General features: G+C 65.9%; 51 protein-coding genes, 1 tRNA gene and 2 pseudogenes (1 of these 54 running past the window's edge). 32 read left to right on the top strand and 22 right to left on the bottom strand.

The genetic code is table 11. The features are described from left to right. Nucleotides 1-7, bottom strand: a pseudogene (locus FBQ73_RS05000) (bestrophin family protein) (it extends 926 nt beyond the left edge of the window). Nucleotides 8-85: 78 nt separating this feature from the next. Then, complete coding sequence (gene metC, locus FBQ73_RS04995; protein WP_138398408.1) at nucleotides 86-1,282, bottom strand: cystathionine beta-lyase; 1,197 nt, start codon at nucleotides 1,280-1,282, stop codon at nucleotides 86-88. Between the two features lie 181 nt (nucleotides 1,283-1,463). On the opposite strand from metC, the gene FBQ73_RS04990 reads away from it, so the two are divergent. The 9 genes from FBQ73_RS04990 (at nucleotide 1,464) to FBQ73_RS04950 (ending at nucleotide 10,932) form a co-directional block, all read left to right on the top strand. Continuing rightward, nucleotides 1,464-2,474, top strand: coding sequence for an amino acid ABC transporter substrate-binding protein (locus FBQ73_RS04990; protein WP_138398407.1), 1,011 nt, complete (start codon nucleotides 1,464-1,466; stop codon nucleotides 2,472-2,474). A 99-nt stretch (nucleotides 2,475-2,573) separates the two neighbouring features. After that, nucleotides 2,574-3,869, top strand: a complete 1,296-nt coding sequence (locus FBQ73_RS04985) for an amino acid ABC transporter permease (protein WP_138398406.1) — start codon at nucleotides 2,574-2,576, stop codon at nucleotides 3,867-3,869. Nucleotide 3,870: 1 nt separating this feature from the next. Further along, entirely contained in the window at nucleotides 3,871-5,292 is a 1,422-nt protein-coding gene (locus tag FBQ73_RS04980) for an amino acid ABC transporter permease (protein ID WP_138398405.1), read from the top strand. A gap of 15 nt (nucleotides 5,293-5,307) precedes the next feature. Further along, the gene (locus FBQ73_RS04975; protein ID WP_281278785.1) at nucleotides 5,308-6,084 is read left to right on the top strand and encodes an amino acid ABC transporter ATP-binding protein; all 777 of its coding nucleotides are present in this window, start codon (nucleotides 5,308-5,310) and stop codon (nucleotides 6,082-6,084) included. A gap of 665 nt (nucleotides 6,085-6,749) precedes the next feature. After that, nucleotides 6,750-6,911: a hemin uptake protein HemP gene (locus tag FBQ73_RS04970; RefSeq protein ID WP_246089576.1), complete on the top strand. Its 162-nt coding sequence runs from the start codon at nucleotides 6,750-6,752 to the stop codon at nucleotides 6,909-6,911. Nucleotides 6,912-7,197: 286 nt separating this feature from the next. Beyond that, entirely contained in the window at nucleotides 7,198-8,931 is a 1,734-nt protein-coding gene (locus tag FBQ73_RS04965) for an ArnT family glycosyltransferase (protein ID WP_138398404.1), read from the top strand. Then, entirely contained in the window at nucleotides 8,928-9,860 is a 933-nt protein-coding gene (locus FBQ73_RS04960; RefSeq protein ID WP_138398403.1) for a phosphatase PAP2 family protein, read from the top strand. The genes FBQ73_RS04965 and FBQ73_RS04960 overlap by 4 nt, the downstream gene beginning before the upstream one ends. Continuing rightward, entirely contained in the window at nucleotides 9,857-10,603 is a 747-nt protein-coding gene (locus FBQ73_RS04955) for a glycosyltransferase (RefSeq protein WP_138398402.1), read from the top strand. Before FBQ73_RS04960 ends, FBQ73_RS04955 begins: the two co-directional genes overlap by 4 nt. Then, nucleotides 10,603-10,932, top strand: coding sequence for a lipid-A-disaccharide synthase N-terminal domain-containing protein (locus tag FBQ73_RS04950; RefSeq protein WP_138398401.1), 330 nt, complete (start codon nucleotides 10,603-10,605; stop codon nucleotides 10,930-10,932). Before FBQ73_RS04955 ends, FBQ73_RS04950 begins: the two co-directional genes overlap by 1 nt. 21 nt (nucleotides 10,933-10,953) lie before the next feature. On the opposite strand, the gene FBQ73_RS04945 is transcribed toward FBQ73_RS04950, so the two are convergent. From FBQ73_RS04945 to FBQ73_RS04925, 5 genes are all read right to left on the bottom strand, one after another. Beyond that, a complete protein-coding gene (locus FBQ73_RS04945; RefSeq protein WP_138398400.1) occupies nucleotides 10,954-14,082 on the bottom strand; it encodes an efflux RND transporter permease subunit in 3,129 nt (1,042 codons plus the stop codon). 5 nt (nucleotides 14,083-14,087) lie between these two features. Then, the gene (locus FBQ73_RS04940) at nucleotides 14,088-15,200 is read right to left on the bottom strand and encodes an efflux RND transporter periplasmic adaptor subunit (RefSeq protein ID WP_170218750.1); all 1,113 of its coding nucleotides are present in this window, start codon (nucleotides 15,198-15,200) and stop codon (nucleotides 14,088-14,090) included. Nucleotides 15,201-15,512: 312 nt separating this feature from the next. After that, the gene (locus tag FBQ73_RS04935; RefSeq protein WP_138398398.1) at nucleotides 15,513-16,706 is read right to left on the bottom strand and encodes an aminotransferase; all 1,194 of its coding nucleotides are present in this window, start codon (nucleotides 16,704-16,706) and stop codon (nucleotides 15,513-15,515) included. Between the two features lie 250 nt (nucleotides 16,707-16,956). Then, complete coding sequence (locus FBQ73_RS04930; RefSeq protein WP_138398397.1) at nucleotides 16,957-17,271, bottom strand: hypothetical protein; 315 nt, start codon at nucleotides 17,269-17,271, stop codon at nucleotides 16,957-16,959. Between the two features lie 66 nt (nucleotides 17,272-17,337). Next, complete coding sequence (locus FBQ73_RS04925) at nucleotides 17,338-19,116, bottom strand: potassium/proton antiporter (protein WP_138398989.1); 1,779 nt, start codon at nucleotides 19,114-19,116, stop codon at nucleotides 17,338-17,340. A gap of 154 nt (nucleotides 19,117-19,270) precedes the next feature. Here FBQ73_RS04925 and FBQ73_RS04920 point away from each other — a divergent pair, with 154 nt between their 5' ends. Continuing rightward, nucleotides 19,271-19,564: a hypothetical protein gene (locus FBQ73_RS04920; RefSeq protein WP_138398396.1), complete on the top strand. Its 294-nt coding sequence runs from the start codon at nucleotides 19,271-19,273 to the stop codon at nucleotides 19,562-19,564. On the opposite strand, the gene FBQ73_RS04915 is transcribed toward FBQ73_RS04920, so the two are convergent. From FBQ73_RS04915 to FBQ73_RS04895, 5 genes are all read right to left on the bottom strand, one after another. Continuing rightward, complete coding sequence (locus tag FBQ73_RS04915) at nucleotides 19,553-19,762, bottom strand: hypothetical protein (protein ID WP_138398395.1); 210 nt, start codon at nucleotides 19,760-19,762, stop codon at nucleotides 19,553-19,555. The genes FBQ73_RS04920 and FBQ73_RS04915 overlap by 12 nt on opposite strands. A 55-nt stretch (nucleotides 19,763-19,817) precedes the next feature. Beyond that, a complete protein-coding gene (locus tag FBQ73_RS04910) occupies nucleotides 19,818-20,078 on the bottom strand; it encodes a hypothetical protein (RefSeq protein WP_138398394.1) in 261 nt (86 codons plus the stop codon). Nucleotides 20,079-20,164: 86 nt separating this feature from the next. Further along, entirely contained in the window at nucleotides 20,165-21,196 is a 1,032-nt protein-coding gene (gene egtD, locus FBQ73_RS04905; RefSeq protein WP_138398393.1) for an L-histidine N(alpha)-methyltransferase, read from the bottom strand. Next, the gene (gene egtB / locus FBQ73_RS04900; RefSeq protein ID WP_138398392.1) at nucleotides 21,196-22,479 is read right to left on the bottom strand and encodes an ergothioneine biosynthesis protein EgtB; all 1,284 of its coding nucleotides are present in this window, start codon (nucleotides 22,477-22,479) and stop codon (nucleotides 21,196-21,198) included. Before egtB ends, egtD begins: the two co-directional genes overlap by 1 nt. Before the next feature lie 144 nt (nucleotides 22,480-22,623). Then, a complete protein-coding gene (locus FBQ73_RS04895) occupies nucleotides 22,624-23,454 on the bottom strand; it encodes a LysR family transcriptional regulator (RefSeq protein WP_138398391.1) in 831 nt (276 codons plus the stop codon). Between the two features lie 87 nt (nucleotides 23,455-23,541). Between FBQ73_RS04895 and FBQ73_RS04890 the strand changes: the two genes are divergently transcribed. The 3 genes from FBQ73_RS04890 to FBQ73_RS04880 all read left to right on the top strand — a co-directional run bounded on the left by FBQ73_RS04890 (nucleotide 23,542) and on the right by FBQ73_RS04880 (nucleotide 28,041). Then, on the top strand, nucleotides 23,542-24,687 hold the full coding sequence (locus FBQ73_RS04890; protein ID WP_138398390.1) for an NAD(P)H-dependent flavin oxidoreductase: 1,146 nt from the start codon (nucleotides 23,542-23,544) through the stop codon (nucleotides 24,685-24,687). A gap of 434 nt (nucleotides 24,688-25,121) precedes the next feature. Beyond that, nucleotides 25,122-26,858, top strand: coding sequence for a cation:proton antiporter domain-containing protein (locus tag FBQ73_RS04885; protein ID WP_138398389.1), 1,737 nt, complete (start codon nucleotides 25,122-25,124; stop codon nucleotides 26,856-26,858). Nucleotides 26,859-26,862: 4 nt separating this feature from the next. Next, nucleotides 26,863-28,041 (top strand): cyclic nucleotide-gated ion channel, encoded by a 1,179-nt coding sequence (locus FBQ73_RS04880; RefSeq protein WP_170218749.1) that lies wholly within the window; start codon nucleotides 26,863-26,865, stop codon nucleotides 28,039-28,041. Nucleotides 28,042-28,131: 90 nt separating this feature from the next. Here the strand turns inward: FBQ73_RS04880 and FBQ73_RS04875 are convergent, their stop codons facing one another. Further along, the gene (locus tag FBQ73_RS04875) at nucleotides 28,132-29,346 is read right to left on the bottom strand and encodes an NADP-dependent isocitrate dehydrogenase (RefSeq protein WP_138398387.1); all 1,215 of its coding nucleotides are present in this window, start codon (nucleotides 29,344-29,346) and stop codon (nucleotides 28,132-28,134) included. 365 nt (nucleotides 29,347-29,711) lie between these two features. On the opposite strand from FBQ73_RS04875, the gene FBQ73_RS04870 reads away from it, so the two are divergent. Beyond that, entirely contained in the window at nucleotides 29,712-30,608 is an 897-nt protein-coding gene (locus FBQ73_RS04870) for an RNA methyltransferase (RefSeq protein ID WP_138398386.1), read from the top strand. Nucleotides 30,609-30,611: 3 nt separating this feature from the next. Here FBQ73_RS04870 and FBQ73_RS04865 read toward each other — a convergent pair whose 3' ends face one another. Continuing rightward, entirely contained in the window at nucleotides 30,612-31,502 is an 891-nt protein-coding gene (locus FBQ73_RS04865; protein WP_138398385.1) for an alpha/beta hydrolase, read from the bottom strand. A gap of 210 nt (nucleotides 31,503-31,712) precedes the next feature. On the opposite strand from FBQ73_RS04865, the gene FBQ73_RS04860 reads away from it, so the two are divergent. Then, nucleotides 31,713-31,789, top strand: a tRNA-Met gene (locus tag FBQ73_RS04860). Here the strand turns inward: FBQ73_RS04860 and FBQ73_RS04855 are convergent. Together FBQ73_RS04855 and FBQ73_RS04850 are read right to left on the bottom strand one after the other, a co-directional pair. Next, the gene (locus FBQ73_RS04855) at nucleotides 31,746-33,500 is read right to left on the bottom strand and encodes a recombinase family protein (protein WP_138398988.1); all 1,755 of its coding nucleotides are present in this window, start codon (nucleotides 33,498-33,500) and stop codon (nucleotides 31,746-31,748) included. The two genes, FBQ73_RS04860 and FBQ73_RS04855, sit on opposite strands and share 44 nt — an antisense overlap. A 19-nt stretch (nucleotides 33,501-33,519) precedes the next feature. Further along, on the bottom strand, nucleotides 33,520-33,747 hold the full coding sequence (locus FBQ73_RS04850; protein ID WP_210236669.1) for a hypothetical protein: 228 nt from the start codon (nucleotides 33,745-33,747) through the stop codon (nucleotides 33,520-33,522). A 252-nt stretch (nucleotides 33,748-33,999) separates the two neighbouring features. Between FBQ73_RS04850 and FBQ73_RS04845 the strand changes: the two genes are divergently transcribed. The 3 genes from FBQ73_RS04845 to FBQ73_RS04835 are packed head-to-tail and all read left to right on the top strand — an operon-like array spanning nucleotide 34,000 to nucleotide 35,083. Next, nucleotides 34,000-34,302 carry a hypothetical protein gene (locus FBQ73_RS04845; RefSeq protein WP_012116544.1) on the top strand — a complete coding sequence of 101 codons (303 nt, stop codon included), beginning with the start codon at nucleotides 34,000-34,002 and terminating at the stop codon, nucleotides 34,300-34,302. Next, the gene (locus FBQ73_RS04840) at nucleotides 34,299-34,742 is read left to right on the top strand and encodes a PIN domain-containing protein (RefSeq protein WP_138398384.1); all 444 of its coding nucleotides are present in this window, start codon (nucleotides 34,299-34,301) and stop codon (nucleotides 34,740-34,742) included. Before FBQ73_RS04845 ends, FBQ73_RS04840 begins: the two co-directional genes overlap by 4 nt. After that, complete coding sequence (locus tag FBQ73_RS04835; protein ID WP_246089574.1) at nucleotides 34,739-35,083, top strand: hypothetical protein; 345 nt, start codon at nucleotides 34,739-34,741, stop codon at nucleotides 35,081-35,083. The genes FBQ73_RS04840 and FBQ73_RS04835 overlap by 4 nt, the downstream gene beginning before the upstream one ends. Here FBQ73_RS04835 and FBQ73_RS04830 read toward each other — a convergent pair. After that, nucleotides 35,072-36,151: an IS630 family transposase gene (locus FBQ73_RS04830; RefSeq protein ID WP_138398383.1), complete on the bottom strand. Its 1,080-nt coding sequence runs from the start codon at nucleotides 36,149-36,151 to the stop codon at nucleotides 35,072-35,074. The genes FBQ73_RS04835 and FBQ73_RS04830 overlap by 12 nt on opposite strands. Nucleotides 36,152-36,363: 212 nt before the next feature. Between FBQ73_RS04830 and FBQ73_RS04825 the strand changes: the two genes are divergently transcribed. The 3 genes from FBQ73_RS04825 to FBQ73_RS04815 are packed head-to-tail and all read left to right on the top strand — an operon-like array spanning nucleotide 36,364 to nucleotide 39,818. Beyond that, entirely contained in the window at nucleotides 36,364-37,278 is a 915-nt protein-coding gene (locus FBQ73_RS04825) for an SIR2 family protein (protein WP_246089573.1), read from the top strand. 2 nt (nucleotides 37,279-37,280) lie between these two features. Beyond that, the gene (locus FBQ73_RS04820) at nucleotides 37,281-39,275 is read left to right on the top strand and encodes an ATP-binding protein (RefSeq protein ID WP_138398381.1); all 1,995 of its coding nucleotides are present in this window, start codon (nucleotides 37,281-37,283) and stop codon (nucleotides 39,273-39,275) included. A 21-nt stretch (nucleotides 39,276-39,296) separates the two neighbouring features. Then, nucleotides 39,297-39,818, top strand: a complete 522-nt coding sequence (locus FBQ73_RS04815) for a hypothetical protein (RefSeq protein ID WP_138398380.1) — start codon at nucleotides 39,297-39,299, stop codon at nucleotides 39,816-39,818. Between the two features lie 198 nt (nucleotides 39,819-40,016). Here the strand turns inward: FBQ73_RS04815 and tnpC are convergent, their stop codons facing one another. The 5 genes from tnpC to FBQ73_RS04790 all read right to left on the bottom strand — a co-directional run bounded on the left by tnpC (nucleotide 40,017) and on the right by FBQ73_RS04790 (nucleotide 44,488). After that, nucleotides 40,017-41,573 carry an IS66 family transposase gene (gene tnpC, locus FBQ73_RS04810; RefSeq protein ID WP_138398379.1) on the bottom strand — a complete coding sequence of 519 codons (1,557 nt, stop codon included), beginning with the start codon at nucleotides 41,571-41,573 and terminating at the stop codon, nucleotides 40,017-40,019. Nucleotides 41,574-41,635: 62 nt separating this feature from the next. Beyond that, a complete protein-coding gene (gene tnpB / locus FBQ73_RS04805) occupies nucleotides 41,636-41,983 on the bottom strand; it encodes an IS66 family insertion sequence element accessory protein TnpB (protein WP_138398378.1) in 348 nt (115 codons plus the stop codon). Continuing rightward, a complete protein-coding gene (gene tnpA, locus FBQ73_RS04800; protein ID WP_138398377.1) occupies nucleotides 41,980-42,381 on the bottom strand; it encodes an IS66-like element accessory protein TnpA in 402 nt (133 codons plus the stop codon). Before tnpA ends, tnpB begins: the two co-directional genes overlap by 4 nt. 89 nt (nucleotides 42,382-42,470) lie before the next feature. Further along, nucleotides 42,471-43,877: an IS1182 family transposase gene (locus FBQ73_RS04795; RefSeq protein ID WP_138398376.1), complete on the bottom strand. Its 1,407-nt coding sequence runs from the start codon at nucleotides 43,875-43,877 to the stop codon at nucleotides 42,471-42,473. Between the two features lie 200 nt (nucleotides 43,878-44,077). Next, complete coding sequence (locus FBQ73_RS04790) at nucleotides 44,078-44,488, bottom strand: MerR family transcriptional regulator (RefSeq protein ID WP_138398375.1); 411 nt, start codon at nucleotides 44,486-44,488, stop codon at nucleotides 44,078-44,080. A 94-nt stretch (nucleotides 44,489-44,582) separates the two neighbouring features. On the opposite strand from FBQ73_RS04790, the gene FBQ73_RS04785 reads away from it, so the two are divergent. The 11 genes and pseudogenes from FBQ73_RS04785 to FBQ73_RS04740 form a co-directional block, all read left to right on the top strand. Next, nucleotides 44,583-44,837, top strand: a complete 255-nt coding sequence (locus FBQ73_RS04785) for a heavy-metal-associated domain-containing protein (protein WP_210236668.1) — start codon at nucleotides 44,583-44,585, stop codon at nucleotides 44,835-44,837. Between the two features lie 22 nt (nucleotides 44,838-44,859). Then, the gene (locus FBQ73_RS04780; protein WP_138398374.1) at nucleotides 44,860-47,055 is read left to right on the top strand and encodes a heavy metal translocating P-type ATPase; all 2,196 of its coding nucleotides are present in this window, start codon (nucleotides 44,860-44,862) and stop codon (nucleotides 47,053-47,055) included. Further along, on the top strand, nucleotides 47,048-47,587 hold the full coding sequence (lspA, locus tag FBQ73_RS04775; RefSeq protein ID WP_138398373.1) for a signal peptidase II: 540 nt from the start codon (nucleotides 47,048-47,050) through the stop codon (nucleotides 47,585-47,587). Before FBQ73_RS04780 ends, lspA begins: the two co-directional genes overlap by 8 nt. A gap of 266 nt (nucleotides 47,588-47,853) precedes the next feature. Next, nucleotides 47,854-48,605, top strand: a protein-coding gene (locus FBQ73_RS04770; RefSeq protein ID WP_138398372.1) for an IS5 family transposase whose coding sequence is annotated in 2 segments (ribosomal slippage) — nucleotides 47,854-48,184 and nucleotides 48,184-48,605 — 753 coding nt in all. Because the reading frame shifts where the segments join, the coding sequence is not laid out codon by codon here. A 142-nt stretch (nucleotides 48,606-48,747) separates the two neighbouring features. After that, complete coding sequence (locus tag FBQ73_RS04765; protein WP_138398371.1) at nucleotides 48,748-49,941, top strand: DUF932 domain-containing protein; 1,194 nt, start codon at nucleotides 48,748-48,750, stop codon at nucleotides 49,939-49,941. A 173-nt stretch (nucleotides 49,942-50,114) separates the two neighbouring features. Next, nucleotides 50,115-52,178, top strand: a complete 2,064-nt coding sequence (locus FBQ73_RS04760) for a ParB/RepB/Spo0J family partition protein (RefSeq protein WP_138398370.1) — start codon at nucleotides 50,115-50,117, stop codon at nucleotides 52,176-52,178. A 90-nt stretch (nucleotides 52,179-52,268) separates the two neighbouring features. Further along, nucleotides 52,269-53,306: a DUF7146 domain-containing protein gene (locus FBQ73_RS04755; RefSeq protein ID WP_138398369.1), complete on the top strand. Its 1,038-nt coding sequence runs from the start codon at nucleotides 52,269-52,271 to the stop codon at nucleotides 53,304-53,306. 341 nt (nucleotides 53,307-53,647) lie between these two features. Next, nucleotides 53,648-54,568, top strand: a complete 921-nt coding sequence (locus FBQ73_RS04750) for a DUF2493 domain-containing protein (RefSeq protein WP_138398368.1) — start codon at nucleotides 53,648-53,650, stop codon at nucleotides 54,566-54,568. Nucleotides 54,569-54,952: 384 nt separating this feature from the next. Then, nucleotides 54,953-55,120, top strand: coding sequence for a hypothetical protein (locus FBQ73_RS22675; RefSeq protein WP_170218748.1), 168 nt, complete (start codon nucleotides 54,953-54,955; stop codon nucleotides 55,118-55,120). Nucleotides 55,121-55,257: 137 nt separating this feature from the next. Beyond that, on the top strand, nucleotides 55,258-55,761 hold the full coding sequence (locus tag FBQ73_RS04745; protein ID WP_246089572.1) for a hypothetical protein: 504 nt from the start codon (nucleotides 55,258-55,260) through the stop codon (nucleotides 55,759-55,761). A 375-nt stretch (nucleotides 55,762-56,136) separates the two neighbouring features. Beyond that, nucleotides 56,137-56,295, top strand: a pseudogene (locus FBQ73_RS04740) (DUF736 family protein); the annotation flags it as partial. Between the last annotated feature and the right edge of the window lie 122 nt (nucleotides 56,296-56,417).

Here is a 56,417-nt window from a genome sequence, read left to right as displayed (position 1 = left end):
CGATCATGGCTGAAGCACGTTCCCATCGGGCGGGACCACCCATCCGATCGGCGGAACGTTCCCTGTTAGTGGAAGCCGAGGCGGGTCAGGCCGCCGCGCGCAGTTTCGCGAAGGCCTGGTCGAGATCGGCTTTCAGGTCGGCCACGTCCTCGAGGCCGATGTGCAGGCGAACGCCGGGGCCTTCCACGTCCCATACGGTCGCCGTGCGATAGTCGCGGCAATCGAACGGGATGGCGAGGCTCTCGTAGCCGCCCCACGAATAGCCCATGCCGAACAGGGCGAGGGCATCGAAGAAGGCGGCCACGGCGCGCTCCGGCACCTCCTTCAGGATCAGGCTGAACAGGCCGGTGGCGCCGGTGAAGTCGCGCTTCCAGATGGCGTGGCCGGGATCAGTGGGTAGCGCCGGATGCAGAACCCGCGACACCTCCGGGCGATCCTGGAGCCAGTGCGCCATCTCCAGCCCCGAGCGCTGGTGATGCGCCAGCCGCACCGCGAGGGTGCGCAGGCCGCGCGCGCCGAGCGCAGCGTCATCCGGGCTGATGGTGATTCCAAGGGTGCCGTGCGTGGCGATCACCTTCTTCCACGCCGCCCCCACGGCGGAGATGGTGCCCAGATTCAGGTCCGCATGGCCGCCGATGTACTTGGTGCCGGCCTGGATGGAGATGTCGACCCCGAAAGCATGGGGCTTGAAGAAGAGCGGCGTCGCCCAGGTGTTGTCGATGAGGGTGGTGATGCCCCGCGCCCGCGCCACGGCCGTTATGGCCGGCACGTCCTGCATCTCGAAGCTCTGCGAACCCGGCGATTCGAGGAAGATGGCGCGGGTGTTGTCGCGGATCAGCCCGGCGATGCCGGCACCCACCAGCGGGTCGTAATAGCTGGTCTCCACCCCGAGGCGCTTCAGCACCTGGTCGCAGAAGGTGCGGGTGGGGCGATAGGCGGTGTCCACCATCAACAGGTGGTCGCCGGCGCCGAGCACGGACAAAAGGGAGATGGAGCAGGCCGAAAGGCCCGATGGGGTGAGCGCGACTCCGTCGCCGCCCTCCAGCGCCATCAACGCGATCTCGAAGCTTTCGGTGGTGGGATTGCCCCGCCGGCCATAGCTGTAGCGGCCGCGATGGTGAATGAGATCATCATAGGTTGCCGAAAGAACGGTCGATCCGCGCACCACGGGCGTATTCACGAAACCGTCGAAACGCTTGGGATCGCGGCCGGAGTGCACGACTTTCGTGGCGGTCCTCAGGCCATTGTCGCTGCCTGTTCGATCATCGTGCCCATGCGACATGCAATTCTCCTGTGCCGACGGTCGGCTGCGGCGGAGGTCCCTCTATTGACCCGCCCGCGCCAAGGGGCTGTGATGGGCGGGATAGACGTCTTGGGCCGCCCCGTCGAGCCTGACCCGCCACCCTGGCGGCTCGACCGGACGGCAGGGAGGCGGGGACGTCATCTCAAAGAAGGAACCTTCCGTGAAACGCATCCTCTTCGCAGCAGTTGGGCTTTTGTCTCTGGCCGGTGCCGTCAATGCCGCCACGCTCGACGAGGTCAAGACGCGCGGCTCGGTCAATTGCGGCGTGTCGCAGGGCCTGCCCGGCTTCTCGAGCCCCAACGACAAGAACGAGTGGGGCGGTCTGGACGTGGACTTCTGCCGCGCCATCGCGGCGGCGATCTTCAACGATCCCACGAAAGTGAAGTTCAGCCCCCTCTCCGCCAAGGACCGCTTCACCGCGCTGACCTCCGGCGCCATCGATGTGCTGTCGCGCAACACCACCTGGACCATGTCGCGCGACACCACCCTGGGATTCAACTTCGCCGGCGTCATTTATTATGACGGCCAGGGCTTCCTCGTCCGCAAGTCGGTGGGCCTGAAGTCGGCGAAGGAGCTTCAGGGGGCCTCCATCTGCGTGCAGACGGGCACCTCCAACGAACTCAACGTGTCGGACTTCTTCCGCGCCAACAACATGAAGAACGGCGAGGTGATCGCGTTCGGCACCCTCGACGAGACGGTGAAGGCCTATGAATCGGGCCGCTGCGACGTGTTCACCGCCGACCGCTCCCAGCTTGCCGCCGTGCGGCTCAAGCTGACCAATGCCGCCGACCACGTGATCCTGCCCGAGACCATCTCCAAGGAGCCGCTCGGTCCGCTGGTGCGCCATGGCGACGACCAGTGGTTCGACCTCGTGAAGTGGGTCTATTTCGCCCTGCTCAACGCCGAGGAACTGGGCGTCACCCAGAAGAACGTGGAAGAGCAGGTGAACTCCCAGAACCCGGACGTGAAGCGCCTGCTGGGCACGGACGGCAAGTATGGCGAGGGCATCGGCCTCACCGCCGACTGGGCGGTGCGCATCATCAAGGCCACCGGCAATTACGGCGAGATCTACGATCGCAACGTCGGCCCGGCCACCCCGCTCGGCATCGAGCGTGGCCTCAACAACCTTTGGACGAAGGGCGGCATCCAATACGGCATGCCGGTGCGCTGACGCTCTCGCCTCACTACGTGAAGTCGGTGGCGGACGCCCGGGACGGCGCCCGCCGCCACCAAAGATAAAGGGCTGAAAGCCCGCACTTTCGGGGGTACCATGTCGGATGTTCGCCTTTCGGGGCCACCGGCGGCGTCGCGCCGTCGCTGGTCGTGGACGGATCCCAAGCTGCGCTCCTCGGTGATCCAGATCGTCCTGGCGCTCATCATGGTTTGGCTGGTCTGGTCCTTCTATGCCAACGCGCAGGCCAACCTCGCCCGCCTCGGCATCGCCTCCGGCTTCGGCTTCCTCGACAATCGCGCCGGCTTCGCCATCAGCCAGACGCTCATCCCCTACAACGAATCCATGAGCTACGGCCGCGCCTTCGTGGTGGGCCTGCTCAACACCCTGCTGGTGGCCTTCCTCGGCGTCATCCTCGCCACCCTCATCGGCTTCGTGATGGGCGTCGCGCGCCTCTCGAAGAATGTGGTGATCAAGGCGCTGGCCTCCGCCTACGTGGAAATCACCCGCAACCTGCCACCCCTGTTCCAGATCATGTTCTGGTATCTGGCGGTGCTCTCCACCCTGCCCGGCCCGCGGCAGAGCTGGGGATTCGGCCTCCAACCCCTGTTCAACGGCATCGGCTCCGGGCTCTCGGGCATCGGGCTCGGGGTGCTCGGCGCGCCCATATCCAATTTCGCGGCGAGCCTGTCGGCGCCGTCGGTGTTCGTGAACAATCGCGGCCTCGTGGTGCCCCGTCCCGTGTTCGAGGACGGCTCCATGGCCATCCTCTACGCCCTCATCGCGGCGGTGGTGGCGAGCTTCGTGATCGGCCGCTGGGCGAAAAAGCGGCGCGAGGCCACCGGAAAGCCGTTCCCGGCGTTCTGGACCGGCCTTGCCCTCATCATCGCGCTGCCGCTGGCGGCGTCCTACGCCGTGGGCAATCCCGTCACCATCGAGACGCCGGAGCTGCGCGGCTTCAACTTCGTCGGCGGCCTGCGGGTGATCCCCGAATTCGTCTCGCTGCTGCTGGCGCTGGCCATCTACACCGGCGGCTTCATCGCCGAGATCGTGCGCTCGGGCATCCTCGCCGTCTCCAAGGGCCAGAGCGAGGCGGCGCACTCCCTCGGCCTCAGGAACGGGCCGACCCTGCGCCTCGTCATCATCCCGCAGGCCATGCGGGTGATCGTGCCGCCGCTCACCAGCCAGTATCTGAACCTCACCAAGAACTCGTCCCTGGGCGTGGCGGTGGGCTATCCTGACCTGTTCGCCATCTTCGCCGGCACCACCCTGAACCAGACCGGCCAGGCCATCGAGATCATCGCGGTGACCATGGCGGTCTACCTCACCATCTCCATCATCACGTCGGCGATCATGGGCTGGTACAACAAGCGCGTCGCGCTGGTGGAGCGGTGAGATGAGCGACACCACCGCGCCCCTCACCGCCCCCCGGGTCTCCCCCGCCCAGGCCTATGTTTCGACAACCCTGCGCGAGCAGGAGCCGGCCCCCGTCGCCACCCGCGGCCCCGTGCTGTGGGTGCGCAGGCACCTGGTCGGCTCGGTGCCGCAGGTGCTGTTGACCCTGTTCGGCATCTGGCTGGTCTATGTGACCGTACCGCCGCTGATCAAATTCTTCCTCATCGACGCGGTGTGGACCGGCACCAACCGCGAGGCCTGCCTGCCCGAGAAGGTGGGCCGGGAGGTGGGCGCCTGCTGGCCCTTCGTGTGGGCCAAGCTGGACCAGCTCATCTATGGCTTCTATCCCGCCAGCGAGCGCTGGCGCGTCAACGTGGTCTATGCGCTGGGCGCCATCCTGCTGCTGCCGCTGCTGATCCAGCAGTTGCCCGGCAAGCGGCTCAACGCGATTTTGTTCTTCGGCGTCTACCCGGTGGTGGCGTTTGTGCTGCTCACCGGCGGCAATCTGGAGATGCAGCGCTTCCTGATCGGCTCGTTCAGCGGCAGCGACCTGTTCGCCGGCGCCGGCACCGTGCAGGGCATGCGCGTCAGCTTCTGGATCGACTTCGTGGTGTCCACCGCGCTCGTCACCGCCATCGCCTATCTGGTCTCGCGCATCGTCGCCGGGCCGGAGGCGGCGCCGGCGGCGGCGAAGACCACGCTGTCGGCCTTCGTCCTGCTCGGCCTCGTCATCTTCGCCATGGATATCGACGTGGGCCTGCCGCAGGTGGAAACGCGGCTATGGGGCGGCCTGCTGGTCACCCTCGTCATCGCGGTCACCGGCATCACCGTGTCGCTGCCCTTCGGCATCCTGCTGGCACTCGGCCGGCGCTCGAAGCTGCCGCTGGTGAAGGCGCTGTCCATCATCTTCATCGAGTTCTGGCGCGGCGTGCCGCTCATCACGGTGCTGTTCTTCGCCACCTACATGCTGCCTTTGTTCCTGCCCGGGCGCCTCACCATCGACGGGCTGCTGCGTGCCCTGGTGGGCGTCGCCCTGTTCGCCTCAGCCTATATGGCGGAGGTGGTGCGCGGCGGCCTCCAGGCCATTCCCAAGGGCCAGTATGAAGGCGCCATGGCGGTGGGCCTGCCCTCCTCGCTCATGCTGCGGCTCGTGGTGCTGCCGCAGGCGCTGAAGCTGGTGATCCCGGGGATCGTCAACAACTTCATTGGCCTGTTCAAGGATACGACGCTGGTGCTGATCGTCTCGATCTTCGACCTGCTCGGCTCCATGCGCGCGGCCTTTACCGATCCCAACTGGGCCTCGCCCACCACCCTGTTCACCGGTTTCGGCTTCGCCGGCATCATCTACTTCGTCTTCTGCTTCGGCATGTCCCGGTACTCGATGGCGCTGGAAAAGCGCCTCGACCGGGCCCAGCGGCACTGATTGAAAGGGCCACCCATGAGCGCAGATCCCATCATCGCGGAAGCCGAGGCCAACGCACCGAAGATCGCCGTGGAGATGACCGGCGTGAACAAGTGGTACGGGGATTTCCACGTGCTGCGTGACGTCAACCTCACGGTAGAGCGCGGCGAGCGGCTGGTCATCTGCGGCCCGTCGGGCTCGGGCAAGTCCACCCTCATCCGCTGCATCAACCGTCTGGAGGAGCACCAGAAGGGCCGCATCGTGGTGGACGGCATCGAGCTGACCGACGACCTCAAGCGCATCGACGAGGTGCGCCGCGAGGTCGGCATGTGCTTCCAGCACTTCAACCTGTTCCCGCACCTCACCATCCTCGAGAACTGCACGCTTGCCCCCATGTGGGTGCGCAAGATGCCGAAGAAGGAGGCCGAGGACCTGGCCATGCACTTCCTCGAGAAGGTGAAGATCCCCCACCAGGCCCACAAATATCCCGGCCAGCTCTCCGGCGGCCAGCAGCAGCGCGTGGCCATCGCCCGCGCGCTCTGCATGCGCCCGCGCATCATGCTGTTCGACGAGCCCACCTCCGCCCTCGACCCGGAGATGGTGAAGGAGGTGCTGGACACCATGGTGAGCCTTGCCCAGGACGGCATGACCATGCTGTGCGTGACCCACGAGATGGGTTTCGCCCGGCAGGTGGCCAACCGGGTGATCTTCATGGACGCCGGCCAGATCATCGAGATGAACGAGCCCAACGCCTTCTTCTCCAACCCGCAGCACGAGCGCACCAAGCTGTTCCTCAGCCAGATCCTGCACTGAGGGACGCTTTGGGTGCCGGGGAGCGGGAGGCGCTGCCTCGCCGCCCCCAAGCCGCTCATCTGCCCCGGCGGCGGTGAGATGCGCCCGGCCGCCGGGCGGGTGGGAGGATCTTGCCTGCGTGCGAGGCCCCCTCCGTCCGCGGAAACCATAGACCGCCGGCCTGAGCCCGGCAGCGACCGCGCCGGCCGGCACCAGCCCAGCCGCCCGATCCGGCCGCCTTCGCGCCGATCCCGCGCCGACGCGCGATGGATCATGAGCCGTGCCGCCGGCCCCATGGCCCCCGCGCGACGTCCTTCCTTCAGCCGGCACGGCGGCGAGGCCAGCCCTCGCCGGACCTGGAATCGGACCCGGCGCTGGGATTGGCGCCATGCCCGGCCGCGCCGTCTCGCACACGGCGACAATGCGCCCGCACGACACCCACGATCATCCCCCGCTTCTCCCCAAGGGCCCGTGGCGAACATGCACGCGGGGAGTTGATCTTATGCTTGCGATCTATTAGTCAAAGAATACGGAGTGGTATTCGAGTATTGAATACTTCTAAACTAGCCCTGATGCTCCAACTGTGCTGAGGGGCACACCTGCTGATCTGGAGCGATTCAAAAATGAGCAGGCATGAACACGCAAGCGCCGGGATCTTCGGCGTACCGATGGGAGACGGCGGTCCCATGCGGAGCGCGCGGGCGGTTTGCCGCACCATTCCCATGACCGATGCGCAGCTCGACAGTCGCGACCTGTTCGCCGCCGGCCGCCTCATCACCATTACCCATGGGGAGCAGACCTACCAGCTGCGCCTCACGGCCCAGAACAAGCTGATCCTGACCAAATAGCCGCCTGCCAAATAGCCGCCTGCCGACCTGCCCGAAGCAGGCCGGCAGAAACGCGCGGCGCAAGAACGCGCGGCGCAGGCGACGCGCGCCAAAGCAGCGGGCGAGCAAGCGGCAGGCAAGCAAGCGCGTCCCACGGGAATAAGGCGCGTGCCTTTCCTTTGCCGCGTTTCGGCTGCATCAGGTCCGCCCCCGGGGAGAGGCGCAGTGCGCGCCGATCGCCCGGCCCTTTTCGGCACGGGCGTTTCTGCTATTGTCCGCGCCGATTTCAGCGGATCCAGACAGAAGCATGGCCATCTCAGAGCCCGCGTCCAACACGCGCCGGGCGTTCGACCTCGACCTGCCCCGGCGCCTCGTGCGCCTTCTGGACGGTGCCTGCGCGAGCCATGGCCGCGCCAGCCTGCTGCTCGTGGCTGTGGCGCTGCTCGCCTTCCTGCCCGGCTTCTTCCAGCTCTCCCCCATCGACCGCGACGAGGCCCGCTTCGCGCAGGCCACCAAGCAGATGCTGGAGAGCGGCAATTACGTGGACATCCGCTTCCACACCCAGGCGCGCCACAAGAAGCCGGTAGGTATCTACTGGCTCCAGGCGGCGACGGTGAAGGCGGGCGAGGCGGTCATCGGGCCCTCCGCGCTCTATTCCATCTGGCTTTATCGCCTGCCGTCCCTGTTCGCCGCCATCGGCGCGGTGCTGCTCACCTATTGGACGGCGCTGGCCTTCGTCACCCGCCGCGGCGCGCTGCTGGCCGGCCTGATGATGGCCGGTTGCGTGCTGCTGGGGGTGGAGGCGCGCCTCGCCAAGACCGATGCGGTGCTCCTCTTCACCATCATCGCCTCCTTCGGCGCGCTGGCGCGGGCCTATATGTGCCCCGCCGCCGAGCGCGCCGGCGACCTGAAGCTGGCCGCCATCTTCTGGACTGGGCTTGCCGCCGGTATCCTGATCAAGGGGCCCATGGCGCCCCTGTTCGTGGGGCTCCCGATCGTGGCGCTGGCGATCGTCGAGCGCTCGGGCGGTTTCCTGAAGCCGCTGAAGCCGCTGCTGGGTCTCGCCTGGTGCCTTCTGCTGGTGCTGCCGTGGTTCGTCGCCATCTATTTCATCACCAATGGCGCCTTCTACCAGCACGCCGTGGGCGTGGACATGCTGGGCAAGGTGGCCGAAGGGGCGGAGGGTCACTGGGGGCCGCCTGGCACCTATTTCCTCGCCGCCTGGGGCACCTTCTGGCCGTCGGTGGTGCTGGTGGCCATGGCCGCCCCCTTCGCCTGGCGCGCCCGCCGCGAGGAGAAGGTGCGCTTCCTGCTGTGCTGGCTGGTGCCCACCTGGCTGGTGTTCGAGATCGCCGTCACCAAGCTCCCGCACTATGTGCTGCCGCTTTATCCGGCCCTCGCCATCCTGACCGCGCTCGCCATGGAGCGCGGCGCCATGGCCAAGGCGGGCAGCCGGCTTGCCGGCCTGGTGTGGATCTGGCCGGTGCTCGCCATCGTGCTGTCGCTGGGGCTCGGGGCCGCCTATCTGTGGTTCGGCAGCGGCTTCGGGCTTGCTGCATGGCCGCTGCTCCTCCTCGCCATCGTGTTACTGTGGAGCGCGGCCCGCGCCTTCCCGCGGGTGGGCGTGGAAGGGGCGTTCCTCACCGCGCTGGTGGGAACGATAGTGCTGTTCCTGGCGGTCTATCAGGTGATGCTGCCGCAGATGCGGGCGCTGTGGATCTCCGAGCGCCTTGCCCAGGTGGCGCGGGATGAAGGCTGCCCAGCGGAGAAGATCGCCTCCTTCCCCTACCAGGAGCCGAGCCTCGTCTTCCTCGTCGGCACCAAGATCAACTACATCCTGCCCGACGCGGCGGCGGTGCTGCTGAAGCAGGGCGGCTGCGCCCTCGCCTTCATCGACACCCGCTTCCACACCTATTTCGAGACCAAGGCCAGCGAGATCGGCCTGAAGTATCACGCCGTCGCCACCCTTTCCGGCTTCACCTACAACGGCGGGCGGCAAGTGGCGATCACCGTCTATCGCTCCGACGAGGCTGCCCCGTGACGGCTGAGGCCGCGCCCGGCGTGCCCCCGTCCCGTCCCGGTACCGCGCCGCCCCTCTTGGTGCGGCAGGCGGTCGAAGGCGCGCGACTGCTCCTCGTCTCCGTCGGGCAGGCGCTTGGCTATGTGGCCCGGCGCCGGATCGGCACGCCCCTGCCCCGCCTCGGCTTCCTGGGACGATGGGAAATGCTGGCCCTCGCCTTGTTCGCGGCGGGACTGACGGCGGCGGCGCTGGTCCTCATTGATCCGCTGGTGCTCGGGCTGCGCTTCAAGCTGCCAGGCTGGCTCATCACCGTGTCGGAGCGCCTCACCGATCTCGGCTTCAGCGGCGTGGTGCTGTGGCCGCTGGGGCTTGCCCTCGCCTATGCGCTGCTCTTGACCCATGCGGGCGATGCCATGACGCGCCGCTTGGCGGCGAGCCTGGCCGCGCGGGTCGGCTTCCTGTTCCTCGCCATCGCGCCGGTGGGGCTTGGGGTTTCCCTGTTCAAGCACGTGCTCGGCCGGGCCCGGCCCCATGCGGCGTTGGCCCTGCCCGGCCCCAATCCCGAGCAGACGCTGCACCTTTTCGCCTTCAAGTCGAGTTTCGCCGCTTTCCCCTCGGGCCATTCCACCACCACGTTCGCGGCGGCGGTGGCCTTTGCGGCGCTGTTTCCCCGCGCGCGGGCCTGGCTCATCGCCCTGGCGCTGCCGGTTGCGGCGACGCGGGTGGCGCTCGGCTCCCATTTCCCCAGCGACGTGATCGCCGGCGCCGCCATCGGCTCCGCCTTCGCCCTGTGGATGATCCGCGTGTTCGCGGCGCGCCGGCTGGTGTTCAAGGTTGACGGCACGGGCGCCATCGCGCCCATGGCGGGTCCATCGGCCCGTCGGCTCGGCCGCCTTCTGCCCCGCACCACTTTCAGCTCCGCCGTCCCAGTCGAAGAGGCGAGACCGTGACCTCCCCCATTGCCCAAGCCTCCGTAGCCCCCCGGCTGTCGGTGATCATTTCCGTGAAAGACGAGGCGGACAACGTCCTGCCGCTGATCGAGGAGATCGACCGCGCCCTCACCATCGAGCCATTCGAGCTGATCTTCGTGGACGACGGCTCCACCGACGCCACCCTCGCCAATCTGCGCAAGGCGGCGGCCACGCGGCCCTACCTGCGCCTGCTGGTGCATGAGACATCCTGTGGCAAGACCGCGGGCGTGGACACCGGCGCCCACGCGGCGCGGGGCGACATCCTGCTGCTCCTCGACGGCGACGGGCAGAACAACCCGGCCTACCTGCCCGAGATGATCCGGGTGATGGACGAGGGCGGCGCACAGGTGGGCATGGTCCAGGGCGAGAGGCAGGGCCGCAAGGACACGCGCTTCAAGCGCTACCAGTCGCGCCTTGCCAACCGGATCCGTGCAGCGCTTCTCAACGACGGTTCCCGCGACACCGGATGCGGCCTGAAGGCGGTACGGCGCGACCTGCACCTGCGCCTGCCGGTGTTCGATGGCCAGCACCGCTTCATGGCGGCGCTGGTGCGGCGCGAGGGCTATGAGACCCGCACCGTGAAGGTGGTGGACCGCGAGCGCTGGACCGGTGTGTCCAAATACGGGTTCTGGAACCGCTTCGGCGTGGGGATCCTGGATCTGTTCGGGGTGTGGTGGCTGGTGCAGCGGCGGCGCGTCCCGCACGTGGTGGAGCGCGGCTGATGATCTATTACCTCAGCCAGATCGGCGATTACCTGCACGACGTCTTCATTGACCAGTTCGACTGGTGGGTGGTGCTGGGTCTCGTGGCCCAGATCATGTTCACCATGCGCTTCGTGGTGCAGTGGATCGCCAGCGAGAAGGCGCAGCGCTCGGTGATCCCGTTCGCCTTCTGGACCTTTTCGCTGGGCGGCGGCACGCTGCTGCTGATCTATGCGCTTTACCGGCGCGATCCGGTGTTCATCGCCGGGCAGGCGCTGTCCACCTTCATCTATATCCGCAACCTGCAATTCGCCCTGCGCGAACGCCGCGCCGCCCGCTCGGTGACCTGAGGGAGCGGGCGCAGCCCCGCCCTACTCCGCCGCGATGCGGTCCGGGACGGGCTTGGCCACCGGCTCCGCGTGGCGGCCCGAGATGGCGTGGTGCACCACCCCGTCCAGCCGGTCGAGATAGAGATAGATCACCGGCGTGATGTAGAGCGTCAAAAGCTGCGACAAGAGCAGCCCGCCCACCACCGCCACGCCCAAAGGCTGGCGCAGCTCCGAGCCCGCCCCGGCCCCGAGCGCGATGGGCAGCACGCCGAAGATGGCGGCCAGCGTGGTCATCATGATGGGGCGGAAGCGCAGCAGCGCCGCCTCACGGATGGCGTCCTGCGCCAACGCCCCGGCGCGGCGGCGCTCCAGCGCCACGTCGATCATCATGATGGCGTTCTTCTTCACGATGCCCACCAGCATGATGATGCCGATGATGGCGATCACCGACAATTCCATGCCGGCCACCATCAGGGTGATGAGCGCCCCGATGCCCGCAGACGGCAGGCCCGACAGGATGGTGATGGGGTGGATGAAGCTCTCGTAGAGGATGCCCAGCACGATATAGATCACCACCACCGCCGCGAGGATGAGCAGCGGCTGGTTGGAGAGCGAATCCTGGAACACCTGGGCGTTGCCGGCAAAGCCGGTGGTGATGCTGGCGGGAATGGCGGCATCCAGCGCCGCGGCCTCGATCTGCTCCACCGCCTGGCCCAGCGCCGTGCCGGGGGCGAGGTTGAACGAGATGGTCACCGCCGGCTGCTGCTGCTGGTGCTGGATGGAGAGCGGCCCCACCGTGCGGGTGATGTTGGCCACCGTCTCCAGCGGCACCACGGCGCCCGATGAGGTGCGCAGATAGACCCGGCCGATGTCGCCCGGCTCGCGCTGGAAGCGCGGCTGCACCTCGGCGATGATGGCGAACTGGTTGGTGGAGGTATAGAGCGTCGCGATCTGGCGGGTGCCGAACTGGGTGTAGAGCGCATCGCGTAACTGCTGCTCGGTAATGCCGAGGGCCGCCGCCTTGTCCTTGTCGAGAACGATGGTGATCTGCGGATTGCTGATCTGAAGATCGGAGGTCACGTCGCGCAGGCCCGGCAGGGCGGCGAGGCGCTGCTCCATGTCCTTGGCGACGGTGAAGAGGGTCTGGGTGTCGGCGCTCTGCAGCGTGTACTGGAACTGGCTCTTGGAGGCGACGCCGCCCACCGAGATGTTCTGCACCGGCTGGAAGAACACGTTCACGCCCGGCACCTGGGACACCCGGCGCCGCAGGTTCTGGATCACCCCGTCGGCGGACAGAAGGCGGGTGTCGCGGGACTTCAGGGCGATGAACAGGCGGCCGGTGTTGGTGGTGCGGCTGTTGCCCGTGGCGCCGGCGGTGGAGACCAGATAGTCCACATCCGGATCGGCCTTGATGGCGTCCGCCACCTCCTTCTGCCGCGCCACCATGGCGTCGAAGGATGAGTCGGTGGCGGCCTCCACCGTGCCGGTGATGAAGCCGTTGTCCTCCTGCGGGAAGAAGCCCTTGGGGATGATGATGTAGAGATAGACCGAGAGGGCCACCGTCGCGAGCGTCACCACCAGCATGAAGGGGCGGTGCCGCAGCACGAAATCAAGGCTCACCCGGTAGGCGCCGAGCCAGGCCTCGAACATGCGCTCGGTGATGCGGAAGAAGAGGGACGGCTTCTTCGCATGGTCCGGCGCCTTCATCACGCGGGCGCACAGCATGGGTGTCAGGGTCAGCGAGACGAAGCCCGAAACCAGGATGGCGACGGAGATGGTGACCGCGAATTCGCGGAACACCCGCCCTACCACCCCGCCCATGAACAGGACCGGGATGAACACCGCCACCAGCGACAGGGTCATGGAGATGATGGTGAAGCCGATTTCCCGCGAGCCGCGGATGGCGGCGCGGAACGGCTTTTCGCCATTCTCCACGTGGCGGTAGATGTTCTCCAGCACCACGATGGCGTCGTCCACCACGAAGCCCACGCAGAGCGTCAGCGCCAGCAGCGTCATGTTGTTGATGGAGAAGCCCAGCACCCACATGACCGCGAAGGTGGAGACGATAGAGAGCGGCAGCGCCAGCGAGGGGATGATGGTGGCGCGCACGTTGCGCAGGAACAGGAAGATCACCAGCACCACGAGGGCGATGGCCTCGAACAGGGTCTTCTGCACGTCGGCCACCGCATCGCGGATGGAGACCGAGCGGTCCATGAAGGTGTCGATGTTGACCGAGGCCGGCAGCTGGGCGCGGAACGACGGCAGGCGCGCGCGCACCTCGTCCACCACGCTCACGGTATTGGCATCGGGCTGGCGCACCACCGCGAGGATGATGGCGCGGGTGTCGTTGTACCAGCTCGCTATCCGCTCGTTCTCCACGCCGTCGGAGATGGTGGCGATCTCCTCCAGCCGCACCGGGGCCCCGTTGCGCCAGGCCACCACGATGCGGCGGAACTGGGTCGCATCTGCCTTGGTGGAGCCCATGTCGATGGTCTGCGACTGCTTGGGACCGGAGATGATGCCCAGCGGCGTGTTGGAGGCGGCAGCCGAAACGGCGCCCTGGATGTCGTCGGCCGAGATATTGCGCGCCCCGGCGGCGGCGGGATCCACCCGAATGCGCACCGCATATTTCTGGGTGCCGTAGATCTGTACCTGCGCCACGCCGGGCAGCTGGGAGATCTGCTGGCCGATGAGGGTATCGGCATATTCGTTCACCGCCGACAGCGGCAGGGTGTCGGATGAGACCACCAGCAGCAGCACCGGCGCGTCGGCGGGATTAACCTTGCGGAAGCTTGGCGGGATGGTCATCTCCTGGGGCAGCTGGCGCTGCGCCACGGAGAGGGCGGATTGCACGTCGAGGGCGGCGGCGTCGATGTTGCGGTTCAGGTCGAACTGCACGGTGATGGAGCTGGAGCCCTGGGTGCTCGACGAGGTGAGCGAAGAGATGCCGGCGATGGTGGCCAGTTGGCGCTCGATGGGTGTCGCCACCGCCGTCGCCATGGTTTCGGGGCTGGCGCCCGACAGGGTGGCCGAAATGGTGATGGTGGGAAAATCCACCCGCGGCAACGCCGCCACCGGCAACTGGCGATAGGCGAACAGGCCCGCCACCACCAGCGACAGCATCATCAGCGTCGTCATGACGGGGCGGCGGATGCACAATTCGGCGAACATGGGGCTCAGCTCCCGGCGACGGGCGGGGTGCGGGTGCGCACGTTCACCCGGCTGCCGTTGCGCAGGGAAAGCTGGCCGTCGGTGACCACCGTCTCGCCGCCGGAGAGCCCCTTGGTTATCACCGAGCGTCCCTCCACCGTTCGCGTGGTGGTGACCGGCCGCACCTTGGCGATGCCGTCCTCCACCACGAAGACGAAGGTGCCGTCCTGCCCGGTCTGCACCGCCTCGCTGGGGACGGCGACGATGTCGTTCTCCATCCGGAGCGTCACGGTGACGGCGCCCAGCGTGCCGGGCCACAGCCGCTCGTCCGCATTGGCGAAGATGGCGCGGGCGGTGAGGGTCCCGGTCTGCGGGTCCACCGTATTGTCGATCACCGCCACCTTGCCGTCGGAGATGGTCTCGCCCGAACCGTGGAGGGTGATGGAGACCTTGGCATCCTGGGCCGCCCGCAGGTCGGCGATGTAGCGCTCCGGCAGACCGAAGGCGACATAGATGGGCTTCAGCTGGCGCACCGTGGCCAGCGTGTCGTCCACGCGGATCACCGCGCCGGCCCGGGCGGCCGACACGCCGATGCGTCCGGAGGCCGGGGAGCGGATGTCGTAATAGCCGCGCTGGACCTTGAGCGACTGCAGGTTCGCCTCGTCCTGCGCCACAGTGGCCTTCTGCACGTCGGCGGTGGTCTTGGCGTCATCCACCTGCACCTGCGAGACCGCGTTGCGCGTGGCGAGGCCGCTATAGCGCTCCACGTCGCGCAGGGTCTTCTCCAGTTGCACCTTGTCGCGGGCCAGCGTCGCCTCGGACTGGCGGATTTCGGCGTCGATGACGCGGGAATCGAGGGCGAAGAGAAGATCGCCTGCCTGCACGAAGGCGCCGTCGGCAAAGCCCACCTTGTCCACCGCCGCGGCGACCCGCGAGCGGATCGGCACGGTGACCATGGATTCGACGGTGCCCAGGGCCTCCACCCGTACCGGGAGCGCAGTGCGCTCGGCCTTGGCGGCGAGCACCGCGACCACCCGCCCCGACGTGCTCGCCGGCTTTTGCGCCGCGGCGCTGATCCAGGGCTTCCGGTCCCAAGCCCAGGCTCCCGCGCCGAGCACCGCCAGACACAGGACAGCCAATAGAACCCGTCGTTTACGCGATCCCGTCTCCGAAGACATGCAAACCTCGATCGCCCACCCGCCAGAGCCGAATCCGTCCAGGTTCGGCAGACCTGACGGAACTCCGCACCCTCGCCCGCCAGAGACCACGCACCATTCGGGTTCCTACGCAATCCGAAAGGTGTGGGCGCAACGGCCCCGGCCTCGCTCGCCGCAATGCAACACCAAGCTGATCGTCCGGTCCAATTAAGGTTTGGTCAGGTCCGCACCGAGGGCGCCGGGCAACCATGATACACTTGTGATGCACACACTCGTGATCGCCCGCGCCGGCCGTCAGCGCCGCAGCGTCACCTTGGCCAGCCGCTCCAGCGCGCGGTCGATGGTCTCGTCGCGCTTGGCGAAGCAGAAGCGCACCACGCTCTTCACCGCGTCCTGGGCATAGAAGGCCGAAACCGGGATGGTGGCGACCCCGAAGGTGCGCACCAGATCGAGGCAGAAGGCCTCATCGTCCGCTCCGTTGGTGTGGGCGGCAAGGTCGATGGAGAGGAAATAGGTGCCCGCCGACGGCAGCACCGAAAAGCCGAGGCTGGCGAGCCCCTGCGCCAGACGGTCGCGGGAGCGCTGGAGGTCGGCCCGCATGCCGGTGAAATAATCGTCCGCCTTGCCGAGCCCGTAGGCCACCGCCACCTGCAAATTGGGCGGCGTGGTGAAGGTGAGGAACTGGTGCGCCTTGGACAACACCTTCATCAGCGGCGGGGCGGCGAAGACGAGGCCCACCTTCCATCCGGTCATGCCGAAGATCTTGCCGGCGGAAGAGATTTTCACGGTGCGCTCGCGCATGCCCGGCAGGGCCATGAGCGAGGTGAAGGCGACGCCGTCGAAGATGACGTGTTCCCACACCTCATCAGACACCGCATAGGCATCAAACGCCACGCAGAACTCGGCCAAAAGCGCCAGTTCCGCGTGGCCATAGACCACACCGGTGGGGTTCTGCGGATTGTTGAACAGCACCAGCTTGGTGCGCTCGGAGAAGGCGGCGGCGAGGGCCTCCCGCGTGATGCTCCAGGACGGCGGCTCGAGCCGCACCAGCTTCGGGATGCCGCCGGCCCGCTTCACCAATGGGAGGTAGGCGTCGTAGAGCGGCTGGAACAGCACCACCTCGTCACCGGACTCGATGAGGGCGAGGAGCGCGCCGGCCAGCGCCTCGGTGGCGCCGGAGGTGACCATCACCTCGGCGTCGGGATCCAGCTCCAGCCCCTGCCAGCGGCGATAATGGGTGGCGGCGGCGGCGCGCAGCTCCGGCAGGCCCATCATGGGGGGATACTGGTTCCAGCCGTTCACCACAGCGTCGGCCGCCGTGCGCCGCACGTCCTCCGGGCCGGGATCGTCCGGGAAACCCTGGCCGAGATTGACCGCCTCATGGGTGCGGGCAAGCTGCGACATCACCTCGAAGATGGTGGTGGGCAGCTCCGCATAGATCGGGTTGAGGGACCGGGCGGGGCGGGAAGCGGCGGAAGGAAGGGACATGGAACGGTCACGGCAAGGGAAAAGGCTCTGGCCGTTTAGACCTTCTCGCCGTGGGACGAAAGTCCGGTTTGGTGGTGTCTCAATTTGAAAACCTACCGCTTGACCCTGCGCGCTCTGAACCCTCTCCCGCACTGAAGCCGGATATTTCCGGCTTCAGCTCTGGGGAGCCGAACTCGGCAACAGCCGAGTTCGGGCGGGAGAGGGAGCCGGCCGGCGCGGGGTTGGAAAGCAGGTGCGCCGGCGGCTCTTTTCAAACTGGGACACGGCCTCCGGTGGAGACCGCGGCCTCCCCCTCCATCAGGGGCTTGAGGGCGGCGACCAGCGCCTCGGGCGTCACCTGCCCCATGGGCATGAGCACTTTTGCGGCTTGCGTGCGCGCGCCCGGCCGCATCACCAGAACCACCGTCTCGGAGCCGCCGCAGGCGGGATCACCACAGGAAATCTCGGAGACCGAGACCGTGGCGTCCGCATCAAGCTTCAGGGTGTCGCGCACGAGATCCGCCAATGCGCGGGCGGCATCGCGCGCGGGGCCCGCCTCCCCGCGCCGGCGCATGAACAGCCTCATCCCCGCCTCCTCGATGGATCTCAGGGCGGGTTTTGAACCGTCCTCGCGGCGCAAACATGACGGCGCTCACTCCTCGTCGTCGTCCCCCTCGGGCTGGAGGCCGAACAGCCGCCGCACCTTCGCGATGGAACGCTTGAGGCGGCCCGGCTCCAGCCGCAGCACGGCCCAGGTGACGCGACCGTCCACCACCTCGCGCACCTCGATCACCGCATGGCCATAGCGGATGCGCATGCCCCGCGCCGGATGGTCGTCCGAGCGGTCGGAGAAGGCCTCGGCGATGGTGAGGCCGAGTTCCGCGTCGGGCACCACCAGCCCGTAGAAACTCACGAGATCGCCGAGCCGCACCTCGCCCACGAAGGGGAAGGCGGCGCCGTCGTCCATGGGTGTCACCTCCTGCGGGCGGAACAGCCGGTCGAGCTGATGCACCCGCTTGGGCGGCGCCAGCACGTAGCCGTAGTCGCCGACCTTGAGCGGGCCGGCGGCTTCCGGGGTCAGGGTCTGTCCGGCGCGCACCACCATCACCAGCCGCGCCCAGCTGGGCAGCGCGTGCTGTCCGGTGGCGGGGGTGCCGGTCACCACGGGATAGGCGACCAGCTCCACCTCGGTCTGCCCCGGCAGGTCGATCTCGAAGCGGCGGATGCTGGGGGCGGGATCGGACAAGGTCACGTCGAGCCGCCGCGCCACCGTCGCCATGGTCCAGCCGTGCAGGATGAGGGAGACCAGCACCACCGCGAAGGCGACGTTGAAATAAACCTCGGCCTGCGGCAAATGCGCCAGCATGGGAATGGTGGCGAGGAAGATGGACACCGCCCCGCGCAACCCGGCCCAGGAGATGAACAGCTTCTCCTTCAGCGAGAAGCGGAACGGCGCGAGGCACAGGAACACCGCCGCCGGGCGCCCCACCAGGATGAGGAACGCGGCGACCCCCAAGGCGGGCAGCGCGTAGACCAGGATCTTCTCGGGCGACACCAGAAGCCCCAGCATCACGAACATGACGATCTGGCACAGCCAGGTCACGGTATCGAGGAACGAGGTGATGGAGGCGATGGCCCGCACCGGCCGGTTGCCCAGCACCAGGCCGGCGAGATAGACCGCCAGAAATCCGGAGCCGTGCAACAGCGAGGTGACCGCGAACAAGAGCACGGCGATGCCCATGACCATCACCGGATGAAGGCCGCCCGGCAGGTCCACCCGGTTCAGCAGGGCGACGATGGCATAGCCCCCCGCCACCCCAAGCACCGCACCCACCACCATCTCCCGCAGCACGCCAAACACCATGGCCATGCCGGGGCTGCCCGCGCTGGTGGTCAAAAGCTCCACCAGAAGCACGGTGAGGAACACCGCCGCCGGATCGTTGGTGGCCGACTCGATCTCGATCACCGAGCCCACCCGCCGGCCGAGATGAAGGCCCTGCGCGCGCACCAGGAACAACACCGCCGCCGCGTCGGTTGAAGCGACGATGGCGCCCACCAGCAGGCTTTCCAGCGGGCCGAGGCTTAGCAGCGGCCCCGCCACCAGCGCCACCAGCGCCGCCGTCATCACCACGCCGATGGTGGACAGGCCCACCGCCGGGATGATGGCACCGCGCATGCTGGCGATACGCATGCGCAGCCCGCCGTCGAACAGGATCACTGCCAGCGCTGCCGAGCCCACCATGTAGGTGGCCCAATAGTCGTTGAAATGGATGCCGCCGGGGCCGCCCTCCCCTGCCGCGACACCGATGATCAGGAATACCAGAAGGATCGGCGCACCGAACCGCGCCGCGAGCAGGCTCGACAGGGTGCCGACCACAACCAGGGCGGCAACCACAAGAAGAACAAGATTAGAAACGAATACGGAACCCATCACATGCCGGGCCGCGCGCCCGCCCTTCGCAATTGAGATGCAACAGTAGCGTCTGTGGAGGCGAGGGCGTAAGCTCCTGATCGTCGCGGTCGCGAGGTCAGAGCTGTCCGCGATGTGAACCGTTAGCCGATCCGGGGGCGGAAAGGTTCAGGAAATGTCGTTCACCGGCATTCCCGCCGCGTATCTCGTCATGTCGATGGTGCGTTCGCGGGGCAATCTCGTTCTGGAGAGCGAGACGGTCTGCTTCGACCGTGATCTGGCCGTTGCCATAGCGACGGACGATTGTGGGTGTTGTGCGTGGTCTGGCGTCTATCCGCTCGACGCAAATGGCCGTTGCGTCACCGGTAGCCCGATCTTCTGCAGGGGTTCCCTCAGCGACGGATTCCGCGCCGATCAGGACGGCATCAAGACCGCGAACCACGGCGAGGCCGCGCTGTCAGCGCCCTGATCCGCGCTTGGCGACGAAGGCCATGGCAAGGTAGGGCGAATCGAACTCGACCACCTGCACCCGCCTGCTGCCACACAGGTCGCACCGCAGCGTGACCGGCTCGGCCGGCGCGCTGGTGAGTTGCGGTTCGTGCGTGTCGGAGCGTTGGGACAGGATGGAACGGCGCCCGCAGCGGCCGCATTCGGCACAGATCATCATCGGCCGAAACAGCCCCCAAATCACGGTGGTAAGATGGCAGAGGTTGCCGGGCGGCCTAAAGAAGCGCCCGGGCGTGGAAAAACAGGCGCACCTTGCGCTCCGCGAGTGCCACATCCTCCGGCCGACCCGCCTCTGCGGCACCGATGAGTGCCTTGAGGGCGGCATCGAGGCCCGGCCCGCCTTCTCCCGCCGCGAATCGTTGCAGCAGCAGGCGACCGCAATCGGTCAGCGTTTCGAGCTGACTGCCGTCGGGGAGCCAGATAGGCCGGTTGAGCGGGGTTTGCCAATGTCGTGCCATGGTGACCTTCAAACGCATGGTGGAAGTCTCCGGCTCTGTCCGGACACCTCCTCCGTCTGGCCCCCAACCGCCCCGCGCCGACGGGTCCCGCCCGCCGGCCTGTGTCAGCCGACCTCCCCCTGCCGCTCCAGCGCCGCCACGGCGAACCACCTCTTGGGATCGGTCCACATGGCGCGCTGCCGCCACCCGGCGTGCCGGGCCATGGCGAGGAAGGCGTCGACGGAGAACTTGTAGGAATTCTCCGTATGGATGGTTTCGCCTCGCGCGAAGGCGAAATGGTGGCGGCCCATGCGTACCGCCTGCTCCCTCACGCTTTCGAGATGCATCTCGATGCGGTTTTCCGTGCCATTGAAAAAAGCCTTGTGCCGGAAGCCGCCGGGATCGAAATCCGCTCCCACCTCCCGGTTGATGCGGGACAGCAGGTTCAGGTTGAAGGCGGCGGTGATGCCGGCCCGGTCGTCATAGGCGGCTTCCAGCACAGCGCGATCCTTCGCGAGGTCGAAGCCGATGACCAGGGCGGAACCGTCGCCGAGCACCTTGCCCACATGGGCGAGGAAGGAAGTTGCCGCCTCCGGCGTGAAATTGCCGATGGTGGAGCCGGGGAAGAAGCCGACCCGCCGTCCCTCCAGCCGCCCGCCCTCCCCCAACGGCGGCAGGCGGACGGCCTGCGTGAAATCCGCCTCCACCGGCACCATGGCAACCGCCGGATAGGCCTCAGCCAGCCGCGCAACCGCAGCGCGCATGTGCGGACCGGAAATGTCGATGGGCACGTAGGCCGCGGGCTCGGCCATGGCATCCAGCAGCAGGCGCACCTTGATGCTTGATCCCGAGCCGAACTCAACCAGGCTCGCGCCGGGCCCGGCCAGCGCCCCAATCTCGGCGGCGCGGGCTTTCAGGATCTCCAGCTCGCAGCGGGTTGGATAATATTCGGGCAGGCGGCAGATGTGGTCGAACAGGCGCGAGCCGGCAGCGTCGTAGAAATATTTGGGCGGCAGCGCCTTCTGCGGCTGGGACAGGCCGAAAATCACATCCGCGCGGAACAGGGCTGTGGCTTCGTCCGCCGCGCGGTGCTCGGCCGTATCGCGGGATGCGGTACGCGCGCCGGCGGGAGGCGTGGCGAGGGAGACAGGCGCCATCAGGCATCCTCCGCTAGTCTCAGGCCGGCGAAGGGCCAGCGCTGGTGGGGGTAGAAAAAGTTGCGGTAGGTGGCTCGGACATGCCCGTCCGGCGTGGCGCAGCAGCCGCCGCGCAGCACCATCTGCGAGCACATGAACTTGCCGTTGTATTCACCCAGCGCTCCCGGCTGCGGCCGGTAGCCGGGGTAGGCGACGTAGGGGCTCTGGGTCCATTCCCACACGTCGCCATAGAGCTGAGCGGGATGGCTGGAGGCTGGCCCCGCCGGCAGTGGGCGCAGGGCACCGGCCTCCAGGAAAGTCCCGGCCACCGGCACCTGGCACGCCGCCACTTCCCATTCGGCCTCGGTGGGCAGGCGCCGCCCGGCCCAGCGGGCATAAGCGTCGGCCTCGTAATAGCTCACATGGACCACCGGGGCGGCCGGATCCACGGGATGCTGGCCGGCGAGGCTCATGGCCTCCCAGCCGGCGTCGGTCTTCTCCCAATAAAGCGGCGCCGCGTAGTCCCCCGCCTTCACCCGCGCCCAGCCGTCCGAAAGCCACAGGTCGGGACGGCCATAGCCGCCATCTTCCATGAAGGCGATCCACTCGCCATTGGTCACCGCGCGGCTGGCGAGGCGGAACGGCCTCAGCAGCACCTGGTGGCGCGGTCCCTCGTTGTCATAGGCGAAGCCGGTTCCGGCCTGGCCGATCTCGAAGATGCCGCCGGGATAATCGAAGAAGATCAGGTCCGGCGCGCGCCCCGCCGGGACGCTCGCGCGGGGCCGGTAGGCCGGGCGCAGCGGGTTGGCCGCGAACAGGTTCAGGATGTCCATCAGGATGAGTTCCTGATGCTGCTGCTCGTGATTGATACCGATCTCCAGCAGCGGCGCGATGGCGGCAAAGGCCGCCTCGCCGGCCGAGGCAATCAGCTCGGCCATGGCGTCCGTCACCCGCGCGCGATAGGCGGCCACTTCGTCCACGGTGGGCCGTGTGATGAGGCCGCGCGCAAAGCGGGCGTGACGGGCGCCGGCGGCCTCGTAATAGGAATTGAACAGATAGGCGAACTGGGGATGGGCCACCGTGTAGCCGGGACAATGGGGCACCAGTACGAAGGTCTCGAAGAACCAGGAGACATGGGCAAGGTGCCACTTGGTAGGGCTCGCGTCCGGCATGGACTGGACGGTCTGATCCTCGGGGTGGAGGTCACGCGCCAGATCCTCGCTCAGCGCCCGCACCTTCTGGAACCGGCCCAGCCAGGCGCTGCGCGGCACGGCAGGCGCGCGCATCTTGTGATGGATCGTCATTTCACCTCGCCGTCGGGCAACTTTGCGGGCAGCACCCGTCCACAGCGATAACGCTGGTGGACACGTGTTGGTTCTACGGACGATTTCCGTTTGATCGGCACCGGCGGTTACATCCGGTCCAACACGATCGCGCGAGGACAAGCTTCAGGTTGCAGCGAGCGCGACCACGGCCGCGATGGAGCGCAGGGATGGGCTCGCGGCGTGCCAGACCGCCAAAGTGCGTACATCCGGCCCGGGGATGGGGCGGGTCTCGATCTCGCCCAGGGCCCGCCAGCGCTCCACCGCCGCTTCCGGCAGCAAAGTCCGCCCGAGTCCGGCTGCGACGCATCCGATGATGCCATCCAGCGTGCCGAGTTCCAGCAGGGGCAGGTCGCCGAGCACCGTGCGGCAGCGCTCGCGGTAGCAGCAGCCTTCCCGGAACACGATGGCCGCGCTTTCCGGCGGCGCGCCGTTGGGCAGCACTTTGGGCCCCACCTCCACCAGCCGCTCGCTCCACAGCGGCTGCGAGGCGAAGCGATCATCCGCCAAATCCTCGGCGACGAAGACGAGGTCGAAGGCGCCGCGCCGCAGGCCCGCCATCAGCTCGCCGCTGGTGCCGGTCTTCAGGGTCAGGCGCAGGGGGGAGAGGGTGTCGCGGATGCGCTTCAGCACCGGCGGCAGGCGCACGGCGGCGGTGGTTTCCATGGTGCCGAGACGCAAAGGCGGCCAGTCCTGCGCCGAGGCCTTCAGCCGCGCCTCCACCTCGGTGGAGAGGCTGACGATGCGCGCGCCATAGTCGAGGGCGAGGCTGCCGGCGGCGGTGGGCACCATGCGCCCATCCATGCGCGCCACCAGCTTCTGACCCAGGCGGTCCTCAAGCTTTTTCAGGCGCGCGGTGACATTGGACTGCACGCAGCCAAGCCGCTCCGCAGCGCGGGTGATGCTGCCGGTCTCGGCCACCGCCTGGAGAAACTGGATGTCGCGGATATCCATCATCAGAAGTGAACAATAATATCAGAATGTTTCAATTTCAATGAAACTGGCATGGGCCATAATAGATAAATGAGCGAAGGAGGCCCGCCCATGACCCACGCGACTCGCCCGCCGGACGCCATCCAGCAGACCGTGCGCTGGCCCGACCGGCGCATCCTCGATCTGTTCGACATTTCGCATCCCATCCTACTCGGCCCCATGGCAGGAGCGGGCACGCCGAAGCTTGCCATCGCGGTGGGCGAGGCGGGCGGCCTCGCCTCCCTGCCCGGCGCCATGTACCAGCCGGACGAATTGCGCGCGGCCATCGAGGCGGTGCGCGCCGGCCTCCCCGGCCGGCCGCTCAACGTCAATTTCTTCTGCCACACCCCGCCCGTGCCCGATCCGGTGCGGGCCATGCGCTGGCGGACGCGCCTCGCGCCTTATTACGTGGAGCACGGCCTCGATCCGCAGGCGACGCCGCCGGCCGGCGGACGCGCGCCCTTCGATGCCACCTTGTGCGCCCTCGTGGAGGAGACGCGGCCGGAGGTGGTGAGCTTCCATTTCGGCCTGCCCGATCCCGCGCTGCTGGCGCGGGTGAAGGCGACGGGGGCGAAGGTGATCTCTTCCGCCTCCACCGTGGCCGAGGCCAAGTGGCTGGAAGCGCGCGGCTGCGACGCCATCATCGCCATGGGGCTGGAGGCGGGCGGCCATCGCCCCACCTTCCTCGGCACCGATGTGGCGGGCGACATGGCCGGCGACATGAGCCGGCAGGTGGGCACCTTCGCCCTCGTGCCGCAGGTGGCGGACGCGGTGGGCGTGCCGGTGATCGCCGCCGGCGGCATTGCCGACGCGCGGGGCATCGTCGCGGCGCTGGCGCTGGGCGCTTCCGCCGTGCAGGTGGGCACCGCCTTCCTGCTGTGCCCGGAAGCGAAGATCCCCGCCGTCCACCGTGCCGCGCTGGAGGCGGCGGGGGACGACAGCACCGCCCTCACCAACCTGTTCACCGGCCGCCCCGCGCGCGGCATCATGAACCGGGTGATGCGGGACGTGGGCCCCCTCTGCGCCGATGCGCCCGCCTTCCCGCTGGCCGGCGGCGCCCTTGCCCCGCTGCGCGCGGCGGCGGAAGCCGAGGGCCGGGACGATTTCACCAACCTGTGGGCCGGGCAGGCCGCGCGCCTCGCCCCCCGCCTGCCCGCCGCCGACCTGACGCGCAAGCTCGCCGCCGACGCCCTCGCCCGGCTCGCTCCGACGGCGTGATGGAATTCGGGGCGGCTGGAGACAACGGTCCCGCGCGGTGCGCGCTTGGCCACGGGGCCGGCCCGCGTGACAAGCGCCGTAGCTCCCTTTCCTGCTTGCTGGGGAGGGGGCAGGTCGCGCTGAAAGGCACCGGCGGCGCCAAACCATAACACCTGTTGCCCCTACACGACCCTCCCCCACACGGCCTTCACCCGCACGCGGGAGCAAGTTCCGGTGGTGCCCGGTCGAAGCAGCAGACTTTCAAACCAGAACATTCCCACCTCTGCGCGCCTGCCCGTTGCTCTCCTGCCCGGAGCTCTCCTGCCCGGTGCGTAATCTTGACGCTTGGCGCCGGTCGTCCCGCGTGGTCATCTCCCGCAACCATTGAAGGCCGAAGCACGGCCGGGGGAAGCGTGCGGACGGGACTTGAGGATGCCAGGTCGGGGACGAAGACGGTGAGTGACGGCTTCCTCAAGGACGCGTTCGTCTATCTGCTCGCCGCCGGAATCCTCGTTCCGTTGTTTCACCGTGCCCGAATCGGCGCCGTGGTGGGCTTCATCGCCGCCGGCGCGCTCATCGGCCCCCACGGCCTCGGCCAACTGGCCCACAGCCTGCCCTTCGTGCGGTTCATCACCATTTCCAGCCCCGAGCGCGCCGCCCCCTTTGGTGAGCTGGGAGTGGTATTCCTGCTGTTCCTGCTCGGCCTTGAGTTCTCGGCCCCACGCTTGTGGAAGCTGCGGCGCGAGGTGTTCGGCGTCGGTACCCTTCAGGTGCTGTTCTGCGGGGTCCCCCTCGCCCTCGGCCTCGCACTGGTGGCGGTGCCCGGGCCAGAGGTGGCGCTGGTGCTGGGCTTCGCCCTCGCCCTGTCGTCCACGGCGCTGGTCAGCCAATTGCTCATCGACCAGCATCGCTCTTTGGCGCCGCTGGGGCAGTTGGTCATCGCCGTGCTGCTGTTCCAGGATCTGATGGTGGTGCCGATCCTGCTCGCGGCCGAGCTTTTGAGCGGGCCGGCAACCGATGTCCTCACCCTCGCAGCCATGGCGCTGGCCAAGGCCACGGGCGCGGTGGCGCTCATCCTGGTGGCCGGGCGCTTCGTGCTGGCGCCGCTGGTGGCGGTGGCCGCCTCCACCCGCTCGCGGGAGCTGATCATGGCCATCACCCTCGTGGTGGTTGTGGGCTCGGCGGCGGTGACCCATGCGGCCGGACTTTCCAGCGCGCTGGGCGCGTTCCTCGCCGGCATGGCGCTGTCGGAAACCGCCTACCGCCACCAGATCGAGGTGGACCTGGAGCCGTTCAAGGGCCTGCTGGTGGGCGTGTTCTTCGTCACCGTGGGCATGAGCCTTGATTTCGCGGCGGTGCTGCCCCGCGCCCTGTGGGTGGTCGCGGCGGTCGCGGCGCTGATCGCGGTGAAGGCCGCCTGCACTTATGGCGCCGCCCGGCTGCTGCGGGTGAGTGCGCCCGCCGCCGCCGAGGCGGCCCTGCTGTTGTCCCAGACCGGGGAATTCGCCTTCGTGGTGCTCGGGCTGCTCGCCGCCAAGGGCGTGCTGGGCGCGCAGGATGCCGCCACCCTCGTCGCCGTGGTCAGCCTCAGCCTTGCCGCGACTCCGGTGCTCGCCCGTGTCGCGGCAAGGCTCGGGCGCACGCTGGATGCGAGGCTCCACGACGCCCTGGCGCCGGTGGCCAGCACCGCCAGCGGCCATGTGATCATCGGCGGGTTCGGCCGGGTGGGCCGCACCATCGCCGATGCGCTGGACGAGGAAGGCGTGCCCTATGTGGCGGTGGACGCCGACCCCCGGCGGGTGGCGGAGGCGCGGGCATCGGGCCGCCCGGTGTTCTTCGGCGATGCCGGGCGGGCCGAAATCCTCGATCGGCTGGGGGCGGACCGCGCCCTTGCCTTCGTCGCCACCCTCGACGCGCCCAATGCCGCCGAGCGCATGGTGACGGCGGTGCGCCAGCACTGGCCCGGCACCGCGGTGATCGCCCGCGCCAAGGATGCCGAGCACGCCCGGCGCCTGGCCGCGCTGGGGGTGGCCGGCGTCATCCCCGAGGCGGCGGAGGCCAGCCTCCAGCTCATGGCCCAGCTGCTGTCCGCCCTTGGGCTGTCCGACGAGACGGTGTCCGCCCGCACCGACCTGACTCGGGCGCGCATCCGCGACGACATCGAGCGGCGCGCCGATGCGGAAGGGATCTGAGCCCGTGGGTGAACACAAGATGGGTGAACACAAGCCGGCCCTGCGTTCCTTGCGCCGCCGCATCTTCGATATTCTGGAGCGGGACCTGCCCGGCGACCATATCGCCGACGCGGTGCATTACATCCTCATCGCGGTGGTGCTGCTCTCAGTGGGCGGAGCGGTGCTCGCGACCGTGCCGTCGCTCCAGCTGCGCGAGAAATGGTGGTTCCATTGGGGCGAGTTCAGCGCCCTCATCATCTTCACCGTGGAATACGGCGTGCGCCTGTGGGTCGCGCCGGAACATCCGCTGCGCAAGCGGCTCAAGCCGCTCGTGGCACGGGCGCGCTATGCGGTGACGGCGCCGGCGCTGATCGATCTTGCCGCCATCCTGCCCTGGTTCGTCGCGCTCATCTCCGAGTTCGACGTGCACGCGCTGCTGGTGCTGCGGCTGCTGCGCTTCCTGAAGCTGGCGCGCTATTCCTCGGGCTTCAACGCGCTCTACCTGGCAGTGCGGCGCGAGCGCTATGCGCTGTTGTCCTGCCTCATCATCCTGTGGACCGGCGTGCTGATGGCGGCCACCGCCATGTATCTCATCGAGCGCAACGTGCAGCCGGACAAGTTCGGCTCCATTCCCGAGGCCATGTGGTGGGCCATCACCACCCTCACCACCGTAGGCTATGGCGACGTGGTACCGGTGACCAATCTGGGCCGGGTGGTGGGCGCCATCACCATGGTGTCGGGCCTGATGATGCTGGCGCTGCCCATCGCCATCATCGCCAGCTCATTCTCGGAGGTGATCTCCAAGCATAATTTCGTGGTCACCTTCTCCATGATCTCGCGGCTGCCGCCGTTCTCGGACCTGGAGGCGCCGGTGCTGGGGGACATCCTGCCCCTGCTCAATTCCCGCAGCTTCGACCGGGGCCATCACGTGGTGCGCCAGGGCGAGACCGCCGCCCACCTGTTCGTGGTGCTGCAAGGGCGCCTGGAGATGGAGGGCGAGGAGGGCACACGCTCGCTCGGCCCCGGCGACGTCTTCGGCCTGTTGCCCGGCCACACCAAGGCGAGCCTGTTGCCGGTGCGCGCGGTGATCAAGACCAAGATCCTCGCCATCGAGGAGAACGAGCTGCACATGCTGGCGCTGCGCCATCCCGCCGTGATGGGCCGCCTCGCCGCCGCCGCGCGGGACCGGGATCCGGAGGCTTGAGGGCGCGGAGGCTCGCGCAAAAAGAAAGGGGCCGCGCTGCGGCCCCTTCCCAAACTCTCGAAGGCGGTCGATGCCGCCCGCGCCGCTACCTCACGCAGCCATCGCCTTGGTGAGGTTCTCGGAGATCTTGTCGAGGAAGCCGGTGGTGGAGAGCCACTTCTGGTCGGCTCCGACGAGGAGCGCGAGGTCCTTCGTCATGTAGCCGGACTCAACCGTGTCCACGCACACCTTTTCAAGGGTGGCGGCGAACTTCGCCAGCTCGTCGTTGCCATCGAGCTTGGCGCGGTGGGTGAGGCCGCGGGTCCAGGCGAAGATGGAGGCGATGGAGTTGGTGGAGGTCTCCTTGCCCTTCTGGTGCTCGCGATAGTGACGGGTGACGGTGCCGTGGGCGGCCTCGGCCTCCACGGTCAGGCCGTCGGGCGTCATCAGCACGGAGGTCATGAGGCCGAGCGAGCCGAAGCCCTGGGCCACGATGTCGGACTGCACGTCGCCGTCGTAGTTTTTGCAGGCCCACACATAGCCGCCGGACCACTTGAGGGCCGAGGCCACCATGTCGTCGATCAGGCGGTGCTCGTAGGTGATGCCGCGCTTGGCGAACTCGTCCTTGAACTCGGCGTCGAACACTTCCTGGAAGATGTCCTTGAAGCGCCCGTCATAGGCCTTCAGGATGGTGTTCTTGGTGGAGAGGTAGACCGGGTAGTTCCGGATCAGGCCGTAGTTGAGCGAGGCGCGGGCGAATTCGCGGATCGACTCATCCAGATTGTACATGGCCATGGCCACGCCGGCGCCCGGGAACTTGTAGACTTCCTTCTCGATCTTGGTGCCGTCCTCGCCCACGAAGGAGATGGTCAGGGTGCCCTTGCCCGGCACCTTGAAATCGGTGGCGCGATACTGGTCGCCGAAGGCATGGCGGCCCACCACGATGGGCTGGGTCCAGCCCGGCACCAGGCGCGGCACGTTCTTGCAGATGATGGGCTCGCGGAAGATCACGCCGCCCAGGATGTTGCGGATGGTGCCGTTGGGCGACTTCCACATTTCCTTGAGCTTGAATTCCTCGACGCGGGCCTCGTCCGGAGTAATGGTGGCGCACTTCACGCCCACGCCATGCTTCTTGATGGCATTGGCCGCGTCGACCGTGACCTTGTCGCTGGTGGCGTCCCGGTTCTCGACCGACAGATCGTAATATTCCAGGTCGATGTCGAGATAGGGGTGGATCAGCTTGTCCTTGATGTACTGCCAGATGATCCGGGTCATCTCGTCGCCGTCGAGCTCGACGACCGGATTTGCCACCTTGATCTTCGCCATGGGACGGCCTTTCAGGACTGCTCTTTGAGCCAAAAGGGAAAGCAGAGAAGGGGCGACCGGCGCTCGCGCGCCGAAACTCCTTCAACTTCGCCGCTATAGCACTGGCGTGGCGCAGTGCAACAGCCGCAAACCCCGGCTTTGGTGTGAGATGATTTCCCACGCCGTGGCAGACCGCGCGGCCTTACCTCTCGACCTTACCCCTCGACCTTTTACCATCGGCCTCGGTCTTCGACCGATGCCAAGTGGGTAGGCTCAAGCGCCGCGCGGGCTTGACCAATGGCCGATGCGCCAAGCTCATCGCCATTGATATCACCCCTCGACTTGGCCGCCCGCCCTGTGCAAAACAGCGCGAAACGGGAGACGACATGCCGGGTGCCGGGACCGACAGCACAAAACCATGGGTGGCCGGCGGGCCGGTGGTGATCCTGGTGGAGCCGCAGCTGGGCCAGAACATCGGCTCGGCAGCGCGGGCCATGGGCAATTTCGGCCTTTCGCGCCTGCGCATCGTGAACCCGCGTGAGGGCTGGCCCAGCGAGCCGGCCCGCATCTTCTCGGCCGGAGCCGACCGCATCCTCGCCGAGGCCACGCTCTATCCCGACCTGCGCTCGGCGCTTGTGGGCGTCAACTATGCCTTCGCCGCCACAGCGCGGGAGCGCGGCATGGCCAAGCCTGTGCTCGGCGCCGATGCGGTGGCGCAGGAGGCCCGCTCCCGCCTTGCCGGTGGGGAAGATGTGGCCCTCGTGTTCGGCCGCGAGCGCACCGGGCTCTATACGGAGGAGGTGTCGCTGTGCGATTCCATCCTAACCCTGCCGGTGAACCCCGCCTTCGCCTCGCTAAACCTCGCCATGTGCGTGGCGGTGACCGGCTATGAATGGTTCAAGGCGGAAACCGGGGGCGCCCTGCCCTTCGCCCCGCCGGACCGCTCGCCGCTGGCGGACAAGGGCGACCTCCTCGCTTTCTTCGATCATCTGGAGGGGGCATTGGAGCAGTCCGGCTTTTTCCGCTCGCCGGAAAAGGCGCCCTCCACCATCCGCAACCTGCGCAACATCTTCCATCGCCTGGGCCTGACGCGTCAGGACCTCGCCACCCTGCACGGCGCCGTCACCGCGCTGGAGGAAGGCCGCGCCGGCCGGGACGCGCGCAAGACCATCCGCATCGCCGAGGCGGCCATCCACAAGACGCGCAAGGCGACCAAAAGCAAGGCGCCGTCCGCAAGCGCGGAGCCGCCGGTGCCGGTACCGCCCGAGGGCGAGGGCGACTGAGCCTCAGCCGCCGAGCCTTTCACCCAGGAAGGCGCCAGCCTCGGCCAGCGCACGGCGCCCGTCGGCGAGGCGGTGGTACCAGATGGGCCAGGCGTGGATCATGTGCGGATAGATGGAGAGGCGCACCTCCCCGTCACAGGCGCCGAGCCGTCCGGCCATGCGCACCGCATCATCCAGCAGGGTCTCCGCCGATCCCACCTGGATGAGGATGGGCGGCAGGCCCGAAAGATCCGCAAGAAGCGGGCTGACGAGGGGATCGCTCCGGCTTCCACCGCCCGAAAGATAAGCCTCAGCCAGCATTTCGAGATAGGCCCGGTGGATGAGCGGGTCCACCGTATCCTTGGCGTCGATGCTCGCTCCCGTCATGTGGAGATCCACCCAGGGCGAGACCAGCCAGCCGCAGGCCGGCTGCTGCCTGCCTTTGGCCCGCAGCCGCTGGAACAGGGCCAGTGTCAGCCCGCCGCCCGCACTGTCGCCGCCGACTGCTATGTGGCGCGCCGCATAGCCCTGCGCCAGCAGGAAGCCATAGGCCGCCTCGGCATCGTCCAGCGCGGCAGGAAAGGGATGCTCAGGCGCGAGGCGGTAGGCGACGGCGAGGGTGCGGATGCCGGCCGCCCGGCCCGCCCCCGTCACCATGGTGCGGTGGCTCTTCAGCGAACCGGAGGAGTAGCCGCCGCCGTGCAGGAACAGCAGCACCCGTGCCTGATCCGCCCCCGGCGCCAGCGACCATTCCCCCGGCACGCCGCCGGCGTCCACAGGCGTCACCGTGATGCCCGGATCGATGGGGTCGATGGCGGTGACCTCTTCCATCCGCGCCCGCCGCTCGGCGAGGCTCTGGGGCCGGGGGCTCGCCGCGAGGATCGCGCGCAGCGCATCCATGTCGGAATTTCCCATCGGCCCTCTCCCCCATTTTGCTGACCGCCCATCCTGGGCGTTTTCCGAGGGCTGGCAAGGGCTGGCGCGGGACCGGCCGGACCGGTGGATGACTCGTCGTCCACAGGGCGGTACGCTCGTGGGCATTATTTCCGCGCCAGCCCTTTCAATCGGGAACGAGGGTTGCTACATACGCCTCGTCGACGGGCGGTTCGCCGGCTCGACAATTGACGCGGGGTGGAGCAGCCCGGTAGCTCGTCAGGCTCATAACCTGAAGGTCGTAGGTTCAAATCCTACCCCCGCAACCATCTCAAATTGCGATACCAAATCGCGCAAATCAGCCGCCCCCACGGGGCGGCTTTTTTGCGTTCGCAAGTTCTGATCAGAGCAGGTCCCCGCAACCATCTCGACTTGCGATCGGCCCGCCCCTCTGGGGGGCCGTTTGCTTTTGAGCGAAATCGCAAGAATTCCAGCCAGATCACCTCGCACGTCGACCCGAAGCTCGCCTTCTGCCGGCGTCAGGATGATCTCCTTCACCAGCGAGCGAATCAGGTCGGCCGCCGTCATCCGCTTTTCCTCCGAATCCTCCTGAAGCGCCGCATACAGCTCATCCACCTGGGCGTGGTAGTGATGCGCCATGTTTGGATGCAGGAGGGGCGGCGGCTCCTGGGCGTCCTGCAGGAACGCTTTTAGCTCCTTCTGGCGAGCCTCCAGCTCCTTCATCTGCTTCATCATCCGGGTGGGGGCGTCGTCGCTGTCGGACGCGAGGATGAGCTTCATCAACTTGTCGAGTTCCCGGTCGATTCGCTTGATCTCGGCCTCGGCCGCATCGATCGACGCTCGGCCTTCCATGCGCAGCCGATTCATCTCGCGGGTGAATTCCTCGCAGAATTCTTTGAACAGCGCTGGGTCCATCAGGTGATGGCGCAGCGCGTTCAGGACGCGCGCCTCGAACTGATCGCGCCGGATGTTCCTGCGATTGTCGCAAGTGCCCTTATTCCGGGCTGTCGAGCAGCCAACCAAGTCAGCCGAGATCATCGAATAGCCACCGCCACAGCAGGCGCACTTGGTCAGGCCCGAGAAAAGGTATTTGGGGCGCCGACGTTCTCGGAAGTGGTTCTCGGTCTCGCCGTCGTCGCTACGGTTCAGTTTGACGGCTTTCTGGCGATCCTTGACCGCCCGCCACAGCTCGTCGTCAAGGATGCGCAACTCGGGCACATCCTGGGTGATCCAGTCCTCCTCCGGGTTTATGCGCGCCTGGCGCTTGCCAGTGTCCGGGTCTTTGATGAAGCGCTGACGGTTCCAGACCAGCTTGCCAACGTACATCTCGTTGTTGAGGATTCCGTTGCCGCGCTTCGGATTGCCGTTGATCGTGCTGAAGCCCCATTCTCCACCGCCCGGCGCGGAGATGCCCTCCTTGTTCAGCTCGAAGGCAATTCGCTTCGCCGACTTTCCGGCCGAATAGTCACGGAAGATGCGGCGGATGACCCCCGCCTGAAACTCGTTGATGGTCCGGTCGCCGCGTATGGGCTCGCCGCCGGCGTCGAACTTCTTCACCACATCATAGCCATAGGCGTTGCCGCCGCCGGACTTGCCCATCTCGACGCGCCCGCGCTGGCCTCGGCGCGTCTTGTCGGCGAGATCCTTGAGGAACAGGGCGTTCATCGTGCCCTTGAGGCCGACATGCAGATGCGTGACTTCGCCCTCGGAGAGCGTGACGATCTTCACGTCCGCATAGACCATGCGCTTGTAGAGGCCGGCAATGTCCTCCTGATCGCGCGAAAGACGATCCATCGCCTCGGCCAGCACGTACTGGAAACGGCCGCGCGCCGCGTCCGAGATCAGGGCTTGGATACCGGGACGAAGAAGGGAGGCGCCGGAAATGGCGTGGTCGGTATATTCCTCGACCACCTGCCAACCCTGCTTCTCGGCATGGAGGCGGCAGATGCGGAGCTGGTCGGCGATGGAGGCGTCGCGCTGATTGTCGGACGAATAGCGGGCGTAGATCGCGACTTTCAAAGCGCACTCTCCTGAGGTGTCAGGAGCGCGTCGTGCTGCGTTCCTTTATCTGCTCTTCGAACACCTCCCGCGCAGCACGACGGGCGAGCAGGCGAGCCAACTCGCTCAGGCGCGGGTCGGGACCGTCGCCGCGGCGCACGAGCGACAGTTCCGGCTCGACGAGCCGAAGCGCGCTCCTTTGCTGCTGGCGTTTGTCCTGGTCCATCGTTGCGCCGTTCGATAGCGATTGCAAGTTGATCGGCTTCACGATTGTTGTGAATCGAAGTATAAGCAACGCAAATCAACGGAGAGTATTCGACGGCATTCAGCATATTGTTGCCGGTTCTGGCGCCATCCGGCGTAGAAAAGCGCATCACAGCAGACGGAAAATACCGGCATCGGATGGCGCGGCGATCCGCTCTCTGGCCAAGCCTGTCTGAAACGCGTTTCGCCATCGCGTCCTCACTTGTCTGCACAACAAATCTGGACTATATATCCAGATATAGCATGGAGGGTGGCCATGGGCAATGCTGCACAGAAGAGAGCGATCCAGAATTACCGCGCCCGTCTGACGCAGCGCGGCTTCACGCGCTTCGAGATCATGGCGCTCGAATCCGATCGCGAGCTGATACGCGCTCTTGCCCGTCGTCTGGCTGAGGAAGGGCCGGAAGCGGAGCAGGTTCGCGCGGCCGTGAAGACAGTCGTCGCTGGCGAACCACCCAAGCCCGGCGGCATCCTCACCGCTTTACGCCGCTCGCCGCTGGTGGGCGCGGAGCTTGATCTTTCCCGCCCGCGTGAAGAGGGGCGTAAGGTCGATCTGTGACGCGCTATCTCCTCGATACCAACATCATCAGCAATATCGTCAAGCCGCAGCCGTCGGCGGCGTTGCTGGCTTGGATGGCAGCACAGCGCGACGAGGACCTGTTTATTGCTTCATTGACCGTCGCTGAAATTCGACGTGGCATTCTGGAAAAGCCCCGCGGCAAGAAACGCGATGCGCTCGACGCCTGGTTTGTCGGGCCGGAGGGGCCGCAGGCCCTGTTCACGGGCCGCATTTTATCCTTCGACGCCAAGGCCGGCCTGATCTGGGCGCGGCTGATGGCGGAGGGCAAGGTGGCGGGTCGTCCCCGTAGCGGACTCGACATGATCATCGCCGCCGTCGCCGGTGCGAATGAATGCGTGGTGGTGACTGACAACGAGAAGGACTTCGCCGGGCTCCAGATCATCAATCCGTTGCGTGACGGCCTGGAGGGGGGAGAATGATGACGGCAGCGCCGCCTGTACCCATCGAGTACCAGCTCATCGGTCTGACCGAAGACGGCAACGCTGGAGATCTTCTGCTTGGGCTTGACCAGAAACAGGGGCGGGTTCGCCTCCAAGCTCTGATATCCGAATGGCTACGCATGGAAAACCTCGTGGTTTTGACGGGTTCCGGTACGTCGGTTTCAGCCGGCGGGAAGACCATGGCGAATCTTGAAACCGCTGTCTTCGAAACGATCGAGGCCCTCCCGGATGTGCCTGCCTCAATCGGCCCCATCATCAAGGCGCGGAGGGACGCCGTCTGGCTGGCTAATTTTATCGATGAACCGACGCTAGTGGATTGACTCCAACGCTTGGAACCCACGGTTCCTGGCGGCAATGATAGCTTCGGGGTCGGCGCGCCAGATGAAGGGTTTTGGGGTCTGGTTGTGTTCGCCGATGAAGCGGTTGATGGCGGCCTGGAGATCGACGACGGACCGGAAGACGCCATTCTGCAGCCGGCGGCGCGTCAGGATGGCGAAGAAGCCCTCGACCGCGTTCAGCCAGGAACTGGACGTCGGCGTGAAGTGGAAGGTCCAGCGCGGATGGCGGTCAAGCCAGGCCCGCACCTTCTCGTGCTTGTGGGCGGCGTAGTTGTCGAGGATGACGTGGACCAGCCTGCCGGCCGGGATGTCGCGCTCGAGGGCGTTGAGGAAGCGGATGAACTCCTGATGCCGGTGGCGCTGCATGTTCCGCCCGAACACCGCGCCGGTGAGGACATCGAGTGCGGCGAACAGCGTGGTGGTTCCGTGGCGCTTGTAGTCGTGGGTCAGGGTGGCGCCGCGGCCCTTCTTCAGCGGCAGTCCGGGCTGGGTGCGGTCGAGCGCCTGGATCTGCGATTTCTCGTCGATGCTCAGCACCAGGGCATGGGCCGGCGGGCTGACATAGAGCCCGACGACATCGTGCAGCTTCTCGGCAAAGGCGGGATCGTTGGAAAGCTTGAACTGTCGCCAGCGATGCGGGGCCAGGCCATGGGCCTTCCAGATCTTCTGCACCGTGGAGACCGCCAGTCCCGCGACCTTGGCCATGGCCCGCGTGGTCCAGTGGGTGGCCTCATGGGGCGGCGGCTTCAGCGTCATGGCGACCACGGCCGAGGCCCTGTCCTGCGCCACGGGAGCCTTGCCCGGGGGCCGCGTCTTGTCGCGCAGCAACCCTTCGACGCCTTCCGCCATGAAGCGGGCCTGCCAGCGCCAGACGGTGGTCTTCGCCGTGCCGGTCTCGGCCATGATGGCGTGGGTGCCGACGCCGTCGGCGCTCATGAGCACGATCCGGGCGCGCCAGACGTGCTTCTGCGGGGTGTTGCGATCCGCGACCAGGGCGTCAAGCCGCCGCCGGTCCGCCTCGCCGAGAATGATTGTGATCCCGTTGCGCATGCGCCAGACAAGCACAGTCCGGCGCCAAACGGAATCCACCAACGGACTCTTCCGTCTCGGTCAATCCACTAGGTTTCGAAGCTTGGCTATCCTTCGTCGCCAACGCCTTGGTCATTGGCCAGTCGAAAGACGCACCATTCTCCGGTGTCACCTGGCCGAGCACGCCCGCACCAAGCTTTGACGATCTCCAGTGGTTCGTAAACCGTCTGCGCATGTCGATTTTCGCAGAATGCGCGCTGTCCTTGCCCGATAAGGCCATGGCGAAGTCGACAAGCGAGACCCCGCCGCAGCTCGCATTTCTCTCCAAGCTCGTCGCCCGAGATAGCAATCTCGGGCGAACTCATCTTTTCACGTTGAACTACGACACCCTGTTCGAGCAGGCGCTGGAGTTGCTCGGCATCCAGTATTTCGATGGGTTCACCGGCCGCGCCGCAGCGCGGTTCGATCCCTCCGTCTACGGCCTTGACGTCTATTATCCGGGGGAAGTCGCCGAAGGCCGAGTCCGGCGCTTCGACAAGTTCCTGCATTTTTACAAGCTGCATGGGTCAATTCACTGGTTCGAGCAGGATGGCGAGATGCGGGCGCGGCACCCCGACCTCGCGCCGTTCCGAGCCTATGTGGACTTGAAGCCGGAGGAGAAGGCAGCCGCACTCGTTGATCTTGCCGAGGGAACCGCATCGGTCGGTATTCTGCCGACCGCGAATAAGTTCACGCAGACGCTGACGATGCCGTATGCGCATCTCTTCCGATCATTCCAAGTGCGCCTCGGCATCCCTCAGACGTTCCTGCTCGTCCTCGGCTACGGCTTCGGCGATGATCATGTCAGCCGAATCATCGAGAGTGCCTTGATGAACCCGTCGCTGGTTATGCTGGTGGTGGAGCCCAATCCGGAGAGCCCGGTCGTCGAGCGCATCCGGCGGTACAAGGATCTTGGCAAGCGCGCTTTCGTGTTGTGCCCGACCGACGCAGCCTTTGCGGCTGCCACGTTCAAGCACGCGACCTTTGATGATTTTGCGCGGTCGGCGATGCCCGACGTCCAATGGCTCGACGATTTCCTGCGTCTGCGTCGTTTTGAAAAGCAGATCGCCTCGTCTGCAATGCCCGCCGAACCTGATACGGGGGCTTGACCATGGATAATCCTCGACTTGTCGGCCACATCGTCGCTGTTCAGGGGTTTCGGGTGAAAGTCGAGCTTTTGCCCGAAACCCGCTCGGCGCTTCGCGCGACCCTTGACGGCGTCCAGGTCGCGATCGCCATCAACGCCTACCTGACATTTTCATTGGGGGCGGGCGAAACCGTCATCGGCATCATTACCGACCTCGAGGCGCGCGAGAGCTTCGACCCTGCAAGTGGCGACGACCTCAGCCTTGAGTTGATGAAGCCACGCCGGATCGCCAGCGTGCAGTTGCTGGGCACGATCGAGAACATTGATGACGACGCCTCCTTCAGCCCGGGCATATCCGTTCTGCCAACCCTCGATACCCCTGCTGAAATCGGATCGCCGGCCGTGCTGCGCGCTGTGTTCGAGCTTCCGCCGCGGCGCAATAGGCCAGAAGGCTATGATGACAAGGACTTCGACTACGACCTGAAAATCGGGTTTCCAACGGGCCAGACGCGCAATGTCGTGCGCGCCTCCTACAACGATCTGTTTTCGCGCCCTCTGGCGATCGTCGGCAACACCGGCTCGGGCAAGTCCTTTTCCGTTTCCAGCCTGATCCAGAAGGCGATGAAGGCGCTCGATGGTGCTGCCGAGGAGCCGCATGTCTTTATCCTCGACATTAATGGCGAGTATGAAAAGGCATTCCCAACAGGCAAGACTGTCACACGATTGCCCGATCGCATCTACCTCAACGGTGAAGAATTCGGCCTTCCACTCTGGTTTCTCAATGCTGAAGAGATCTGCGCTTGGTTGAGCGCTGCCGAACAAACGCAGGAGCCGGTCCTGAAGGACTGGTGGGCGATCGCGAAGGGCGGGAATGCTGATGAGGTTTCGAATCTTAATACATTCCAGAGTGCTTTAAGCTCGATCGAAAAGCTGCTTTCCGATCTCCAAAAGATACAACGGAAATCGGCTGGTTCATATTGCGATCTGATTATAGGCTATCTGGCGAATTCCGACATCGATACAGCCTCATTTGAGACTCTGTTCGCATCGCACAAAGCGATCACCGGTTTCAATCAAGAGGTCCTTGCGAATGCTGCTCAGATCGAAGCCGAGGCTCGAAAGCTCCAGGATGAAATCCGCGCAAAGATCATCGGCGGCAGCCATGTCGCCGAGACTGCCGCTCGGACAGCCGATTCACCGTTGCGCATCTCCCGTTCGACGTTGACAGATCCATCCCTGATCAATCGAGCGGTGTCCAAGGAAGATACCATAAGGGTCGATGCACACCTCACGACGTTGAAACTGAGGTTGAAGACGCGCCTCGACGATAAACGCTGGCATTCGTTTCTCAATTATGAAGACGCCGAAACCAGCATCCGAGATCTGGCATCGTGGTTTTCCCGTTTTGGTCTCGGCAATGCGGGCGGGCCTAAGGTGTCGGTGCTCGACTTATCCATGTTGGGGAACGAGATTCTCCCTTATGCTTGCGCCGTCATCGGGCGCGTACTCCTTGAGGCAAGGGAACGATTACCGGCGGCATCACGCTATAAGCATCCTTGGGTGCTCGTCCTGGAGGAGGCGCACAACTACGCGCGGCCGGCGCGATCGGACGAAGACCGCGGCCATCGCCTCGCACGTCTCGCCTATGAGCGTATCGCCAAGGAGGGACGGAAGTTTGGCCTCTCACTGATCATCGCCAGCCAGCGACCGAGCGAGATCAGCCAGACAATTATCAGCCAGTGTGCCAACTTCATCAGCCATCGTCTGCAGAACCCGGACGACATCGACCATTTCCGACGCATCATCCCGATGCAGGCGCGGCGTTTGCTCGATCAGGTGACGATTTTGTCGTCGGGCGAGGCGATCGTTTTCGGAAGCGCGTTCCATATCCCGGCGCGGGTTCAGTTCGATCGACCGGAGCCTGGCCCCTATAGCCAGACGGCAGCGCCGTACCACGAATGGTCGAAGGAAAGGGCTCCGTTTCCTCTGCGCCAAATCATTGATGCTTGGGGCGCATAGCTCAGAGGAGCCACCTGCCTCATGTCTCTCAAGCCATTCGACTCCCTTCTCGAGCCCGATCCCCGGTTCGCTGACCTCTATGTTATTGAGCAAGATGTCGCGCGTCGAATGACGCTTCGAGACCATCATGCCGGAATAATTGATGTCGGCTTGAAGGGTGCGGCACCCATAGAGGTTCAAAAGGCCTTCGACAGAGCGCGTAGCGTCATGCTTTACGCCTTTTTTGACTACGATCTCTTCGTGGTGAGAGAAATCCAAGCATTCGGAGCTTGCGAGCTGGCGCTCAAATTTCGTTTGAATGGGCATGGTGGAGACGCACGCGGCACGCTGCGCAATCTGGTCGATCGAGCACGCAAAACGGGCGCGTTGCCGCCAATGGTCGAGGGCGGCATGCTGATGGCCGATCCTGTCGAGGCGCTTATCGCATTACGTAATGGTCTGTCCCACGGCAGCGTTGAAATTCATTCCCCCAGCATGGCGCTGAAGATCCTGGCGGCTTGCGCCGACTGGATCTATTTCCTGTTCCCGAGCCTGCCTGAATGAATCCGGCTCTTCTGATGTGATGCTGCTAGGGGAAAGCCTTCCCCTGCGGCCGAGCCAGGTCTCGGCCGACCCCATCGAGCGGGGAGCCCCCCAGGCTGTGCCAAAACTCAACAACATGACCGCGATGCGGATCGCAGAAGGCTCCCGTCTTGCTCACCTTGCTGGGGTCAGTCGTTCGTAAGCGTCCGGTGATGCCCGTCATTGGGCTGCCTGAAGTTTCCATGGTAGGAGTTCGTTGATCCTGCTGATCGGGTGATCCGCGATCCGTGTGAGCACGTCTCGAAGATATCCCTCTGGCTCGACGCCATTGAGCTTGGCGGTTGCGATCAGCGACAGAATGCCGGCGGCACGTTCGCCGCCTTTGTCGGAGCCGGCGAACAGCCAATTTTTGCGACCAAGTGCGATCGGGCGGATCGACCTTTCTGCCGCATTGTTGTCGATCTCGATTGTGCCGTCGTCGATGAAGCGGTCAAGAGCCTGCCATCGGGTTGTGGCATAGCGGATCGCCTCAGCCGTGGAGGATTTGCGCGGCAACTGGCTGAGTTGAGCGTCGAACCAGCGCCGCAGAGCGTCAAAGCGTGGCCTGGTCTTCGCTTTTCGCTCCTTGAGCCGCCGATCAGATGGAGATCCGCGGATTTCGGCTTCGATATCGTAGAGATCGCCGATACGCCGCAAGGCCTCATCGGCGATCGGTGTCGGCCCCGAGGCCGTCAGATCAAAGAATTTGCGCCTAACATGGGCCATGCAAGCAGCTTCGGAGATCCGAGCCGGTTCGCCTGGCTTCTCGGACACATAGAGGTCTTTGAAGCCGGCATAGCCGTCGGCATGCAGCACGCCAGCGAAGTCTTTCAGATGCCGTTTGGGATGTTCGCCTTTGCGATCAGGGCTGTAAAAGTAACAAACCGCCGGTGGCGTCTCGTCGCCGTATGGGCGGCCGTCGCGTACATAGGCCCAGAGCCGGCCCGTCTTTGTCGCGCCTTTGCCTGGTTCCAGCACCGGAACAGGCGTGTCGTCACCATGCAGGCGATCGCCGGCAAACACATGGTCGCGCAGCGCCTGGACCAACGGTGCCAGTAAAGCATTCGCCTTGCCGACCCAATCCGCCATCGTCGAGCGGGCGATATCGACACCCTCGCGGGCATAGATCTCGGATTGGCGATAGAGCGGCAGATGATCGCAATATTTGGCGACCAACACGTGGGCGATGAGGCCCGGTCCTGGCTTGCCACGCTCGATTGGCGGCGCAGACATCGCGGCCTTGATCTCGGTGTCGCACCCTTTGCAGATAAGGCGCGGCAGCAAATGCCGGACCACCCTGAATGAAGCTGGGACGTAGTCCAGCACCTCGGTGACGGCCGTGCTCGCCTTCAGGAAGTCGGTGCCACCACAGGTCGGGCAGCTGCATGCCGCGATCTCGTGCAGAACCTCGTGGCGCGGCAGGTGGTCCGGCAAAGGCTGTCGGGACGGCTTGGCCCGCTCAGGCTCGCTCTCCTGAACCGGAGCCACGGACTCGAACGATGTCGTCTCAATGTCTTCCAGCGCCAGTTCGAGCTGCTCGATCGCCCGGTCGATCTTCTCGGAACTGGCCCCGAAGCGCGACCGGCGCAACAGCACCAATTGCGCCTTCAGCTTCTCGATCAACGTATCGCGCGACTGCAGCCGACGGGCCTGATCGGCAAGTTCCGCTGCTTGCGCAACGATGATCGCACGCAAAGCGTCGATGTCATCGGGCAGGTCGGCCGCAGCTTGCATCATCAGCGAATACTAGCTGATTTGCCGCCCTTAGGCCAGATTGAAGCTTATGGAATCATTCATGTTTATGCCGTTCTGATGGGCGGAGCCGACCATGACGGTCGACGCCAGTCGATGCCCTCCCAGAGCATGGAGAGCTGGGCGCTCGTCAGCCGCGCGGTGCCATCCGCCGCCGACGGCCAGGGAAAGCGGCCTTTATCCAGGACCTTGTAGAACAGGCAGAACCCTTGCCCATCCCAGAACAGAAGCTTGATCCTGTCACCGCGTTTGCCACGGAACGCAAAGACGGCACCAGACGTGGGCTTCTGCCGCAAATCGGCCTGTACCAGCGCGGCCAAGCCGTCGATGCCTTTGCGCATATCGATCGATCCGCATGCCAGATAAACCCGCACGGCCGAGCCGGGTCCGATCATGCGCCTTCCACCGAACGGATCAGCCTACATAAGATCTCGGCATCAAGCCCGGCCTCGACCTTCAGCACCCGGCCGCCCTTGCAACGAATCTCGATCCGACCGGAGCGCGCCGCAGCCGGCTTCTCGCGACCGGGCGGCGGCTCAGCGCGCAATTGTTCGACAGGCTCGGCACCAACAACAGTCACAGGCAGGAACATCGGCGCGGCTCGGTCGGCGCCTGCAGAAGATCGGAATTGCCGGCGCCATGCATAAATCTGTTGCGGTACAACATCGTGGCGACGGGCGATCGCCGACACGCCAAGTCCGCTCGATACCACTTCGTCCAGGATCGCCAGCTTCTGCTCATCCGACCAACCCCGACGCCGCTCGACCCCCGTCAAAATCTCAACCCGGCCCATCCCACACCTTCGTTACGTCGCTAAATACGGAATTAGTGACGTAACTTCAGCTGCATCGCCGAAATCACAAAGGGGAACTCACCGGACGCTTACAGTCGTTCCGAGCCGAAGGCGTTCACTGCGTGGAGGATGTTGAATGCTAGGATCGAGAGCGCTGCTTCTGCCTTCACTGCTCTGAGCCCTCGTGTGAGGAAGCGTCCGCCACCGGACATTCGCTTTATCGTTCCGAAGGGATGCTCGACAGTACATCGGCGCGTCACCATCAAGCTCGGATCGGCGTAGATTCGCGCCTCCATGCGATCAAGAGCGCTTTGATCGACAAGCCGGTGAATCGTCCGCTGATCGCCGGGCGTGCATCGGCTTTTCAGCGGACAGCCCATACAGGCGGACGTTCGGTATCGGATCGCGCGGTTACGCGTGTGCTTCCCGGATGGTTTCAATGTCTCGCCTGCGGGGCACCGGATCGTGTTGGAAAGCTCGTCGTAAGCAAACTGCGTTGGGCGAAAGAAATCGGCGCTCATGGCGCCCCGTTTGATCGGCGCCGCGACCTCCACATTGTCGCGTTCGCACTGCGCCACCTGGGCGTTGGAATATCCGCCATCGGCCAGGATCTTGAGCGTGTCGACCTCCAGCACTTCCATCGTCGCCATCGACATGGGGTGCAGAAGCTGACTGTCGTTCGCCTCGTTGGCTACATCGTGATGGATGATCAGCCCGCTATCTACATCGACGACGCTCTGCATGTTATAGCTAGGCATCTTGGGAGAGTGCCCGTAACCCATCGGCTTGGCGTCGGGTTCTCCGAAGACCAGCACCTTCTCGTCGCGATCTGCCAGCACCTGTTGCCGGCGAGTGAGGCGGTCCTTCCGGCGGTTCAGCGAGGTTATCGCGTTGGTGAACGCCTGCCGATGATTCGGCTGATCGTCGAAGCCCTGAGCCACCCCCTCATCCATGATGTCGAGGCGATCAAGGTAATAAGCGATCTCCTTCTCTGTATGCGCCATATCTCGGGCAAGGCGATCCGCGCCAGCGATGCTCTTCGAGCTCGCGACGGCGCGCATCTTTGTCCCGTCCAGCGCGACCAATCGACCGCTGATCAGCCCAACCTCACGGCAGAATTGGATGAAGGCGGCACTCGCCGCGACGATGGCTTCCGGATTGTCGTGCCGGAATGCCGCGATGGTTCGGTAGTCGGGGGCGAGTTGGCGAAGTAGCCAAAGAGCTTCCAGATCGCGGACGCACGCCCGTTCCAGATGGCGCGACGACCGGATTTGGTTGAGATAGCCCCAAATGTAGAGCCGAAGCATGTCGTCCGGATGATAACCGGGACGGCCAGTGGCCGCCGCGATGGTACGGCTGAAGCCCAGCTCAAACAGGTCCAGGCTGGCGACAAACACATCGACAACACGCACGAGCGCGTCGTGCGCGACATAGTCATCAACGCAAGCCGGGAGTAGGCTGACTTGGCCGCGATCTGTTCCTTTGATGAAACTCACAAGCACCTCTAGAATCAGATTCGACGATGTGCAGATTCTAAGAGTATTAGTGTTTTATGGACAGAATGATCTTCGTCTCTAGAACATAAAAACGAAGAAATTCATTTGGATGAGTGCTTTCGGAACCAAGAAGATCCCCCGGACGATCTCGGTGAGTGGAAAGCGGATTTTAGCCTCAGAGTGATTATTCGCCATCTCGGCTATTTCGGCGGGGCAAGAGCCTCTATAATCCTGCACTCTGCCACATTGCCGTGGTGGCACTGCCCGATAACAGAATCCAGCTCCAGGCGCAGGGCCTGGAGGTCGGCGATCTTCCGGTCTACCTCGCCTAGATGTTCGCGGGCGATTACGTCCACGGCCTCGCAGGAGCGTTCGCGATCCTCAGCAAGATCGAGCAGGGCGCGAATCTGTTCCAACGAGAAGCCGAGGTCCCGGGCGCGCCGGATGAAGCTCAGCCGCCCGAGATGGGCCTCGTCATAGGTCCGATAGTTCCCGGCACTGCGCGCAGGCGCTGGGAGCAGCCGTACCCGCTCGTACCAGCGGATCGTCTCCACCTTTGTGCCGGTTGCCTTCGCGAGCGCGCCGATATTCAAGAATTTTTCCGTGGCCATTCCCCTTGACCCTATAGTGACTACAGGGTCCATGTAGGGTGCTTCAGTCTCCGCCGCAATGGCTGGGGCTTGCCTGAAAAGAAAGGCGCGAGCGATGACGAACAACGAAACGACGATATCCGAGACCCCGCCGCGGGTAGCCCTGCGCTATCGGATCGAGGGTATGGATTGCTCCAGTTGCGCCCTGAAGATCGAGGACGCGGTCCAGCAGTTGGGCGGCGCTGAAGATATCCAGGTCAACTTCAAGATGCAGGTCCTGGGCTTCCGGCTTGACGAGGCGGCCACACCGCGGTCGACCGTCGAGGAAAAGATCCGCGGTCTCGGCTACGGCGTCGCCCCTCTGGCGTGAATCTGGCGAGGAGGGCAAGGCGATGGCTAACGGTGGAACGGTCGAACAAGACTCCGGGACCAGAGTCGTCCTGCGGTACAATGTCGAGGGCATGGACTGCCCGTCCTGCGCCTCGAAGATCGAGACGGCGGTCGGTCGCTTCGGGGGTGCCGAGGACATCCGGGTCAACTACCACGCCCAGGTGCTGGCCTTCCGGCTGGATGAGGCGGCCACACCCCGCACGGCTGTCGAGGAGCAGATCCGCAAGCTCGGTTACGGCGTAGCCCCAGTCGAGGCGCTGCGGGTGGCGGCCAGCGAACCCGGCGCGGCCATAGAGGACGAGGGGAGCGGCCGTGCCAGCCAAGCTTGGTGGAAGGGTGCCAAGGCCCGTCTGGCTGCTGTCATCGGCGCCCTGACGGTCGCAGGGTTCGCCGCCTCCCTCACCGTTCCCTCGCTGGGCCACTGGACTTATCTGCCGTCCGCTCTGCTCGGCCTCGCGTTCTTCGGCAGGAAGGCTATCGCTGCGGCGCGCGCTGGTTCACCCTTCTCCATCGAGATGCTGATGTCGATCGCGACGGTCGGCGCCATCGCCATCGGCGCGACGTCCGAGGCGGCTGTCGTGGTGTTCCTGTTCACCGTTGGCGAACTGCTCGAGGGCATCGCGGCTAGACGCGCGAGGGCGGGAATTGAGGCGCTCGGCGCCCTGGTGCCGAGGACGGCGCTGCGCGTCGAGGAAGGAATGGCGCGGGAGGTGCCCGCAGCCAGCCTGAAAATTGGCGATCTGGTCCTAGTCCGTCCAGGCGACCGCGTCTCGGCTGACGGTGAGGTAGCCGAGGGAGAGTCGGAGGTCGACGAAAGCCCGGTGACCGGCGAGTCGGTTCCGGTGGTTAAGACCGAGGGCGCCCCGGTCTTCGCGGGCAGCATCAACGCCTCCGGCGCGCTGCAGGTCCGCGTAACGAGGCCCGCTTCCGACAACACGATCGCCCGCATCATCCGCTTGGTCGAAGAGGCGCAGGAAGCCAAGGCGCCGACGGCGCGGTTCATCGAGCGCTTCTCCGCCATCTACACGCCAATCGCGGTCGTCGTTGCGGCGCTGGTCGCCGTCGCGCCGCCGCTTTTCCTTGGCGCGGATTGGGGCACCTGGATCTATCGCGGCCTGGCGCTGCTGCTGGTGGCCTGCCCCTGCGCCCTGGTTCTTTCGACGCCCGCGGCCATCGCCTCCGGACTGGCGGTCGGCACCCGGCGCGGCCTGCTCGTGAAGGGCGGCGGCGCCCTGGAGACTATCGGTCGGATCCGCGCCGTCGCCTTCGACAAGACCGGCACCCTGACCGAGGGGCGCCCGCGCGTGACCGACGTCCTCGCCCTCTCCGGCTCGGAGCGGACCATGCTCGGTCTCGCCGCCGCGGCGGAGAATGGGTCCAGCCATCCGCTCGGCCGCGCCATCCTTGATCGAGCGGACGCGGAGGGCATCCCGCTGCGCCCCGCCAAGGATTCGCGGGCCATTCCGGGCAAGGCCGTCGAGGCAGTCGTCACCGGCAAGAGGGTCGGTGTCGGCTCGCCCCGCTACGCCGCCGAGCAGGCGCGGATTCCGGATGAGGCGGACCGAATGATCGTGGAATGGGAGGACCAAGGAAAGACTGTGGTCGTCGTATCCTTGGACGGCGCGCCAATCGGGCTCATCGCCGTGCGAGACGAGCCGCGGGCTGACGCCGCCGCAGGCATCCGGGCGCTGGACGCCATGGGCATCCAATCCATCATGCTGACCGGCGACAACATCCGCACGGGACAGGCCATTGCCGCAACGCTTGGCCTCAAGGTGAAAGCGGGGCTGCTGCCCGAGGACAAGCTGCGCGAGATCGGCGCCCTCAGGGCGCAGGCGTCCGTGGCCATGGTCGGCGACGGCATCAACGATGCGCCCGCGCTCGCTGCCGCGTCGGTCGGGATCGCCATGGGCGGCGGGACTGATGTGGCGCTCGAGACCGCCGATGCTGCGCTGCTGAATAGCCGGGTTACGGACGTCGCCGCCCTGGTCGGGCTCTCGCGCGCCACCCTAGCCAACATTCATCAGAACGTCGCCATTGCTCTCGGCTTGAAGGCGGTCTTCCTCGTGACGACGGTGGTCGGCATCACCGGCCTCTGGCCCGCCGTTCTGGCCGACACCGGGGCGACCGTGCTGGTGACACTGAACGCGCTGCGGCTGCTCGGATACCGGTTCAAAGGAGCGGCTGCACATGGGTGAGGACGTGACCGAAGCGGCAGCCCTGCGGCCGTCCGGGTCTCGCCTTGTCTGGACGTGGGGAGCGGCCACCGCACTGCTTGCGTTCACACTGGACCAGGTGACGAAGTGGTGGGTGCTTACAGAGCTCATGGATCTACCCCGCGTCATCCCGGTCACCTCGTACTTCAACCTGGTGTTGGGGTGGAACCGCGGCGTCAGCTTCGGCCTGCTGTCCGCGGACCATCCGGCCATGCCTTGGCTGCTGGCCTCACTGGCCCTCGCGGTCATCGTGGGCCTCGTCGTCTGGATGACGCGCGCTCAGCGCCCCGGAACGACTGCCGCGGTCGGGTTCATCGCCGGGGGCGCGCTGGGAAACGTCGTGGATCGCCTGCGGCATGGCGCCGTGACGGACTTCCTGGACTTCCACGTCGCAGGCTACCACTGGCCCTCTTTCAATCTCGCCGACAGCGCCATCTTCGCCGGCGTCGCGCTGCTGCTTCTGGTCGGCGGGAGGGGCGAACCTGCGCGCGCCAGGCTCCACGCTTCGTCCTGAGTGCCGAGTTGTGAACCCCCTCCTTAGATGTGAGCCTCCTGACCGCCTTCACGGCGAGGAATGATGGCCGTCGGCCTCGTTCCTATCGCCATGCGTTTGGCCATTCGCACCCGGACACACGTCCTAAATCGCCCGGCGGTCCGGCTGGCGTCGAAGACCGTCCAAAGCTTCCGGCCGTAATGCGGACCTCAAGTCTGGCCACCTGCTCCAGCCAACTAGGGCCTGTGGGGATTCACAAAGCGTTTGGATTGTGATTCACGCTTCTGATGGATCGATATGTGCTGAGCGACGCCCAATGGGCGAAGATGGAACCGCATTGTCTGGGCAAGCCGACGGACCCTGGGCGCAGTGGCGGCGACAATCGTCGGTTTATCGAGGCGGTGCTCTGGATCGCGCGGACCGGCAGTCCGTGGCGCGATCTGCCGGCTGTGTTCGGCAACTGGAGCACGGCGTTCCGGCGCTACAGCGACTGGCGCAAAGCCGATGTTTTCGTGAGGCTTTTCGAGGCCTGCTCGGACGAGCCCGACATGGAGTACGCCATGGTGGATGCAACGATCGTCAAGGTCCACCGTCACGGACAGGGCGCAAAAGGGGGTCTCAGAGCCAGGCCATAGGACGCTCCAAGGGCGGCATGACGACCAAGATCCTCGCGCTGACCGATGCGCTCGGCAACCTTGTGCGCTTCGAGCTGCTGCCGGGACACCGGTTCGATACCGTCGGCGTCGAGCCGCTGCTCGGCGGGATCGAGTTCGGCGGCCTGATCGCCGACAAGGCTTTCGACAGCAACGCCATCATCGCCGATCTTGACGCACGCGGTGCCAAGATGGTCATCTCGCAGCATTCACGGCGCGCCAAGCCGCGGCCGCTCGACCGCGAACTCTACAAATGGCGTCACCTCATCGAGAACTTCTTCTGCAAACTCAAGGAGTTCAAGCGCATCGCCATGCGCGCCGACAAAACTGATCAGAGCTTCTCTGCAATGATCTACCTCGCCGCTGCCGTCATCAATTCGCGATGAATCCCCACAGGCCCTAATCCGTTTGGGTTTTCGCACAGCCTGCCCCGCAACGCCCCTCAAGAGTGAGAGGGTGGACCGGTTTTCCGTGACGGGTTGACTGCCGGGAGAGAGGCTGCCGGCGCCCGTCATGGAGAACGATCCCATGAACGAACAGGTTCTGGACGCCCGCGGTGATCCGAGCGGCGGGTATAAGGTGGATGTCAATCGCGGCGAGCGCGTCGGCCGCGTGTCGTCGGAGTGGTTCTCCCGGCCGGTGGACGAGCGCTATCTGTCCCTGTCTGAGCTGTATGGCGCGGTGCGCGGCCGGTCCGACCGGAGCCGGACGCGCACTGTGGAGAGCGCGGCTATTCGCGTCGAAGCGAGCCGAGAGGTGCCGGACCGGCTGACGCTCGCGCTGCCTGGCAGGGAGGCACCTGTTGCCCCGACGCACTGGAGCTTCAGCCAGCTTGCGAGCCTGATCGGGGCCCCGGCGTCCTATCTGCGCCAGCTTCCTGCGCCGCTCGCCGGCATCAACCTGCAGCACGGCCTGCTGACGCACCGCGCCGAGCAGGTGAAGACGCTGGAGGTGGAGGATGGCCGCGTCGAGCTGCGGGCCGTGACCGGGCCCGACTATGGCCGCATATACGACCATGAGCTTGTGGATGCGGTGCGTCGCATTGCTGGTAATGGCGCCGGCGACACCCGCTGGAAGGTGCCCGGCGTGCTCGACTGGTCGACCGGCATCTACAATCCCCGCGTCGACATCACCAAGGATACCACCACCCTCTATGCCTCGGACCGGGACGTCTTCCTATTCCTGGTGGACGATCTCAACCCCATCGAGGCCGGGCGGTTGCCGGACGACTCGCCTGACCTGTTCTTCCGCGGCTTCTATTGCTGGAACTCGGAGGTGGGCGCCAAGACGCTGGGGATCGCCAGCTTCTATCTGCGGGCGGTCTGCCAGAACCGCAACCTCTGGGGTGTGGAGGATTTCGAGGAGATCACCATTCGCCACTCGAAGTATGCCGCCTCGCGCTTCGCCCATCAGGCGGCGCCAGCTCTGGAGCGCTTCGCCAACTCCTCCCCCATGCCCTTCGTCAACGGCATCAAGGCGGCCCGCGAGCGCATCGTGGCGCGCACCGACGAGGACCGTACAGAGTTCCTGCGCCGCAAGGGGTTCTCCAAGGCCGAGACGCAGAAAGTGATCGAGACCGTGCTCGCCGAAGAAGGCCGCAAGCCCGAGAGCATCTTCGACTTCGTCCAAGGCATCACGGCTGTGGCCCGGGACAAGCCGCACCAGGATGCCCGCCTCGATCTGGAGGCGCGGGCGAAGAAGCTCCTCGACCGCGCCGCCTGAGATCCACAAAGCCGGAGATGCGGAACGCCGTGTCTCCGGCTTTGTGTGGTGCCGGCTTTCCGGATCGTCGGTTCTGCGGCGCCGTCCTCAGAGGCAGAGGGCGGCGCCGTGCTTCGTGACGTGTTGGAGGCCAGAGAGAGGATCTCCGGCCGCCCGTCGCGGAGAAATATCCCATGGCCACGGCCGTTCAGAAGATCACCCTCTCCTCGTCCCGCGATATCCCCTTCAACAAGCTGGTGCTCAGCCAGTCCAACGTCCGCCGGGTGAAGGCCGGTGTCTCCATCGAGGAACTCGCCGAGGATATTGCCCGGCGCGGCCTGCTCCAGGGCCTCAACGTTCGCGCTGTTATTGACGCCGATGGCGTCGAAACCGGCATGTATGAGATCCCAGCCGGCGGGCGGCGCTATCGGGCGCTGGAGCTGCTGGTGAAGCGCAAGCGCCTCGCCAAGACTGCGCCCGTGCCCTGCATCGTGCGCGAAGGCGGTATCGCCGAGGAGGATTCGCTCGCAGAGAATGTCCAGCGCGCACCGCTGCATCCCCTCGATCAGTTCCGCGCCTTCCTCGCTCTGCGGGAGAAGGGCCAGTCCGAGGAGGAGATCGCGGCCGCCTTCTTCGTCTCGGTCGCCGTGGTGAAGCAGCGGTTGAAGCTCGCCTCCGTCTCGCCGAAGCTCCTCGATGTGTACGCCGAGGACGGCCTCACTCTCGATCAGCTCATGGCCTTCACCGTCTCCGGTGACCATGAGCGGCAGGAGCAGGTGCTGGAGCGTCTCGCCCAGACCTACGACAAGCAGCCCTATGCCATCCGACGCATGCTGACCGAAGGCGCAGTCCGGGCATCCGACAAGCGAGTCCAGTTCATCGGCATCGAGGCCTATGAGACGGTCGGCGGCACCGTGTTGCGCGACCTGTTCCAGGGTGATGACGGTGGCTGGCTGCAGGATGTGCCCCTCGTCGACCGGATGGTGGCGGAGAAGCTCGCCGTCGAGGCCGACATGATCCGGAGCGAAGGCTGGAAGTGGATCGAGGTGGCGCCGGACTTCGCCTATGGCCACACCTACGGCCTGCGCCAGCTGCGGGGCGAACCCACGCCGCTGACCGAAGAGGAGGAAGCTGCGCGGGAGGTCGCCCAGGCGGAGTACGATCGCCTCTCCGAAGAGCACGCCGATGCCGACGAGCTTCCCGAAGGGGTCGACGCGCGGCTCGGGGAACTCGAGGCGATGCTGGAGGCCTTCGAGACGCGGCCCCTCGTGTTCGATCCAGCGGAGATTGTCCGGGCCGGAGCCTTCGTCAGCATCGCACTGCATGGAAAGCTGCGGGTGGAACGGGGTTTTGTCCGCCCGGAGGACGAGGTGCCGGTCGAAGAGGACCATGACCCTTCCATCGAGACCGATGGTGACACATATGCGCCTTCGGGACCTCGCGAGGAGGCAGCATCGTCCGCTGCTCGTGCTGAGCCCGAGGAAGAAGACGGCCTCACCCCCATCTCCGACCGGCTGCTCACCGAGCTGACCACCCACCGCACCCTCGGCCTGCGCCATGTTCTGGGCGAACAGCCCGATGTCGCCTTCCTCGCCGCGGTCCATGCCCTGACGCTGAAGGCCTTCTACGCCTACGGCTCGGACAGCTGCCTTGAGCTCGATCTCAAGAGTGTTTCGTTCAATGCCCAGGCGCCGGACCTCAACGATAGCGTCTCGGCTGAGGCTATCCGTGTCCGGCATGAGAGCTGGGCCAAGGCACTCCCCAAGGAGTCGGGCTTGCTCTGGGACACCTTGAGCGGGTGGGACCGTGACAGCCAGGCTGCACTGTTCGCCCATGTGGTGAGTCTCTCGGTCAATGTGGTGCATGAGGCCTGGAACCGCCGTCCCCGCGCCTTCGCCCATGCCGACCGGTTGGCGCAGGCGGTAGGGCTCGACATGGCGGCGGCCGGATGGAAGCCCACGGTGGACACCTTCCTCGGCAGGGTCACCAAGGCCCGCATCCTGCAGGCGGTGACCGAGGCGAAGGGGGAACGTGCAGCCGAGCGGATCGCCCACCTCAAGAAGGGCGACATGGCGCGGGAGGCTGAAACCCTCCTCGCCGACAGCGGCTGGCTCCCGGAACCGCTGCGGACCCAGCCCTCCAACACCGCCGGCGAAGAGACGGCGGAGACTGACGGCGAAACGGCCATGGCCGACAGCGAGGACCTCGCCGACACTGAGGAGCCCGAAGCGATCTCCTCCTCGATCGCTGCCGAATAATCCTCCCGGGCAACCTGGCCCGCCGCCCGTCGCCTCGCGCTCCCCCTGTCGCGTGGCCCGGACGGCGGGCCTTTCTCTTGGAGCGTTCCCATGACGGATGCTGCGCACGATCTCGCCCGGCAGTTGGGGCGGCAGGCGGAGGCAATCTGCCGACATTATCTCTCGGCCGGCCGGCGACAGGGGCACTATTGGCAGGTGGGCGATGTCCGCAATTCGCCCGGCCGCTCCATGTTCGTGCGGTTGCGAGACAGTGCGAAAGGCCCCGCCGGCAAATGGACCGATGCAGCGACGGGGGAGCACGGTGATCTCCTCGACGTGATCCGCGAAAGCCGGGGCCTGTCCCACTTCTCCGAAGTGGCTGCAGAGGCCGAAATGTTTCTGCGCCTTCCACCAATCTCACGAGAAGCGGAAGCTCCCCATGGCGGAAAGCAATGTTCCTCACGTGACACTGTCACCTCGGCACGTCGTCTCTTCGCCGCCGCACAGTCGATTCCGGGCACAATCGTGGAGAAGTATCTGCGGAACCGCGGCATCACGGCTCTGCACGAAACCGGAAGTCTCCGCTTTCACCCGCGCTGCTATTACCGCCCGGATCCACGCGAACCCATTCAACCCCTGCCGGCCATGATTGCCGCCGTCACCGATCTCAGGGGACGGATCACGGGCATCCACCGGACATGGCTCGCTCCCGATGGGTCCGACAAAGCGAGCATCGCCACGCCACGAAGGGCCATGGGCCACCTGCTGGAGCATGCCGTTCGCTTCGGTAGGCCTGACGACGTTCTAGCCGCCAGTGAGGGCATCGAGACCACCCTCTCCGTGCGCACGGCGCTGCCCAACCTCCCCATGGCAGCGGCGCTCTCGGCCGCACACCTTGCCGTCATCGCTTTCCCACCTGGCTTGCGGCGGCTCTACATCGTCCGCGACAACGATCCTGCCGGCGTCACAGCACGAGACAGCTTAACCGCACGAGCGAACTCCGCCAGGGTCGAGGCCATCGTGCTCTCGCCAACGCTCGGCGACTTCAACGAGGATCTGCGCGCCTTTGGCGTTGACGCCTTGCGGGCGCGACTCCGATGCCATCTTGCTCCCGAGGATGTCAGCCGCTTCATGGCGTTGAGCCCGTGACCTGGAGGAACTGGGAGCGGGGATACGCTAACGCCACGCTCAGAGGCTCACACCGTCGACAGAGGATCCGCAGCCAGGCCTTCCAGAGGGCGATCGGCCAGCAGTCGCGCCGTCCCGGCAATGGCTACGGCCGACGATTTTCCGGCGCCGGTGTTTCCCCACGACGCAGGCGTCGCGGGTCCCCTGCCACCGCCTTTCCATCGCGAAACAAAATCGCCGGCCTCCGCCATCCTCCGCTCACGCTCCGGCCCCGCGCTTCCCGCGGGGTGCAGGTCCGACCCGCCCGCCGGCTTCGTCGCCATGAAGGCCGCAAGGCTGCGGTCCAACCGACGGAGCCTCCCATGAGCACCGAGCACGACGAACCCCACGCCTCTTCTCCCACCGATCACCTGCTGCAGGAACTTCAGCTCTACGGATATCGTCCCTTCGAGGACGAGCCTAATCCCCGGCCGCTTCCCGAGGCCGACCGCATCACCGGCGCCATCGCAGACATCTTCGATGCGCTGATCGCGACGCTGCAGGATACCCTCCTCGAGCCGGATCTATCCGATCTCCTGTGGTCGACTGTCCATCTCTTCCACCGTGCCGCCGGCCGCATCTCCGGTACCCTCGACGACAATGAGCAGGGCCAGCGCCGCAGCCAGCAGGAGCAGGACGGCAGCGAGGTGCGCTCGGTGGAACTGGAACGCCTCATCGCCGAGGGGCAGAGCCTCGTGGAGCGCCGCGATGCCTTCGAGCTGATGCGCGACGAAGCCGCCGATGCCTTCGAGCGCCACACCGGCTCAGCCTGGCGCCCGCGCACCGGATCCATGGTGAACCATCGACACCTCACTGCGGCCCTCATCGACAGCCGCGATTTCCTCGCCGCCCGAAGGCGTTCGGAGACCGAGGTGGTGATGCCCGCCGGACCCAAGATCGCCTTCTCCGGCGGCGACACGGTGGACCACAAGCTGATCTGGACCAAGCTCGACCAGGTCCACGCCAAGCACCCGGACATGGTGCTGCTGCACGGCGGTTCGCCGAAGGGTGCCGAAAGGATCGCCGCCTGCTGGGCCGATGCCCGTAAGGTGCCGCAGGTGGCCTTCAAGCCCGATTGGACCCGGCACGCCAAGGCGGCTCCCTTCAAGCGCAACGACCAGATGCTCTCGGTCATGCCCATTGGGGTCATCATCTTCCCCGGCACGGGCATCCAGGACAATCTCGCCGACAAGGCCCGCAAGCTCGGCGTCCCGGTCTACCGCTTCGGGGTGGGTGGCGCATGAGCGCTGCCCTTCCTCCACCTTCGGAATCGTATTTCACGAGCCCTGAACGTTTCTCATGAAAGTGCTGGCTCCGTTATCGATTTTTACCAGACAGACGAGCAGGACCTGTACTCATCAGACGTGTAGCTGAACAAAGCCGCCAGAGCCTGCTTATGCAGGGAGACGGCCGCACCTGCCGATCTTCGAGCGACGATCCACCCCCGCTTTTTTAGCGCTGATCCTTGGTCCGACCGAGGGCTTGACGCCATCAACCCGCAAGGGGTCGGCTACGCATAGCGTGCCGCCGCTCCGCTTCGCCTGCGCGGTGATTGCGGCCCTCGGCCGGACCCGTCGGGCGCCTGTCAGCGGGGGATGGTCCTCCGCTTCGAGCAGGAGCCGGACCCCATGTCCTCCAACGATGCACAGGCTTTCGCCCTCAGCCTCGCCAAGACCCTGATGGTCGTCATCGTGATCTTCCGCGCCGGAGATGGCAGCCTGTCGGTCGTACCGGCCGACGAATTCGACGGTGATGCCTCGCAGATCGTTCGGGAAATCGACCCCTTCGCCAGATAGCGGAGGTGTACGCATGACGTGCCGGGTATCTCCCTTGCTGGGATTCCGGCATCCATCTTCCCTTGCTATGCTGGTGATCGCGCCGCGGTGGTGGTGGAAGGCGCAACTGTCAGAGCTTTCCTCACGGAGACACCACCATGATCTTCCTCGGCATCCCGCTCGGTCTCGCCGCCATCGTATTATTCTGCTGGCTGCTGTTTACGCTCGCCGTCTTCGTGCTGCCGTTCTTCGCTGCCGTCAGCGCCGGCACTTGGGCATACAATACCGGAGCGGGCTGGCTCGGTGCGATCGTCTTTGGCCTGATCGCCGGGGGCGTCACGCTCGGCATCGGCCAGGTTCTGCTCGTGATCGTTCGTCCGATGTGGGCGCGGTTCCTCGTTGCGCTCGTCTTCGTCGCCCCCGCCGTCTTCGCCGGCTATCACGCCACCCATGGTATCGCGAAGCTCGCCATGTCGTCCGAGACGTGGCAGATCGTCTTCTCGATCATCGGCGCTGTTGCCATCGGCATCACGACGCTGTTGCGGGTCGCGAGCATAGCGCCTGGCGGTCAGTCGCGGACCAGTGCATGGTGGGAGCGATCTTGGCCGGTTGTAACCTTGGCTGCGGAAGCACACGGAGCCGGCCCGGAACGGGGGACGTGAAGCCGAAGAGGATCAGGCCGGTCTTCCGTGAGGTTGCGGCGGGTCGCCATAATCCCCGTTCGGTATCCGTCGGTCGACCGCTCCAAACGGCCTCTCCAATGGGCGGATCTGGCCCAAGGACGGCTGCGCCTCGACCGCCTCTGCCGCAACGGCGCATCATGACTTTCGTCCCCTGCCGGCTGAAGCCGTCATTCCTCGCGAGGCAAGAAAGTCCCTCTCGCGCCATCCTCCGCTGCGCTCCGGTCGCAATTCTCACCCCATCGCGCGAGCGCGACGGGGACCCCGAGGCGATGCGGCGTCGGTCGCCTCCGGCCTTCCGATCGCCATCGAGTCCGCAATGGTGCGGGCTCGGAAACGGAAGACGGGAGATTTACCATGGCCACCATCGGCACCTTCAAGAAGACCGGCGCGAACGAGTTCACCGGCGAGATCGTCACCCTCAGCGTCCAGGCCAAGGGCGTGCGCATCGTCCCCGACCTGCGGACCAACGGTGAGAACGCCCCCAGCCACCGGGTCCTGGTGGGCCGCATCGATTATGCGGAGAGCGGGATTATGCAGAGCGCCGGCCTGTAAGGTCTGTGTTGCCGCCGGTTTCGGCGGGGGTTCTGCTCCGCATAATTGCGGGCTGGAAGGTGGGCGCCCCGCGGGAAGCGGAG

This window comes from Xanthobacter autotrophicus, from assembly GCF_005871085.1.
GTDB classification, from domain to species: Bacteria; Pseudomonadota; Alphaproteobacteria; order Rhizobiales; family Xanthobacteraceae; genus Xanthobacter; species Xanthobacter autotrophicus.
Note: the sequence above shows the minus strand (reverse complement) of the source record. Positions and strands in the feature narration are given on the sequence as shown.

Excerpts from the sequence above, each read along its gene's own strand:
- FBQ73_RS04845 (WP_012116544.1), top strand. The coding sequence starts at position 34,000 with ATGGGCAATGCTGCACAGAAGAGAGCGATCCAGAATTACCGCGCCCGT.
- FBQ73_RS04915 (WP_138398395.1), bottom strand. The coding sequence starts at position 19,762 with ATGATGATCTGTGCCGAATGCGGCCGCTGCGGGCGCCGTTCCATCCTG.
- FBQ73_RS04920 (WP_138398396.1), top strand. The coding sequence starts at position 19,271 with ATGTCGTTCACCGGCATTCCCGCCGCGTATCTCGTCATGTCGATGGTG.
- FBQ73_RS04935 (WP_138398398.1), bottom strand. The coding sequence starts at position 16,706 with ATGTCCCTTCCTTCCGCCGCTTCCCGCCCCGCCCGGTCCCTCAACCCG.
- lspA (WP_138398373.1), top strand. The coding sequence starts at position 47,048 with ATGGGTGAGGACGTGACCGAAGCGGCAGCCCTGCGGCCGTCCGGGTCT.
- FBQ73_RS04985 (WP_138398406.1), top strand. The coding sequence starts at position 2,574 with ATGTCGGATGTTCGCCTTTCGGGGCCACCGGCGGCGTCGCGCCGTCGC.
- FBQ73_RS04755 (WP_138398369.1), top strand. The coding sequence starts at position 52,269 with ATGACGGATGCTGCGCACGATCTCGCCCGGCAGTTGGGGCGGCAGGCG.
- FBQ73_RS04930 (WP_138398397.1), bottom strand. The coding sequence starts at position 17,271 with ATGAGGCTGTTCATGCGCCGGCGCGGGGAGGCGGGCCCCGCGCGCGAT.
- FBQ73_RS04750 (WP_138398368.1), top strand. The coding sequence starts at position 53,648 with ATGAGCACCGAGCACGACGAACCCCACGCCTCTTCTCCCACCGATCAC.
- FBQ73_RS04950 (WP_138398401.1), top strand. The coding sequence starts at position 10,603 with ATGATCTATTACCTCAGCCAGATCGGCGATTACCTGCACGACGTCTTC.
- tnpB (WP_138398378.1), bottom strand. The coding sequence starts at position 41,983 with ATGATCGGACCCGGCTCGGCCGTGCGGGTTTATCTGGCATGCGGATCG.
- FBQ73_RS04780 (WP_138398374.1), top strand. The coding sequence starts at position 44,860 with ATGGCTAACGGTGGAACGGTCGAACAAGACTCCGGGACCAGAGTCGTC.
- FBQ73_RS04820 (WP_138398381.1), top strand. The coding sequence starts at position 37,281 with ATGGATAATCCTCGACTTGTCGGCCACATCGTCGCTGTTCAGGGGTTT.
- FBQ73_RS04745 (WP_246089572.1), top strand. The coding sequence starts at position 55,258 with ATGATCTTCCTCGGCATCCCGCTCGGTCTCGCCGCCATCGTATTATTC.
- FBQ73_RS04865 (WP_138398385.1), bottom strand. The coding sequence starts at position 31,502 with ATGGGAAATTCCGACATGGATGCGCTGCGCGCGATCCTCGCGGCGAGC.
- FBQ73_RS04965 (WP_138398404.1), top strand. The coding sequence starts at position 7,198 with ATGGCCATCTCAGAGCCCGCGTCCAACACGCGCCGGGCGTTCGACCTC.
- metC (WP_138398408.1), bottom strand. The coding sequence starts at position 1,282 with ATGTCGCATGGGCACGATGATCGAACAGGCAGCGACAATGGCCTGAGG.
- FBQ73_RS04765 (WP_138398371.1), top strand. The coding sequence starts at position 48,748 with ATGAACGAACAGGTTCTGGACGCCCGCGGTGATCCGAGCGGCGGGTAT.
- FBQ73_RS04790 (WP_138398375.1), bottom strand. The coding sequence starts at position 44,488 with ATGGCCACGGAAAAATTCTTGAATATCGGCGCGCTCGCGAAGGCAACC.
- FBQ73_RS04875 (WP_138398387.1), bottom strand. The coding sequence starts at position 29,346 with ATGGCGAAGATCAAGGTGGCAAATCCGGTCGTCGAGCTCGACGGCGAC.
- FBQ73_RS04815 (WP_138398380.1), top strand. The coding sequence starts at position 39,297 with ATGTCTCTCAAGCCATTCGACTCCCTTCTCGAGCCCGATCCCCGGTTC.
- FBQ73_RS04890 (WP_138398390.1), top strand. The coding sequence starts at position 23,542 with ATGACCCACGCGACTCGCCCGCCGGACGCCATCCAGCAGACCGTGCGC.
- FBQ73_RS04925 (WP_138398989.1), bottom strand. The coding sequence starts at position 19,116 with ATGGGTTCCGTATTCGTTTCTAATCTTGTTCTTCTTGTGGTTGCCGCC.
- FBQ73_RS04760 (WP_138398370.1), top strand. The coding sequence starts at position 50,115 with ATGGCCACGGCCGTTCAGAAGATCACCCTCTCCTCGTCCCGCGATATC.
- egtD (WP_138398393.1), bottom strand. The coding sequence starts at position 21,196 with ATGGCGCCTGTCTCCCTCGCCACGCCTCCCGCCGGCGCGCGTACCGCA.
- FBQ73_RS22675 (WP_170218748.1), top strand. The coding sequence starts at position 54,953 with ATGTCCTCCAACGATGCACAGGCTTTCGCCCTCAGCCTCGCCAAGACC.
- FBQ73_RS04870 (WP_138398386.1), top strand. The coding sequence starts at position 29,712 with ATGCCGGGTGCCGGGACCGACAGCACAAAACCATGGGTGGCCGGCGGG.
- FBQ73_RS04945 (WP_138398400.1), bottom strand. The coding sequence starts at position 14,082 with ATGTTCGCCGAATTGTGCATCCGCCGCCCCGTCATGACGACGCTGATG.
- FBQ73_RS04825 (WP_246089573.1), top strand. The coding sequence starts at position 36,364 with ATGTCGATTTTCGCAGAATGCGCGCTGTCCTTGCCCGATAAGGCCATG.
- FBQ73_RS04835 (WP_246089574.1), top strand. The coding sequence starts at position 34,739 with ATGATGACGGCAGCGCCGCCTGTACCCATCGAGTACCAGCTCATCGGT.
- tnpC (WP_138398379.1), bottom strand. The coding sequence starts at position 41,573 with ATGATGCAAGCTGCGGCCGACCTGCCCGATGACATCGACGCTTTGCGT.
- FBQ73_RS04980 (WP_138398405.1), top strand. The coding sequence starts at position 3,871 with ATGAGCGACACCACCGCGCCCCTCACCGCCCCCCGGGTCTCCCCCGCC.
- tnpA (WP_138398377.1), bottom strand. The coding sequence starts at position 42,381 with ATGGGCCGGGTTGAGATTTTGACGGGGGTCGAGCGGCGTCGGGGTTGG.
- FBQ73_RS04970 (WP_246089576.1), top strand. The coding sequence starts at position 6,750 with ATGCGGAGCGCGCGGGCGGTTTGCCGCACCATTCCCATGACCGATGCG.
- egtB (WP_138398392.1), bottom strand. The coding sequence starts at position 22,479 with ATGACGATCCATCACAAGATGCGCGCGCCTGCCGTGCCGCGCAGCGCC.
- FBQ73_RS04895 (WP_138398391.1), bottom strand. The coding sequence starts at position 23,454 with ATGATGGATATCCGCGACATCCAGTTTCTCCAGGCGGTGGCCGAGACC.
- FBQ73_RS04830 (WP_138398383.1), bottom strand. The coding sequence starts at position 36,151 with ATGCGCAACGGGATCACAATCATTCTCGGCGAGGCGGACCGGCGGCGG.
- FBQ73_RS04975 (WP_281278785.1), top strand. The coding sequence starts at position 5,308 with ATGAGCGCAGATCCCATCATCGCGGAAGCCGAGGCCAACGCACCGAAG.
- FBQ73_RS04785 (WP_210236668.1), top strand. The coding sequence starts at position 44,583 with ATGACGAACAACGAAACGACGATATCCGAGACCCCGCCGCGGGTAGCC.
- FBQ73_RS04910 (WP_138398394.1), bottom strand. The coding sequence starts at position 20,078 with ATGCGTTTGAAGGTCACCATGGCACGACATTGGCAAACCCCGCTCAAC.